Consider the following 57,515-nt stretch of genomic DNA (forward strand, 5'->3'; position numbering starts at 1 on the left):
ATTTCCAGCCGACTACCTGTACACGCTTGACGGCCTGGCCGCACTCAAAGTCATCTGCCTCGGGGTAGCAATGGATAAGTGTTAATCTGGTACCGCATATTTCAGTGTTCATACTCAATACTGTTTCGTCTCGCCGCATACGGATACTCAACACGCATATCCCGCGACAAAGCAAAAGTGCTGCACTATGGTCGCGCGCTTACTTCGCCTGTAGCGCTGGCGGCGCAACCTTTGAAAACCTAAAGGAGTATCTGCAGAGTCAGCCCACGCAGGAATAGAAGCTCTGCGCGTTTTCCGCTTACATCCCAGCACGAATGTGTGAACGTTTAAGCGGTATATTGCAAACCCTGCTTTGGCCACTTCACCTCCTTGTAGCCAGCTACGCGGACCTTTGCGACTGGACCCAACCTTTTTGATGAAGGAGCCACGCATGAAATGTCTTCTTATATCCTATAGTAAAACATTAGGTTTAATCGGATAAAGAATGCCAGGTGCATTAAGTTTTGTCCAATAAAGAGCAGGTAAGCAAATCTGCGTTGTATATGAAGAGCGCTAATGCATTATCTAGATGCCACCTAGGCCCAATGTCTTCAGGCCCCTATATACATTGACAGCCAAATTATTGACTTGGATGTCTATGAGCAGAATTAATAATTGATGGACTTATCCCCAAGGATCGTCATACGAGAACACTCCTGATAAATCTCACTCGTCATACGAGAACACTTTTATAGCCTGGCTTCGTCATGCGAGAACACATTCGTCATGCGAGAACAAAATCTTGTGCCCGACTCGTCATGCGAGAGCACTTTTAGTCGTCATGCGAGAACACTTTGTTTCGTCATACGAGAACACTTTAATGAAGATCAGCATTTATAAGCTATTGTTTTATAAGGATTTTAAGAGAAATGGTTGCATCCCTATATATTAGTAAAAGAAATATATATAGAGCCTGACAGCACAGAGCTGCTTGAGTGATCGCTTAGTAATCAGTGAAGGGACTCTGCATGCTCAAAGATTTGTGCATGGCAGGAAACCAAGAAGCAGATTAGAATTATCTAATGCAATTAGAATCGCGGTAGTAATACGATGGCCGATACACTCATAGTGATTGAAGCACCAGGCAAGGTTAAGCTTCTCTCTAAAATTCTTGCTGAGTTAAGTATCTCTGGCCAAGTCATAGCTACCAGGGGTTCGCTTTATGACATGCCTATCGATCAGTTAGGACTTGACCCATCCGACTTAAAGCCAACGAAATGGGTTGCTATATCTGAAGGCACGATACGATTTCTTTCGCAGCGTTTCCGTGATGCTAAGAAAGTATTCATCATGACTGATGCCGACCGTGCTGGAGAACTGATCGCCGCTCAGGTTGTAACGCTCCTTCGAAAGAATAATTCCACAGCTGAGGTGTTGCGCATCACTGCATCTGCGCTCAATACCGAGTCAGTACGTCACGCATTCTCTGTCCCTCGAAACATAGACCGTGATGTATGCCTTACAATGATGGCAACCAGAGCGATTGACCGCGCTATTGGCTATCTTTGCTCTGATCGATCGATACATCAGACAGCCGGCCGTATAAGCAGCAAGATTGCTCAGGCCATCAATGAACGACCTCTTTCTCGCTGGCGCTTAATGGGCTCCCACCCAAGCGAGCCGGGCTGGAGAATTTCAGCCAAAGGCCCTGACTCAAAGAAAGCCAGCCTCCATGCGCTCGAAAAGGCTTTCAAAAATTTCGATGAAAGGCTAATGCAGCCGGCGCCAGCGCGAAACCTGACGAAACCCCCTCCCCCCCTGCTGACGGGAGGAGACACGCTGCTTTTTGTTGCTGGACAGCTCGATATTCCCTTGGATGAGGCAGAGAAACTGATTCAATCTGCCTATGAGCGAGGTGCCATTAGCTATCCGCGCACTGATTCACAGGAGATATCTATTCAGACGCGGACCATGCTTGAAGGGGCAATGAGGCAACTGGGGAAGCGCGTCCGCCCTTTTAATATGCCTCTAGGAGCTCCTGTGAAGCCTGCTAGCGCTCACGAAGCGGTTTATCCGGCCTCGCCCCAGCTTTTTTATTCACCGTCGCTTGTCGGGCTTTCTAAGCATGATGCGGTTCCTAACATGATTGCCAGAAGAACGTTCGCTTCCTTATCTCCTGATGCGAAAGTGAAATCCCTTACCGTACCCCAGGAAGTCATTTCAGCCTTCCTACAGAGCAACAGTCTTCCGGATCTCAATGTCCGGATCTGGAAAGACGTGCCTGAAACAGTTGGTTGGTTAGCGTTTGAGCGCGATTTTGTGAGGCCGGCAGAGGTATCTGCTGTGGATCTTGATCATGCGATCCTGGAACGGCTTATTGAAAAGAACATCGGCCGTCCATCGACAGTGGTAGGACACATCACAAATGCGCTTAAGCGTCGCTGGGTAAGTCCGGCAGGCGTGCTTTCAGATAAAGGAAAGTCTGCTCTGACTTACCTGCGCGATTCTTTTCCAGGGCTACTCAACGGAAAGGATCTTGAGAAATTTTTCGATGGAAGGCATTTCCCTACCATCACTTCGGCGATCGAGGCCGGGTTGGGTGAAATGCAGATGAGCTACCAGGATCTTATAAAGGCTGCCAAAGTCGCTACAGCTGAGAAGAAAGTAGCGGTCACTTACCAAGCTGATGAGAGTAGCTTGCCCGTCTATAACGAGGACGCAGAACTTTATGTAAGTTCTGCAGATGCTCGATAGTGCCACCTTGTAAGTACGCCTCCAGCAACCTTTAAGCAAACACGAATCGCATGTACGGATTTACACATATATATGCAAATGCGTACATGAGCACTGCCATGTACGGTTTTTCACCAAAAGATGCAAAAGCGTACATGGTTTGCCTTTAAGACAGGTCTACCGTGTTAATGAAATCCAGAATGACCTCAATGCCCTCCTCAACAAAGGCAGCCCATCGCTGAGCCTCCTTATCACCAGGGTTTACCGCAACCCCCAGGCATTGCTTCTTATCACGCCAATAACAATGCACATCCAGTGAGGCAAAAAGGACACCTACTCGGCGAAAAATTTGCTCCTTTGCCTCGTTACCTTCAATGAAGGTGTAAGGAAACGGGATGTCATATTCCACCGGGCGCATCATGAAGGGCGCCGTCGGGTTGTTATGCTTTTTAGCAATCGCCAGAATTTGTCTAGCTGCCTGGCCAATAAGAGGATCGTTGGTCCATACATTCAACTGGTCATACGTCTTCATAGAGGATCTCCCCCTCCAGTTACCTCGGCAACAATCTCTTTGAGAATCTGATAACGAGCGGTCATTCGAGCCCGCTGCCAGATAACACTGCAATCAGGGTCCATCTTATGATGATCGTGAGCATGACTAAGCAGTGCATACGGCAAGTTGAAAGACCGATCACCTAACCATTCGAAGAATCTAGAAGATGCAGAGCATGGAAGCGCTGCTGCAGTACGAACCAGCTTTTGCACACCCTCTTTCACAAGCGGTTCGTCAAGGCCCGTATTTTGCTCATGCTCATCGAGCAGCTCCGTGACCTCAACATACAGTGCGGAAAATTGATCATCGATATCCTGCAGTGCCCAGTGCTCCTTTTCGTCCATCTCGCGGAAGAACGGAAGCAGCTTAGGCTCCCGCTCCGCCCAGAAGGCAAGGACAGCACTAGGCGTCAAATCGACGCCTGGCTTGTTACTCATGAACGATCGTCCCGCTCATAAACATGAGCTGTCAGTACGAAATAGTAGGTACTGATTTGGCTCTGCCGCTTGGTAGATCCGATAAGACCAGCTAAGGGCCCTGCGTTCTCAAACCCAGTAATCCCTGATCCAGAATTGGTATCGTTGGTCTCTTGCTGTCCACCAATAATGATCGTGTCACCGTCCTTCAACAAAGCCTCACCGTTATAGTCAATGTTTGCAGGTAGTGTGATCTGAGTTGGGATCTTAGTGGTGCCGTTTACATCGGTGATGTACTGCTCAATCGTCTTAACCTGAGAGCGTACAGCTACGTTCAATGTAAGCTGAGTTCTGATTACTCCGCTTTCCAAATCAATTTTCGGGTTCACTCGAAGGAGCGTACCGAAGCGCACGGGGATCTGGATGTTTTGCGTCGCCACTGTCGCGGACTCTGTTCCTGCCACAGCATTCTGGCTAACAACGCTGAAAAGGTCAGTCTCAATACGACGGAACTCGGCCGGTGACCCAGATGTTGTTGCGATCGCAGGGCGCTGGGTTACCGAAACATCACCCACCTGCGAGAGGTAGTTAATGAAAATGTTTGCAGGGTTTCCACCTAACTTGGCCAGGCCAAATCGGGTTGAGCCGATAATGTCGCCACCGGTAGAAATTTGGTTACCGGAGATTGTAATACCGCCAGCCGGATTGTTATTGAGCGCCAACCCGTATTTACCGGCTGCAAAGCTTGCAAAGGCCGAGAGGTCCAGGCCTTCCGAACGATCTTTTGTCGTAGTGACAAGAATCAACCGGCCTTCAAAGTTGATTGATGTATTGAATTCGCGCTGAACACCTTTAATGTAATTGTCAATCTCAGTTAAAAGCCAGCTTGGCGCCTGGACAGTGATAGTCCCTGTAACCGGATTCACGCTGGCCGTTCCAAGCTTTTGAGTTTTATACATGTCTCCACCGCCAGTAGCGGCCACTGCAGGGGATGTAGGCAGCATGGGCATGTCATTACCCATAGGCAATGGAGGCATACCATTGATAGGCATGCCGGCCTGGGTATTGATTACACCTGGTACTACCGATCCGCCAGTGACAGGCACCAGCACATTTAACCGCTGGTCCAGATCTTCTTTCATTGCCTTCCAGAAGTCTGATTTGGATTCAAGCTTGGAAGAGCCCTGACGATCACCTTCGCCATCCCCACTACCACTGCTACCAGACCTGGAGGATGATCCTCCCATAGAGCCCAGCGAGCCACCGTTCATACCGCCTGCTGAGCCGCTACCAGTGGCATTGGATAGCGAGTTGGCCAGTTCAGTCCCTACATCCAAGTTGCCCGAAAGCGAGGCTGAGGTGTAATTGGTTGAGCGATTCGAGTTGATATTAAGCGTCCACTGCTTGGGGCGCATTGGGACTACCGTAATGATGCGGCGATCATTATCTACGACGTAATCGAGGCCCATAGCCGGAAATACAAGCCGCATGGCGGTTTCAGCATCAACGTCATTGAAGCCATAGCCAGCATAGGTGAATGACTGAAGCGGCATTGAACTTGTGATATTCAAGCCTTGGTCCATGAGCATCTTGACGACCTCATTACCGTTCAAGGGCTCTTTAACCTTGATGTAAACACGCTTCTCGGAAAGCCACGGTGAGCGCTTGAGTGGCATGGTCTTATTAGTCATGAGCGGACCGTTGACGATCTTTACTCGCTCGTTTTTTTGCGAGGCCTCACTTTGAGCTTTAAGTTGAGCAAGCTCACGGTTCAACTCGTTGTAGCGGCTTTCTTGACCGGACTTCGGGATATCGCTCATGCATCCAGATAGTGAGGAGGCAATAGCGGCGGCAAGCATGAGGTACTTTGGAGATTTCATGATGATTATTCTCGATCAGTGAAGCCAAACTTTCTTTTCAAGGGGACTGATCTCAACGTCGAACCGGTATGAGTCAGCAAATGGGGAGAGGAACTTGCTGAAGACTTCCTCAGCACTTGCTCCAGTAATGGTGTAACCGCCCTGGATCACTCGATCATTTTCGCCAAGATCCCAAATAGGCGCCTTCCATTGCGTGCTTTGGGTGAGGCGGAACAAGTTCTCGTATAGGCCTCCGCTGCGCACTTCGAAACTTACGCCACTTGAGGGAGCCGGGACCGTAACAGCTACCTTTGCAGCAGCAGGAGTTACAGCAGGTGGTAGCTGAGCCATAGGCGCTGCAGAAGTAACGGGCGTTACGCGAGCAGTAGTGATCGACGCTGCTGAGGGAGCTGGTGTAACCACTGCAGGCGCAGCAGGTGTGGCCTTACCCATGAACACCTCACTGCCCTTGGAAACAGTGATGCCGGCCGTAGCCTGAGATTGAGGATGAGCCACTACATTTGCAGCGGGTGCAACCGGCCTACGTTTGTAGCTTTCTTCAATCAACCGCGCAGCCGTATCCTTATTCAAACTAAGGTCGTTCACGATCTGGACACGGTTTACACGTTGGCCCCTGCCCTCAAAACTCTCGTAGGTCCGTACCGTTTCTTGGGCTCCAGCCGAGGCCGGGGCAATACGTTGTACGCGCTCTCTGTTGACCAGGCCGACAGGCTTATCAAATGGCAATGGCGTATCAATAGGTGGGCGAACCTGAGACGTTGCCTTAACCGTCATGCTTTTAGACCCGTCTCTCCCCGCAAGAATGTCTGCCGGGTTATCGAGACGCACCTGGTACTCAACTCCCGCGGAGTCCCGCACCCTTAGCATTAGAGGGACAGGCTCCCGATAGCGATACACACGCGTTGTACCGTCGGGGTCTCGTGTCTCAGTTAGCCAGTCAGGGCCAACCATAGAAGCACCACGCAGACGCACGATGGCATCCTCGCGGTTAGGAGACATCCAGTAATTTACGGTGAATGGCAGACTGTCCGCCTCGTGGACCTGCATGTTGGTCCAGTTGCGGCCAGGCGATTGGCCTAAAGCATTCATAAGCTGGCCATCGATGGAAACGCGGTTAGGCTGCAACAAAGGTTGGCTACCAGCCGGCACGCCATCCACAATAACTTTTACCGAATCCTTGATGCCATCTGCAGGATCTGTAGAGATCTTCAGGTACAGCTTGATCGGCTCATTGCGATCGGTAAGGTAAAGGATGACGTTCGTGGGAATCCAGGCCTGTTGGGGCGTGAACTCAAGAGCACCCGAATCTGGAACCAACTCTGCTTTAACAACGGCATCATCCCCTGCCCGAGCGCGACGGATCGGCCAAGGTGCGCCGTTCTCTCCAACGACCATCAGCGAGGTTATATACCCAAGCTGAAGCGTGAGCGTTTTGGTCTTTGCGCCATTAGTAAGATCAATAATCTGCTCGGGGTCGGTAGTAGTCGCTCCAGCAGGCACCGACGGCGCTAGTGCCTTACTTTCAGCGGTAAGGTAGTTCTTAATGGTCTGCTGCTGTTTGGTAGTAAGCGGGCGGTTTGAAGTCAGAACACTGTCTACGAGTGGGTCACCAGTACGCTTAGTCTGGATACCATCGGCCTCGTCATCAGCATTAGCCGTCATTGAAAGGGAAAGTGCAGCTAACAGCGGCACAAGACAAAATGCTTTGGAGTTGATCATTTGCTGGAGATCCGGATTGCGTTTACAGCGAGCCCTTGAGGCCGGTCGGCTTGGTTGATGCGTATAAGGTCAACCTCGATCTTCCCGCGTCTGGGTTGGTCCGTATTACCGTTGTAAACGATCTCGATAGGATGAAGGATTGTGTAGGTCTGGCGCGCTACGCCCTTGAAGACCTTGACCTCTTTGCTGAGGAATTCCCCTGGCCCCGGGGTGCCAGCCATTACTAGACGGATCTTGGGATCGTTCAGCTGATTGATGATGCCGTTACGAGTGAAGGCTTCCAGGTAACTGTTATAGCCAACATCGGTAAAGCAGCGCAGTTGTGCCTCGTTCATCTGACGGCGGTAGTTCAGATAATCGAGCTGCATCATTTTGATGACGCAATCTGAAGAAAAGTTAAGTGCTTTTTCTTCTCCGCCAATTGGGCTATCAAGCGGACTCAGCTGAAAGAGAGAACCAGTAGAGGTCGTTGCGAAATACGTTCTCTCGACAGCCTCGATGCGGTTCTTGGCGTACCAAAGGGTGCCCAGCACACCACCAGCCAAAAGCAAGATGGCTACGGTCATACCCGCGAGGATATAAAGCAGAATGTAATTACTAAAGGTCACAGAGCCGACCAGCTGGTCGTCATTTATTGAGCGCATTACTACTCTCCAGCGCCAGGCCAGCCAAGGCTAACTAATGGACTAGTACGGGGGACTACAGGCTGTTCAAGAATTGATTCGTGCCAGGATTTGGAAGGCGATTGAGGGCTAGCTGATTCGCTGACCTCACTTGAAAGACTCACCGGGGCCGCCTGCTTGCTGGTTATCTCTTGGGCCGGCAATTCTTCGAGATCAACGTGAATAACACCTTGTGGGGCTGGCACAACTTGTTTTTGCTGCGCCGCCTCACGGACAGGTTCGCCACGCTGCTCAAAGTCAGCCTGCACTGCAGGCTCCAGGTGCGTTACCTCTGAACCCAAGGCCACTGACTTAACAGGCGAGGCAATCTCTTTTTCGGTTGTTAGAGCCTTTGTTGGACTCTGTACCTGTACAGTGGGCGTTGTAAGCCCAGGTAAATCTGAGATCAGTTGAAGCATCAACCGCTTGATAGCATAGCGCTGCGCCTCTTCTTCTGTGCATTCGCCTAATAGCGTCCTGGCCTCATCAGCTAATGCGTTGATCTTAGAAATGGCTACCCCCTCGATTGGATCGAGGGGGTCTAATGAGAATCGGAATTGAAGGCGCGGCCGAGTGCGCTGAGGACGTGCCATGGCTTACCCCTGAGCTATGGCAGCCAGGTGCCGAGTGTACTTATAGTATCCGCGCGGATTAGCAAATTGCGGGTCTTCTACTACCACAGTTTTTGCTCTACCGATCCGGACAGCTTTCAGGTCCTCTTCCAGCAGTTTGATCGTGCCACCTGCGAACAGAACGGTTTCAACCTCATCCAGACGACGGTTAACAGCTTTCTCAATCCGGGGACAGATCTCATTGATGAGGGCGCGCCGCTCAATCGCCAGAATATCTCTGATGTTTTCTTCGTGGTTACCAATAGCCAACACGCCGCCGTTTTCGCGAATAGCCTTCTCGATAGCATTAAGCGGTGGTGTACGCATCAGATTCATACGATCTTTAGCGCTAGCAGCGATTCGCTCATATAGATGAAGCGAGCCTGCTTCAAAGCTGGTACTTGTGCCGTTGAAGACGAGCTGGCCATTTTCCAGCACAGCGATATCGGTTGTATTGCCACCGATGTCGACCACAACCACTAAACCGTCGGGCTGCTGTACTACGTCCCCTTGGTCATCCAAAACGTGATCAAGAAATACAGCGACACCTTCTGAGGCTGCCTGAAGACGACCGAATACGGAACCATCACGAGGCAGGCGCATGCCTGGCGTGCCATTCAAGAGTTTCGCTGAACGCTTCCAAGCTGCTGTACGAGTCTTGATGAGCTCAACGTTTACTTCGCCGCGGTTGTTATAAAAAACATTTAAGGGCATGCCAAAACAGGCATCTACCTGAGCATTGGACAGATCACCAAATTGCTTAAGCAGTACCGTGAGCGCCAGGGCGACATTCATGTCACTGGTGTAGTAGCTGGAGATACGGGTGTCGAGCGGGTCAGCAACCCGCGGACCTACGGCGTAAACGTTGTCTTCAATGGATAAGACGACTTCATCAGGGCCAGAGCCGAGAAGTGAGACGCCGATTTGCGGCTTGGTTGAGACAGTAGAGCGGATAGCGATCTGCTTACCCTTACCAGCATATAGCTTGGCATAGTTGCATCCGATATCAGCGCCAACATAAATCGTCTCTTGGGTCATGGGAGCCTCTTTCCTTGCCTATTAGTTTCAAACTGATTTCATGCAGGCTTTGTTTTATTGCTGCAATTTCGAATGAAAATAATCTTAAAGGTTAGAAACCTGTTATTCAATAGTAGATACAGTAAAAAAGCATTAGTCAGGAAACTTATGAGCTTTATTAATGTTTCGTGCCATTGATTCGCTTTTCTATGCACAGAAACGATCAAAATTTCTTGTTGCCATGCAGTGGGTAAAACGAGGACAAAAAAAACCCCTCAAAGCGAGGGGTCTTCTTGCCAGCATACTTTAGCGAATGAATGTATCGTCGTGGGTGTAATCATCTTCAGCGCTGACTGGCGGCTTCTCTTCAACAGTTGTCTTTTCAGCCGAAGCGACCTGGGCCGTAACCTCGTTTTCAGCAGCATCAGGCGTATCCATGCCTAGCTCTTTCAAGAGCTCAGCGCTATAGGTCAACGCCTCGAAATTCTGCGACTGGATAAGTAGCGGATCGAACCGCTCTTTAGGCGAAGCGGAAAAATGGCTAACGTAGTTATGATCATCAGTCGGGGCGAAGCGGATGTAACATTCGCTCGCAAAGATTTGCTCTTCAGTAGCAAAGCGCTTATGTAAAGCCAAAAGATTCTTACCACTGGGAGAATTCATTTTCTTGGGGCTGACCTTGATCGCCATTACTGGGATCATTTCCAGAGTACCTTCACCCTTGGCGGCGCGATCGATCATTTTCATCAAACGAGTATTTTTCTTCGCGCTCTCAGCAAGCTGAGCTCCTGATTCTGCACGGCGAACTTTTTCGCCATCCTCTTCCACTTCAACTGTACCCTGCTTAACGCTCGTGTAATCCAGGATACCGCCCTGCTCGTTTACCAGGCGAAGAATAGGGTATGCACGGGTCTTGTCGTTATTGCAGCGGTCAGTTAGCGCGGCGATTGCGCCAAGAGCCTTTTCTGCTGGAAGAGCCAGTGGAACACCCAGACGACGCACTTCAGCCCAGTGGATTTCTTCTTTCTTATCGTCAACGTAGGTGCCAGCGCTAAACATGGCATTGCCAACAACCAATTCACGACGGGCATGGCCAAAGAACTCAGCCCAGCGAGCTGTGCCTAGGGTTGGCTCACCATCTGCTTCTGGCTTTTTGGCCCAAACGGTAGAAAACAAAATCATGCCACCAACAGGCACGTGATGATTGCTCTTGTCCTTAGAGAAGGATTCGATATCGTTGCGCTTTTTGTTATCAGCCGCTTCGCCAGTGGTGGTCAAGGATACATGCCAAAGGGCGCCTTCAAGGTCACGACCGACAACGGTGTCATGCACCTTGCTACCTTCGGATTTAACGTAGCTCTCAACCTCAAGCATCAGGTTGGATAACGGCTTGGAAGATTCAGTGTTGGATTTACGTTTGAACATAGCGGCGCTCCTAGGCGAGAACTGGCTTCAGTGCCATTAGCGCGTAAGCTATAGCCGCTATTTTGCAAAATCAAATAGTTTTACTACCGTATATACTTTAAAATATTATTATGGCCATTGAAGAACACGCCCGCCAGCAGTGAGCTGCTCCGATACAGGTCGAGTACAGCCAAGCGAGAGCAGTATCTTGTCCACCACACCATCTGTCAGACTTAATGGGTGATTCCATAGGCCTGGCATTATATGGTCGAAATCACGGTGACGCTCAGTCATGTCAGTCAGTACAGCCGCCATTTCTTGAATCTCAGGCGTTGCTTGCATATCAAAGATCTGCCACTCCGTAGCTTCATTGCTCAGCGGCTCATCTTCATGGGAGAGAGTATCTAGACGGATGATCTCTTCAGGAACGGGCACTTCAAGGCTCATAATTCCCAGGAGCTCACGCGAACGCTGCCAGTTGACCTTTCCAGTGCTGCTTATGACTCTCATTCCTGCTTCTCCTTCTCCGTTTCTGCTTTAGCAGTGGATGTCAGATGGCTTTTCAAGGCCAGTAAATCGTTTTTAAGAAGTGCCGCGGAGCTAACCTTCGGTACTGGCGCTTCTGGGTATGCATTCTGAGGTTCAGTCGGCATCGTGTTTTGGATGGCCGTATTGATTGCTGCGCGAGCTTCTGGCGGCGAGCCAGACCACAACGCGTCTCCCCCGTTTTGTTGCAGCTGCTTCACTTCTGATATTACGGTTGCCGTTAGTTGAGTTCGGGCAATCATGGTCTGCGTTTCGATATCAGCTGCGTGATCATCCATGCTGAACGAGATGTCAGCAGGGTGAATCAGACTATTGTCGACCGGTAGCTCACTATCTTTAGTGGCAATTTGCCCCGGCGTAGAATTTTTTGGGATATTCGGTATCTCTGGCACGTCATTTAAATCAAAGGCAAAGCCTGAGGACGCTTCCAAGGCCTTATTCGTAGGCGCCTCTTTTTGGCTAAGCTGTCTTATTCCTTGCTCCAGCATTGCCAGAGAGGCGCCAGCCGTTCCCTCAAGCCCACGCTTAGCAGCCTGCTCTGATGGCTGAGAAGGCCGAGCGGCGACAGGCTGGACGGGTGGCTTTGATGTCTTTTCAGGCTGAGGCGAGGCAGCACCAGGTACGGCGGGTTTGGTTGTCCCAAAATGATGCTTGATTGTTCGCTGCATGGTTGAAAACAACTCAGCCCCGCGCTCCTTGCTTTGCTCTGACGTGATCTTCGCCCAGGCGTTAAAGTCATGCGCCAGCGCTATTACAGGTGCCTCCGCGGTAGGCAGATAGGTGCTTGTGGCTTGGCGGATCGCTTCAACCTTCTTTTTCATAGCAATCAGGCGTTCTGCATCTTCGACAATGCCCGATACGCCGATTGGGGTGCGCATCCGTACGAAACTGTTTACCTGGCTCTGAGTGGACTGCTTAATGTCTGGATAGAACATTTTGACTTTGGTCCACAGCATGCCGCCAAAATAGATGTGCGCCATACCTGGGTCTTGTTTGGCCAGTACTTCCATACGCGCACGGTCAACTTCCTGGGCGTTCAGTGCTTCCACTGACTGGAACTGGGTACGTTGATCAGGACGAGCTCCACTTGGGCGATCAGAGAAGGTACTGGCAACCGTAACCAGCTTTTTACCCGCCGTCTCGACAAGCATTTTGACCGTATCAGGATCGAAACTTTTAAGGAAAATTTTCGTACCGGTGTTTGAGTAAACTCGACTCGCCTCTACCTCGCTGCCCTTCTTAAACGAGGCCCAGTCTTGGCCACTGAAGCAGGCAAACACACCCATGCTTCGAATCTGCGCAACAACATCCCCAAAACCTTCTACGCAATAGCTGCCGTATTCATCAAGGAACAAACCATAGGGAATCTGCTTACCAATTGGGCGCCCATCGATCAGGATCTTTTTAAGACCGGTAAGCTTGCCGCCCCCAATGATCGGGAGCATGGCGTTACGCATACTGGTAACGACCATCCGACCCAACTGTTTGAGAGACTCTGGTGACTTCTCAAGGGCAGGCAGCATGATGTAGACAATACGGCGCTGGTTGATAACATCAATCCAGTCGATTTCCGAAATATCTGTCCCGGTGATGTAGCCGTAGGTGCCTGAAAGCAGAGACAGAACACGGGTAAACTGCATCTGCAGGAAGCCCAACTGCTCTGACATTCGTCCCATCGAGCTTTCTTTAGCCTGAGGCTGAGTTGCCTTTTGCCAAGCTGAATAACCCGGCAGGTCATTCAGGAATAGCTGAGCCTCGTCTCGAACACGCTGCGAGTACACATTATTGCTAGGTAACTCCAGCAAGTTTTGCAGCGTCATCCGCCGGCGCAAATCGTCAGGTACGATCGTCTGCCCGCGGAAGTCACGATCTTCACAAGCTGCACGTATGACAACGTTAAAGAGTGCTTCTGCGCGGCCACGCCACATATCATCGTTGCCGCCGCCACCGCCGCCCATCATCGAAGAGGTCATCTCGGAGAGTGAGTCTGCCGAGGCGATTTCGAAAATATTCGTCGTATTGGAACGCTTCGTGCCATTCCCACCTGAAGTCAGGTAGTTGATAACCAGAAGCTGCCGCTCTAGCCCATAGTGGCGAGCCAGGGTATAGAGCATGAACCAGGTTGTGATATCTGCCTTGCCATCACAAAAAATACCGCCGCTTCCCTGGGCCATCAGCTGGGCAAGCATACCCAAAATAGCCTGGGTCTTACCTGAGCCGGTGGTGCCGATCAGGAGCATATGTCGCACTAGCAGATCCATGGATGTCCAGATCTGGGCTGCGCCATTATCCATGTCTGAGCCGAGCAACAGGATGCCGTCGCCCATCATATCCATAGGGTTTTTGAGCGGAAGCACGCTACCAAGGATCGGGATACGCTTAAGCTTAAAGAGCTTTTTGTGAAGCGCGCTTGCCTTGCATACATACGAAGGCGTACACAAGGGCCATTGATGCGGCTGTCGGGTAGCAAGGTAAGCGGCGCCAGCAAGACTCCCAACGCCTGCAGTTATCTCCAGTAGGCCAGGCACTACTAACGACAACGCCCCCATACCCATCATGACAGGAGGCGCATGCTCCTGAATGGCATAGTTCATCCGCTGAGAGTAAGTAAGGTTCTCGCGAATATAACGATTGTAGTCAAGTTCCTTGGCGGCTTCGGACTGACGATTATTAGGTTTTACAGCAACCATAGCGGCCTCTTTTTATAACCAAGGATCAAAGTCGGCCCAGATGTCGTCAGTCTCGACCCATGGCCTTTCAAAGGGATCTGTACGCAGCGCTTCTTCAAGCCAGTCCGCGGCCCATTCAGAGCCTGCTGTCAGTGTTGGGGCAATGGAGCCTTTTGAGGCGCGATAGACTTCTACCTCGTGCCTAAACTGCCCCATGATTCCGGCACCGGCAGCCAGGCTTACACGACGACCGCATGAGCAAAGGGCATCATAGAAAGCGATGTCCCGATATCGCATGAAGGTAAGGGGCCCATAATTCACGATCATGATCTGACCCATCATGCGGATGAGTCCGATGATCACTGTCTTCTCATAGAGATGACCCTTGGTTGCAGCTTTAGCAGCTGAGTCACGATCTTCTTTGGGCAATTGGCTCATGAGTTCAGCCCAGAGCCTGGCATAAGGGCCCTTGGCTAGCGCTTCAATTGAGGTAAATGGTCGGCCAACTGTGTTTTGGTAGATAGCGCAGGCTTTATCACGATCGAATGCGGTTAGCTTGTTTGACTCATCCATTTTGTAGAGGCCATACAACTCCGCCATTCTCCAAGGGGTAACCGGTGCCTGGAGAGCAATTTTTCCTGAGAACAAAGGCAGCTTGCTCGCGTCCACCACATCGCGCATCCATTCCCGGCCAGGCATGCTTTTAAGTACGTCTGTGATCGCAGGAATACCCATGATCACCTTGAACATTCTTGGATCAGACATACGGTTGTGCCTGTAACACCGAAAGCCAATGATGATGAGTGCTGGTCCAACAATTAGGCTTGTAAAACGGTGTACGTAATCACCGTACTGCTTGGCTCCGGAATAACTCAAGGCCTTGAGCTGCTCAGGGCCAAGGCTCGCCAGGTACGCAGGAATGCGCGCGACAACTTGAGGATCACGGTGCAACAACGGCATTAACTGCTGGCCAATTGGCGTTTCTGCAAGCCATCCCCAGCAATATGCGACAGGCACGATAGCGTGTTGCCAGATGGACAGAATGCGATCAGAGAAATGGAATATAAGAAAAATGATTGCGATGACGAAAATAATCACCGAAACCGCGCCGCCATCTTCACTGCTTGTGTTGTTCATTCAAAGTACTCAGAGGGACTACAAAACCAAACTCTGGGTTAATGCGTACTACCGGCTGGGCGATGCTTCAGGCTGTGGTTGTTCATCAAGCAATTGCTGCATTGAGGTCGCCATTTCCAGGCAGAGCTGCATAGCGTTCTCAACGTGACGGAAGTAATTGTCCAAGGGCCAACGACTCAACCGCTCAGCTTCCTCGCGAAATGCTTCAGGATCAGCTTTGAGAGCCTTAAACTTGTCATGCGCAGCCTTGATCTCTGCATCCCACAGAGTCGGGTAGAAATCAGCGGCTACTCGAATGAGGGCCTTGATCGTAGGGGTGTGGTTAGTGGATTTCAGGCGCGTGGCCTGCTCATTGACCAACCTGCCCATATGCTGAGTAATCTTTTGACACAGCGGAACCACTTCGTGCCCAAGCGTCACCCGATCACGTAGGGCCAGCATGATGCGAGCGGACGCGGCTGTCGCACTGCTCAGTCGTTCTTGAGCATCATCACCTGCTCGATAAGGGGATTCTTTCAAATCCTGTAGCAACTCAAGGCCGCTGTTTGCCGCGTGTTCCGCCAGAACTGACAAGTCGTTAGCGGTTAGCTGACTTCCCGCACGCCAGTGCAAAGCAATAAGCGAAACCACTTCCCGCGCTACCATGTAGCGATCGTAAGCACTCAGGCCGAGGGACGGCTCATCGTTAAAACGATCCCAGATCCGGTTAGTCAGATCGATCGAGCGAAACAACAGTTGAGTGTGAGCGCTAATAATATCTTTCTGTGTTACACCCTTACCCAGTCCAGGCCGGTAAAGCGCTGCCTGCATCAGTGGCTCCACCAGGCGCAGACTTGCAAGCCAACGCCTTGTAGAACTCTCGCGCTCCAGATGAGCGCCTGTTGCGACCATGTCATTATCGCGAGGGACCATAGGTTGCCTCCTGTATGCGCTCGGGTGCCCGCTCCGGTTTTGGCATCCACTGACCCTTAATCAAACTTCCAGCCCAGTAACCGGCGGCATCAGGAGAAATGGAGTCGCCTGGTTCCGCTCGGGTAATTTCCGGACATGAGTTCAACACAGCCTCAAGCGCATCACCTCGCCATTGACCACCAACAATTAATCGCGACTTGGCCAAGCGCAAAGCGAGCATTACCAAGGGCGCCGGAGCGAGTGTTTGCAATCGCCCTTCGTTTCGCACAACAGCGATACCCTGCGCCGTGCGCTGGAAGCTGTCAGTAAACGCGCCAGCATCGACGAGGAGATGGCATACGCTGTTGACCAGATAACCCAGAAGAGCTGGATTACCATTGCGTTGGCGCATATCAAGAGCCCATGGCTGCCCTCCGCTTGTCATCATGCAGAGATCGCCAAACGAGGCAAAATTACGCTCCATTATTTAGGGCTCCCTAATCGCTGCTTGAGCAAGCCAACCCAATACTTGCGACGCTCAAGCTCTCTTTTCTCAAAGTCATTGGCGCCTTCATTTAGATCTTCCATGCGACGATGAATAAGGCGTACACCAGAGAACATCTCTCCCCGCTTGGCATATTCATTGTCATCTAGGGTCGTCAGGATTTCGGCAAAGTCAGACAGCTCCGCTGAGCCAAACACGCGCTCAGCAGCTGCAATGCAATGAACCAGGTACTCTTCGAACGTATAAGCCCATTGAATGTAATGGGCTGGAATGTTCTGCCGCCCATGAGCAGCTATCCAGTCATACATCCGTGTGTACTGGTTGATTTGACCTTGCGGTGGAAGCGGGTGGTCTCGATTGGTCGATATACCGACGTAGCCAAGCTCGAACTGACCTGCCAGTCCTATATGGTGACAGCGATGACACCACATACAATGCGTGACGATATTGCTTACGTCATTGTTGGTATGGTCGTCATCGGCGTGGTGAGCTTCCTGGTATTTGTCTGCTTGCAGACCGCATACCCGGCATTTGTACTCATCACGCGCCAATGCCTTACTACGAGCGTCAAGATAAGCCTTGTCTTCGTGCAGTTCCTGCTCTCGCCAGCTGCCACGCTTGACCCCCAATAGCACTTCCACTGCACTACTCCCGATCAGACGCCTGGTAGAATAGTGGCGCCGCCGGCACCCAGCATCGAAGGCAGGAAATAACCGCCTATCGCAGCAAGGCCATAGCCAGCAGTCTTGGCTGGCTTGGCTTCATGCTCGCCCTTTTGGACCTTGGACCAGTTGTCCCATGCCTTCCAGCCCATGTAGATACCAAAGATTTGAGAGCAATTCAGGAGCAGCAGGGGAACACCAGAAAGGTTTGTGTTCAAGCTGGTAACGCTGGTGCCTAGATTATTAGCTGATCCACTCGCGCCAAGAGGGTCTGACGACGTACCAGCTGCCATGGCATCAATAGACATGATGAGCGAGCCTGTGGCGATTTGCGTTTTCCAATACAGATTGGAAAGGTTTTTCTTGATGCTACTGTTGATGTGTTTCATGGGGTACTGCTCCTGGTTAAGACATCAAACTTTTCATTAACTCGGCGTCGTATATCAGCTTGCCGAAATCGGGAATCATGGGAACGGTGTTATGGACTGCTATGAAAAAGGCCCGGGAGTAATAGGCCAGCGTTCCCGCCAAGAAATGAGAAGCAACACCTCCCATATTGTCTTGGCCCATGGACTTGCCACTAACGATGCGCGAATACATAAAGATTGACTTAAGCACGTAGTACAGGCCGAAGATGACTGTCAGGGTTTCGAACAGGGCGCCTATAGATGTAGCCATCGCCAACGCGGAAGTAGCGCTGGATGCTGCACTTCCATTGCCTATAGCTCCTCCGTTCAGGGTCGTATCGGTATCTGCAAAAGCCAATCCCACATACAGGGTAAGCAGAAGGCCTGACAGAAATTGCCCGGCCATAAGCATCGGCGTTGGTTTAGTGATACTCATTGCCACCGATCCGTACGCCGTTAGCGTTGATAGCATCAACCTTTAGTCCCGCCACAGACTGGCCTTGGCTCAACTCGAATACTGTTCCCGCCACGATTACATGCGCGTGCATAGCGCCGTTTTCAGTGGCGAAGGAACCAAGGTACTGAATCTCAACCTTAGGCTTGGCAGCTACGACGTCGCGACTGGGAGCCCCTTGTTTTGACGTATGACGAGTCGATACAACCGGAGCCTGCCGTACAGGTGCTGGCTCATCTTTCTGCAGGCTGGCCACTGGGGCAGGCTTGGGCTCAACGGGTGCTTTTACGGAATGTGCAGGCTTCTCAGCTTTTGACTCACTGGCCGCTTTAAGCTGTTGCTTGAGCTCTTCTACTTCAGCTTTTAGCTGGGCGATCTGAGGGTCAACAACATTTGGCTGAACAGTCGAGGGCTGGGCCTGAATAGACTCAGCTGATTGAACAGGAAGAACGTCAGGGGTTAGCGAAGGGGTATTTGCTTGAGCTGCAGAGGGAATTACTGGAGCCGCTGAAGCTATGACTTCAGGTGAACCAGAGGCCGTCACTATAGGAGCCACCACAGGCAACGTGGCCGGAGTTTCAGTGGCTGTGTTAGACACATCTGGCGCTGAAGTGGATGTCTGCGGTGAATTGGGCTCACCCACCGGCGGGGCCATTGTGCCGATATCGAAGTTGGGCTCTTCCTGCGAAGACAGATGAGAGACGTTGTCCGTACCGTTTTGGAGTTTCTCAATTGCCTGGTCATACGGAAGACGTTGATCAACAGGCGCTTCGACGATAGCAGCATTATGTTGTTTGTACTGGTTCCAACCTAAGATGACAGCAACCACAGCCCCGATTAACAGCTTGGGTTTGTGTTTTTCTATGAAGGATTGCTCACCTTCAACCTTGGCTTTTTTAGGGGCAGCCTGGACCTTTGCTTTGGCTGATTTCTTCCCTTTACCTTTTTTAGGGCTTTCCGCCACCTGATCATCCGCTGCATGGTCATTAGCGTAAGCATGCCCAAGGGCAGCGCCAGCCATGCCGCTTTCTATCAGCGCAGTAAGATCGGGATCGCCCTGTACAGGAGATAACCCTTCTAGGGAAATGTGACCCGCGGCAGATCCGGCCCTATCGTCTTGCTCGTAAGAATCGAGCGAGACGGGCGCATCGATGTTAATGGGCTGTTGCTCAGGCTCACTCTGGGTCAGAGCTTCAATTGCCAATACGTTAGCAGCGGGCTCTGGGGCATTAAAGGAAACCGGAGCGCTGGCCGCTTCATCTACTAGGTCCAGGTCGAAACTAACACCGTTGGTTTCTAGCGTGACGCCTACTGGATTTGCCTTAGCAGGAGGAACAAGCAGGTCATCGTTTTCATCTACGTTGACTGAAATTGTTTTGTCAGTAGAGGTAATACCGGGCGTGGCGTCTGGTAAGAAGTCCAGCAGCTGATCAACATCCAACATATCTGGACTGGGCGGAAGGACTGCATCATCCAAAGAAACGCTTGAGTCAGTACCTTGCTTCTCGCGCTTGACGGTAGAGGCGAAATCTTCAGGGAAAAAATTCAGGTCAGTCATCTTAGATATCCTCGGCAAGCATCAAGCCGATAATCTGCATGGGAGGCACCTTCGCTTGGGCCTTGATCTCAGATGCAATTTTCTGAGCTTCCGTAAGGAGCGGAGCGGTAGCTTTACCAGCGGCATAAATGGCAAGGTCAGCTCCGTTTAGCTTTTCTTGCGATGAAGTTGTGCTGCCGAAGGATGAGTTGATAGTGGTTGAACCACGCATTCCTTCTGCCACTGCCGCAGGGAACGCAGCCAGGAACTGGCCACCAAGGCGCTGTATGTAGCGTCCGTTGTATTCAGCTTTCACGGTAGGCATTCCATCAGCACCGACTGCTACCAACTTGATTGGCAGTGACTCATGGTCGAGCGGGATAGCGAAGCATTCCAGGTTCAGATATTCACGGCTGGGCCAGGTGAAGTTACAAAGGGCTGAGCGCCCTGCAAACGGACCAGTTTCGATCTCAGCCTTAACGGTCCCAGGTCTATCGGTATCAGCGCCATCTCTAAGAAGGGCTGTCCAGACAGTACCCATGGGATAGCCCAGCTTAGTTTTGCTTGCTGCGGACGTTGCTACCTGTTGAGTTCCGGCCAGGGTGTTATTAAGACCGCTCATGTCCAGAACAGCAGGAGTAGAAGTGATTTGCCTAGGCTTAGGAGCAAGAGCTTCAAGCTGGGCAGCCATCTTCTCTTGCATCTTTTGGCGTCGCTGTTGTTCCTGTTGATCGAGCTGCTGCTGTTGTTGAGCAGTCTGCTGTGTCTGAGCCAGATTCGGATAGGCAGGCGCAGCAGTTACTGTAGACACGGCAGCCTTGGCTGGCTCAGGTAAAGGGGCACTCAAAGGAGGGACGTAAGTCCCGTTTGTATCTTTAGCCTGCTCAAAAGCTGCCTGCTCCGTCTTGCTGTCAAGACCAGCGACAACTGCATCGGTTGTAACCCTGGGTGAGCCAGCAAGCGGCGGAGCCAATTTGACAGAAGTGTCAGTAGGCTCAACAACTTGCTTGTTCATCTTGTTGTAGGCAAGCAGCCCAACAACAATACCTACGGCGCCCACAACAAACAGTGCTGGCCTGTTCTGCTGTAGTGAAGACATGACGCCAGACCATGACTTCTTCTGGATCTTCCCCTCCTCGCCAGTTCTTCCACCCTCATCCAGCGACTCTAGAGATTGATCCTGATCCAGCGAGCCTAATCTAGGCTCAGAGTCATGCTCTGCCATTACCTACTGCTCCAAAGTAATAGTTGGGAAATATACCAGCGCAATTACGCTACCACAAGAAACCGGGCATTCCCCCTATCTGTTTGACAGGTCAAAACTATCCCGTTAGGCTCCGCTCCGTCAGGTGTGGCGCTCTAATACTATAATTATATGATCATACCATACATAATATCTATGGTATTACATAGTAATGAAATACTATGATAGTGTCGAAAGAATACATCGGATACTTATCGGCAGATGCTCGTTGGGTCTTGAATAGTCCCTTCAGGCTGGATCTATAGGGCTCCTAGCTTCATGCAATCCCCTTTTATCCAAGTCTGGATCTTACGCAGCCTCCGGGTCAGAACCAGCTCCAAGCTTTAGACAAGCTTTTGGATTTTGGGAATGGCTTCTGTGCATGAAGGATTATTGAATATAAATCTGCATAACAATGCTTTATTACGATTGGTTATGCATATCAGCGCTACGTTATGCGCCCACTGTAGGAGTTATCATGCCGGCACCCTCTCTTGGGGTCGTCATCCTGGACGACAATCGCTATCCCACCTCATCAGCTGGCTATGCTGTATCTGCTGAAGGGGACCGGCGCATAAGCCGTATCTCTGATCTAGCAACTGGAACCATTTGGTATACGAGCGTTGGCTATAAGGAATTTCACAAGACGCAGCTCTACAAGCAGAGCAACCTACGGGGAGACCAGCTGCTACGTGAAAAAATGGGCAATATCATTCACGAGATTGGTTTGCAGTACGCGTCTATTCCTGAGCAGGGGCAAGCTGTGTACAAGGTGCTTGAGCAAATTGCTATCTACCTTGAGCGCAACGTCCAGTGGAATGGGAAAATGTTTGGCCGGCTTGACTGGTACTTGAACAATTTCCTGTCGCCAGGAGCCAGGCAGCCGGCCGGATCGCCGTTGATTGCTGCGGCCCGTAATGCTCATAGCTATATCAGCCCTGCTATGGTCACCTCTAATACCGATGCCACTTCGCGAACCTATATTGCGCCGCGTATTGCCTACTTGAATTCGTTACTAGAGTTGCCTGTTCCTCATTTGCGTGCTGAATGGTCCTTCAAGCCAATGGCCGGACAAGCAGACAGCAGCCGATTGATGAAAGAGGGCGGGCTCGGCTCTATTTTTGAAGTCAGTATTAGCGATCTGGATCCCGACCTGGCTGTCGTGGCACCGTTTGCAGGCCGCCAGGTTATCGATTCAGCGCCCCGACTATGGTGCACACTGCCTGAAGCCATGTTCTACGCGGAACGCTCAAACCTGATTGTGCGTGGAGCCTGGATCCCAAGTCGCGTTCAACCCCTAGGCGAAATACTCAAGCAGGCCTCTGACAGCGGCACGGAATTGATCCCGACTCGTGACTTTTCGTATTCGGCAGGTTTGATTGCTGAGTCGGTCCTCTACTCACTGCTAAGTACTACGTCTGATGAAAAACCTGCAACTGGACGCGAGCCCATTGCAGCTTATGTAGCGGCTTACGATCGACTGATGATGATTCGACACTCGCAGAAGATTTACGACATGGGCTTTACGCCAATGTCGAGCGCTTGCGGTGGAAGAATAGTGGTCTCCATGCCTGCAGTCGCTATCTCGGACGTCGATGCAATCTGTCGTGATTTAGGACTTGAACCTCCTATGACCGGCGCTTAAGGCAGATCCTTGCGGCGTAGACGCGCATAACAATGCATAGAAATGAACAACAATGCAGAGCAATGCATTGGTATCCCATTTAACACTAGTCAACGTCCCTATACGCCGCCTTATAAATATTTATTGCACCCTATCTTTAGAAAAGCTCACTAACACGGCCCTATGCTTGGATACGCCAGTTAATGCGCCGCATCGATTTTAGGGTGCTACTCATAAACAAACCTCACCACAAGGATGATCGTGGCAGAGGTTGCTTAGCTTTAACTGGCAGAGGTTGTCCAAGTTATGACAAGTAGTACCGAGCCTAGTGTTCAACCTGAACTTGAGCGCGCAATGCGAGAGTGGATCACTGCAACCTCGTTGCAGAGCAACTTTCTTTCGAAAGTAAAAGCTACTCTTTCAACAGAATTACTCCTGGAGCTGAATTCGGTCACCAACGAGCCAGATGAGGCAGTAAGGGCGAAAATAGATGAATTGGTGGGAGGCGAGTAATGAGCCTTCTGTATGCACTAAATGAGTTCTTCGGTCGCTACAGCAGTTCCCGGCTACCAGTTCTTTCCGTCATTGACCCGATGACAATTCAGTTGCAGGCAGGTCTCGGCTATATGAGCGGCCTGCGAATGCAGGGCGCGTATCAGATGTTTGGTGGAGGTGAGCGGTTCAGCGCCATCAAATCGCTTACTACATTACTTTCCAGTCAGCTTCAGCAGCCTGGCTTTCAGATCCAATGGGTTACTGAAGTCAATCCCGATCAGGTTAAGCAGGATATGGCAGCCCTAACCAATGTTTCGCGCGAAACATGGCGAAGGCTAAACGTAGACATGGCTGTAGTGGAGGCCTTGATCACGTCACGTGAGGCTATGTTGGGCAACATGGCCGTACGTGAAAACAACACCGTGACAGTTACCACAACGACTGCAGCGTTGGGCGATTCGAAACAGCTCAAGATTGATATGGAAGGCTCAAACCGCCTTCTTGGTGGTATGCCGAGGAGTCTGAGTGCGTTCACCCAAATGAATGCTACCAAGATGACCACTCTGCATCAGCGCCATACAAGCAACTTTGCTGCTTTTGCACGGGCCATCACGAGTAAACAGGTGACCCAAATCGCTGACATTATTGATAGCAGAGCTCTTCTACGTGAGATTCGAAGACTGTACTTACCGGACAGTACGCCTGCTAACTGGTCTCCTGCCCTCCAGGGTGATCGGCCCTACTTTAACGTTAATAGCAAAGCGGACGATCACACCCGGCTGCCTCACTTAAGAGACCAGATAATTTCGGAGCCTATGGATACTTATGACGATGGCGTCGTACGTATCGGTAACCGAAATGGGCGCTTCTTTGCCGTGGCCTACATGTATGTCCATCCGCTAACGTGGATGGATTCCGATAGCCTTTATAACTCGATGCCCCGCGATTTTCACTGGTGGACGTCGATGTGCCTTATTTCAGGCGCTGATAAATGGCGCAGCTATGTTAACTCTCATAAGGCTGTAGCTCAGTCGGTCAAGATTCTTTCCAGCAAGAATGGCGACATTTCCGAGCATGCCAAGATACTGCTTGAGATTGCCAAGCAAGAGAACCTGTGCGGCTTCAGAATGCAGGTCTGCACTCAAGCCAAAACACATGAGTCTGCCCGTAATCAGATCTACAAGTTGATCAATGAACTGCAGTCATGGGGCGGAAGCCTCTGGCGCCAGGATGTAGATGACCCTGATGAACTGATGAAGCATAGTGTTCCAGGCTGCGATCGTGCGACTTCCTATGCCGGAACGACTTTCGCCGTACCGGTTAAGGACTGCCTGATATCCCTACCATTCTCTCGACCAGGCTCCGTATGGCAAAAAGGGGGGATGCAGGGCGCACTGTTAATGCTGACTGAAGCTAAGCGCATGTTCCCTTTCAAACACGTGGCGCCTGGCGTGCAAAAGTATGCAAGCGAATTGTTCATCGCACCCATGGGCGGTGGCAAGTCAGTAATGTTGCAAGCTATCAGAGCAGCTTATATAGAGGCATACGCAGCTGATCGACTTCTGCCGCGTATGGTTACTCTCGATATTGGTCCAGCCTCTAGTGGCATCATCCAGCTCTTGGACTCCATACTTCCAAGGGAGCTAAAGTGGCAGGTTAAGTATCAGCGCGTAACGGATGATGATAATTTCACCATCAATCCTTTTGATACTCAGCCCTGTGTCTGGCATCCCACGACACTTGAAGTTACCTTCCTAACTAACTTCCTGAATCAGCTCTTTACAACACCTGGCCAGGATGCACCTCCCCCAGGTGTGTCAACCCTAACGCCATTGCTCATCGAGCACGCTTACAAGATGTATGTAGGCGACAATGCTTTACGAGAAAAAGCCTACGCGCCAGGTAATAAAGATTATGAAGAGATAGATGCAAAGGTCGTCCAAAACGGATGGAATAAAAACGGCAAGTTAACCTGGAAGCAGTTAACCATGCTGCTATTCAGGAGCGGCCATCATGTTCTGGCCGAATACGCTCAGTGGCGGGCCATGCCATCGCTTCCTGATCTTGCCGATGTCGTGGCATCAACTCAGGAAATTCAGGACTTCTATAAAAAACAGATAGTCCCCGGCATGGGATTATCACTTCTGGAGTATGTCCAGTCTGTTCTCACAAGCTATACGCGCGTCAAGATCTTCAGCGGCGCGACTACCTTCAGAACCAATGCACGCATCCTGTCGTTAAACCTCGAAGACGTTGTGAAAGGCGGAGGGGCTGCAGGCCAGCAACGCGGCGTACTGATCATGCTTCTAGCTCGACATGCAACGACTCGTAAGTGGTGGATCAACGAAGATGTGCTCGATAAAGAAATCCGGTGCGATCCGGATGTCATGGCCTATTTACGTCGAAACCTTGAGCTTGAAAAAACGATGCCCTCCCGGCTTGATGTGGATGAATACCATCGGACCAAGCCTTTCAAGCAGGTGCGCGAGCAGTTTGCCACTGACAGACGTGAAATCCGTAAATTCAACATTCATTACGGTATGGCCTCTCAGTCAGATGAAGACTTTGACAGTGATGACGTTGAGCTGGCCAGTACGATCTACTTCCTAGGTTCGCCTGGCGAGCAGGCGATACAACGTATTCAAAAGAAGTTTGGTCTTAAAGACTCTGCAATCGACGCGCTTCGCACTAAAGTCAAAGGAGCTAACTCTGAAGGCGCTCACCTGCTGATGGTAGCCAAAACCTCAAAAGGACAGCTTGAGCAGTATCTGACGTTCCCTCTACCAAGTATTTACCTATGGGCCTTCTCATCAACACCTAGCGATGTGAACGTGCGTAAAAAGGTAGCTCTACAGCTTGGCTACCTGTCAGGTATCCAAAAGCTAGTGGAGCTATACCCGGGTGGTTCAATTGAAGGCCGGATTGATGAGCTAAAAGCACTTCGCCCAGATCTTCCTCCAGATGGGATCGTCGACCTGCTTGTAGACGAAATCGTTAACAAGAGCGCTGCATAGCGCTGAATCATCAATGGTCAGCTTACAGCAGGCGGCCTTTAACAATGGCACTAAACAACAGTGCCATTGCTATCCATATGTATTACTATCGTAATTCCATTATTAATCATGGTGTCCGCCATGCGTAAGCCAGACGATCCTTCCGAGAGTTCATTTCAACCCAGCCCTGATAATTCAGGCACTACATCTCCAAGCTTTATGCTGTCAGACGACGACCTTAGCTTGAACTTGCTAGCTGATATGGAGAATCCGCCCAAAACTGAGCCTGGTCCTGTCATTGCGGATTTACAGTCGGTCACATCTAAATCACAGCAGGAAATCTCACCTGCTGAAGCAGTTGATCTTGTGATGCCCGATATGCAAGAAACCGCCGGAATTCAATTGCCATCTACGAGCGATCCCTCATCAGAACCTATGGCCCCCAGCCATGAGACTGGGAATGTGGTAGATATCAACCGTAGCAAGAAGCGTGAAGGCGCTCCTATTTCGGCGCGTATATCGGATCGACTTGTGCCTCAAGGACCAGAAAATATCCAAGCTACAGCTTCAGGCCTCTCGGACCTGTATATCCTTCCTAATGAACCATCCCACAGCAATGAAGCTATCTCAGCTACAGCTATGGGCCTTAGCGATAGCCCATCTGCTCATCCCCAGCGCAGCCAGGTCGAAGCGGCAGCTAGAGAACAGCAACTCAAAGCTAAACGCATCCAGGAACTGCTTGATATCAACTTCTGGCATAGCGCCCAATCGCGCCTGCTTCGCCCTGTCGAGAACGGTGGACTCCGTACTCATATCGATTCGTACCAGCACAGCGTAGCTTTTAGCGTCGCCAAGGCCGGGCTTGGAGGCTTCCTGCCAGGAAAGCTTGAGTTGAATCTGGCAACGAATCGTATTCAGGCCAATTTCCGAAAGATTTCAGCAGAAGAAGTTGCCAAGGCAATGATCGAGTGTGGCAAGGCTGCTGGCTGGACCACCATGAGCTTTGAAGGTAGCCGAGAATTCATTCAAATTGCTCATCAATTGGCCTCCAAAGAAGGAATCAATGTCGTTACACCTGACGAGCTTCGTCTCATGGCCAAGCAAAAGCAGACCATGGCGCACAATACTGTTCAGCAACAGCAGGTAGCCTCCCCTACTCCATCATCCGCTTCCAATGATCGATCCCTTGTTGAGGACCGTGACTTGCCTAGCCCCTTCTCCCGTTAGGTCAAGATATGAAAAGCCTAATCATATTGAGCTTTTTAACCTGCATGAGCGCCAGTACGTTCGCGGCATGCTCGGTACAAACAAAGCCCGAGCCTTTTGACGGACCTGACGGAAAGGGGGCTCAGATCATTTCGCAAAGCGGTGCTCATGGAGGACCAGGAGGTGGCAACGCATCACTAGGAGCAGCGGACGAAGCAAAAACAGAGCGACTTAAGGCCCAGATCTACAAAAACCTCAATGCAAATTCAACACTAGATCGCCTTGGCCCCTTTCTTTGGAAAGAATAGCTCTCTAGGCCTGATTTTTGCCTGACAATACGATAGGTGACTTCTGAAACAATGAAGTTATACTATCGTCATTGTTTTAGTAAATCTGAGGTCATGATGACCGGTTCGACCGTTGTATTGTGTGAAAAACCCTCTCAGGCCCAAGCTCATGCCCAACTGTTTGGTATTGCAGACAAGGGCAAAGGCTTTATAAAGGTTAAGAATGGGTGGATCTTTACGTGGTCCATCGGACACATGGTCGAGATGCTTACACCCGATAAACTAGACGCCAAGTGGGAAAAGGGTTGGAGCTTAGAGACCCTCCCTATCATCCCTTCTGTATGGCGAATGGGAGCGGCCCAGGGCAAAGCTGATCAGCTCAAGATCGTACTGGGCCTTCTCAAATCAGCTACTGAGATCATTATTGCGACTGACTGTGGTCGTGAAGGTGAGCTTATCGGCCGTGAGCTGATTGAGCTATCCGGCAATCGTAAACATACCCTGCGTCGGTTCTGGTGTTCATCCCTTGATGAAGTATCGTTACGTGCTGCCTGGAAAAGCCTGCGAGACGGACGGGAATTTGACACTATTTATCATGCCGCACTTCTCCGTCAACGGTTTGACTACATGTGGGGTATGACAAATAGCCGAGGAGCCACCCTGGTATATGCTCCACCGAATGTCATGTTTCCCATTGGGCGCGTCCAAACTCCAACCTTGTATTTGGTCGTGTTGCGCCATTTAGCTATTACAAACTTTGTTCCTCGCATTTTCTTTACCTTGCAAGCACAAGTCGATACGCCTGTGGGCTCTTTGACTATGAGCTTCGCTCCTAAGGGCGACGAACATCGCTTGTGGGAAAAGAGTAGAGCCGAGACCATTGCACATGCGGTACGCAATACACGAGGACAACTCTCTGTAGAGTCAACAGATCGCAAGCAGGCACCACCTAAATTCCCTTCGCTTTCTGATCTTCAGAAAGAAGCGAGTCGCCGCTGGAAATGGACGCTCGACCGGACTCTGGATACGTGTCAGGCCCTCTATGACAATGAGTACGTCTCATATCCTCGAACCAGCTGCAACTTTATGCCTGAAGAGCAGATGAGCGAGGTGCCCGGAATTCTGGCCGCATTACAAAGAAATGGCTGGGCCCCTCCCCTTTCGGTTACCGGTACGCATCAGCCGCTCTATCGTAGAGACAGGATCAAACCCCAGTCTGTCATCGAAGCGGATTATGACCACCACGCCATCCTACCAACTGCTACAGCGCCCAATGGCTTAACCGGGGATGAGCAGCTGCTTTACCAGCTCATCGTCCTGTATTACGTACGTAGTTTCGCCCCAGACTATGAGTACAATGAGGTCAACATAGCTCTTCCGGCCAGCGAAATACTCCTCACTGCATCAGGCACCACGCCCCTTAAGCAGGGCTTCAAAGCTTTAGAAGCCACAGCAGCCAGGCCTGATGAGGACGGTGATGAAGCGGACCAGCCAGGCGGCAATAACAAGCTGCCTCCCGTACTAGACGGTATGGCCGCTCTGGTTAGGGATGTTGATGTCGTCCAGGGGCAGACCAAAGCGCCAGCCTATTACACGGAAGGTACTTTGCTAGGCGATATGATTGGCATTCATAAGTATGTCCAGAACGCCGAGCACCGGGCTCGCCTTAAAGAAACCTCTGGTCTTGGGACAGAAGCTACAAGAGCGCCAACGATTAAAGAACACCGCGCTCGCGGGCTAATCGTTCAGAAGGATAAAAAGAAAGGAACCATCGACTGCTCGCCTAATGCACTGATGCTTATCCAGTCCATACCGCAGCACCTACGAGATCCTGGCCAGACTGCGATCTGGGAGGACTATATGGATCAAGTTCGTAGCGGCAAAATCAGCTTTGAATCGGCCATGGACGCTGCCACCAACATGATCAATAAGTGTGCAGTGTTTTTTCAAAGCCAAGGGCTCAATAAAGAGCGAGCGACTCACCAAACTCCAGTGCTCGAGCACAATGGTTACGCTGCTTCATGTCCAACCTGCTCAAAGCCTTTGTCTTTCCGCAAGAATGGCAAGTTTGGCCCTTATTGGGCATGCACTGATACACAGTGCAAGACCACTATGAAGGCGGCTCCCGACGGCAAGCCTGTGCCTAAGATCGAAGCAGCAAAAGGTGATCTGTGCCCTAAGTGCCAGAAGCATCACCTTGTATTGCGGAACGGTCCTAAAGGCCATTTCTGGTCATGCGGCGGATATCCGAAGTGCAAGCACACAGCCAACCTACCCAAAACAGCTTAAGCCGCTTGACGGCATGCTTTTGTATATACTAATGTAAAACGGAGTTTTGGAATATGGTCCAGCGCAGCCGAGACGTTATCGTCAATATTCTATGTGGTGCTCTTTCTGGCATGCGTCCTGCTACAGAAAAAGAGCGCGATCAATATCGGTTGAATACGCAGACTAATTTTGAGCTGCTAGTTGTAAGTAATGGTTCGGCTGTAGAGGGGTCCCATATCGCGAGACCAGGTTTAGCTGGCGACTTCGATTTCGAACGGACAAAGCTACATGCAGGACACTGGTTCGATATGAAAGGCCGAGATCTTGTAAAGGGCCAATCGTTGTCTGAAGTCTTCCCTGGCCGTCGCTTGACTGATCCGTTTGTAGCAAAAGCGGTGGATGTCCTGCGTATACATGCCCCTGCTTATGCAGAGAGGTTAATGTTGCACGGATCAGCGTTTCCCTCGATGGCGATAGACATGGCTTCCGACTATATCGACCGCGCGTGTTACGACGATCAAAGCCTAAGTCTAGAAGCTGCTAATTATATTCAGATGTTTCTAGTCGCTATGAGTGCAAGTGCGGAGTTGCCCATGGCTCGTGACGTCATAGTTTCACCTGATGACTATAAAGCCCTCCGGTCACAGCTGGATAGCGAATGGGCTAGCTATGAAACCTCAGCGTTGCAATCGCTGGTCGATGAGATTGATTATTCTGCCACTCCCCTACCTGGATAAGTAAGGGAGTATTTGAAGTAGGACGTAGTGATGATGAACCGAAAGACAGAGCGCCTAATAGACCAAATAGCATTCCAGACTCTTGCTGGCGCCTATGCGTTTTACTTCAATGAATATAACGATCATCGGCGAGCAATGCAGTCGACCTGCAAGATGGCAATTCGCGAAGGCTTTGTTCCAGCAGCATGCTGGGTCTCAACGGCCCAACTCGCAGCTGGGCGCCCTACTCACTCCGTTGCCTTTACCAAGGGCCAATCATCGGCCCTCAACATCGTCTTTATCGGTGGAGTCAGTATTCTTTCTGAGCTCGATGTCATCTATGACCACAGCCATAACATCCATGCCGGCTGGAAGCTCATAGATAGCGAAGCTGCTGAGCTCTATCACCAATGGGCTATGTTGGTCGAACCGCATGATGTTGCCTATCAGGTGGGCTCCTGATTAACAAGTAATCCGAAGCCCGGCCCTAAAACGTAAGCAGGTCCTTGGATAGCATACGGTGCCCAGGCGCCCTTTCAACTATCTACCAAGGTCTGGCTTGATTAGCGCAGGACAGTTCAGAGCGCCAATATTTGCTTCTACGTCTTCAGGCTCTTATTTCCGAGCTCTGCTGTATCAGTCAGCGCATAACTAGCCGAAACAATTATTTGTTCGTCATTATTACGCATAACAACACCTGACAACGCATAAGTCCGCATAGAAACTGTCTAGGTAATCTCTTTATAGGCGTACCCTAATAATTTCATCCGGCCCTTTGTGTATCGAAAATCCTTTCATCATTACCTTCTCACTTTCCCTCGGCTTGTGTGAGCTTTCACCAATGTCGTATGCATACGACATTCTTCTTATCTAAGGGAATACGGCTCCCTTCATGATCCTTGTCACTTACTCCATTCATAATGACGTATGCAGCGACAGCTTTCAGACGATTTAGTAATCAAAAAACATTAGGTGGAAAATGTTGTATGCATACGACATTTCAACACGTAAACCTGACGCAGCTTTAGAGAACAAGTAGCAGTGGTGATAACCATATCATTCCCCACCAAGCAGAATCAGAAATTCGGCTGCCGGTTTGAATGAGACGGGACGCGATCTACCTGGATCTATTGCAATGACACTGTCTTACCTAGCCTTTCGCTACTAACCCAGATGGGTGAAATGCTTGTGTATCCTTACAAAAAGGCCATAAAAGTTTAACGTTTATAACCGCATGGCGTGCCCGGAGCGCATGACGAATTAAGCCTGATCTCAACTATGTAAACCTTGGATGCAGAGCCATTTATGCTTAGAGCCACCGTTCATAGCTTATGAAGACCTGCTATGAACGGAAGGTTGAAACTTGAGGATGGCTACAAAGGGCATATAAGGGAGCGTGCAGCCACTTCAACTCAAGGCCCAGTTGGGCAGGTGGATATCGATTAACTCGCTTTTGTTCAAAGATTTGACCCTAAGCACCATCAGGTCTTCTAGGAGATAATTGTTAATTACAGTTTTGATGCATACTGGAAGAGCGCCATGTCCATAATCCGAGCTGTGGGGTATTGGAGTCTTAGACGTCCTGTTTCTAGGTAGATCGAGGGGGTGTTTAGCTCTCGAACCACGTCGGCTAATGCTGTCAATCCCTGTCCACTTGCGCAGGTTATGTAGCGGCGACGAGGAAAAAGATTTCGGCAAGCAGCAATATAAAAACGATCTAGTGCCGGGCATTCTCCCCAGATGCCCATTAGGATCTTTGTCTTGAGTGTAGGAGTCCACGAGACGTTAGATGCCAATAACCCCATAGAGCCGAGTACAGAGTCCAGAAGCTGCTGGTTGTAAGCCATTCTCGGAGCACCTGAAACAAAATCATCCAAAGAAAGTTCTAACAGTTCCGGGCCTTGTCCTTGGAAAATAAGCTTGGCCAAAGCCTTCATAAGATCTAGGTTGCTATTCTGCAAAAGACCAGATGAGCCGCGAAACATCCCCCAGTTAGCTAAGTAGAAGCCAATGTGTAGCGCTGTAGTCTCAACTTGATCCTCTGAGATGAGGTTAGCCCATTCAGTACGCGATTCATCCCAGATGTACTCGTACAGAAACTCCCATGCCTTGAGCCGCGGGTAATCGTTACCTGGCGATGGTTGAATGTTATCGTAATAGGCTTTCGCGTAACTATTGACGTCAAAAGTCATGGTCCCGATTCCTTGTAAGCCTTGAGCTGTATTAGTTACCGACATGGTGATTCTAGTAGCCTGGCCATTTGTAACAGTAGCCATAAAGCAAAGGAATAAATGTCGATAAAGCGCGTGCTTTACTACACGATGTTGTTAGGAATGCTACTCGGAAGCGGGTAGGCAACTATCACTGTATTTTGCGATGAATCGTAGCGTTGAGCTGTAACGGGGAGCCAGGGGACTATCAACTTTGGGAGGGGTAGTGCAGAGGTTGCGATCAACTTTGGGTGCCAGCATTTTATGAGTAGAGCGATGTTAGAGACAGACTCACGGCATAATGCGTCTACGCTCATCGAGAGAAATGTCGTATGCATACGACATGAAAAAATGCCCTAGGATCTCAATATTGTGCAAAAAAAAGGGCGGCTAGATAAGCCGCCCATGTTGAGACCAGGAGCTGGATTAAGATATTTTTCTTTTGGCTCCACCCATCACTAATACTTTGCTTAAACGCTCTGAGATTTCGCCAAGCGATACCTGTTCATAGTCTTTCGAGGCAAGAGTGATCTGGATACCTTTACGGGTACGACGTATCGTTCCTACTTTTATCCCATCCTTATCAGTGACATCAACAGCAGCTGCCTCGTCAGGCGCCGTGGGTTTCTCAGATGAATGAACAGCTCTTAATAGCGATTTATCTGTTAGTGCGCCGGTACGTATCTGAGGGGCTAACTCAATAATCGCTGCTTTATACCCTTCGGAGTTCTGCTCATCATTAAGGAGAGCAAGCATTGCTTTGACTGTTTGGATACTGACACGACTAAGAACGCCAATGGCTTTTGAGACATCGTCCGGAAGCCGGGTATAGGCCATGAGATTATTCAATGTCCCACGGGAGATTCCGAGTTCGTAGGCAAGAGCAGACTCATTTTTATACAGGCCTTTGGAAATAGCTTGGCTATAAGAGACAGCCTTAGCCCAGCTAGAAAGATTCTTTCGGCCGTTGTTCTCGCCATCCATTGCAGCAAATGCCGCTTTGTCATCCAGGTTTTTTACCAGGCATAGGAAAGGCTTATGAAGTTGCTTTGCAGCCCGCCAACGTCGCAGGCCATAAATCAATTCGTAATGTCCTTCCTTATCTGGATGTGGGCGGACTAGACCCGGAACGGCTTGCCCAGAGGCATCGATCATCTCAACCAATTCTTCAAAGTCACCCATCTCACCCTCTGGCCGGTCAGCAAATGGCCAGGGTTCGACAAGAGTTGGGTCAATCTCGAATACTTCACCTGTTTCAGGAAGGTTCTGCTGGGCGGGCTTGAATGAAGCGAGCAGAGGCTTGTTAGTTCCGGAGGCGTCAGGAAACGCACGAACTGGGGCTACACGTTTAGGAGCTGCCTTCTCAGCGGCAAGCTGCTGGGTAAACAGGCCAGCTACGCCAGGTGCACGAGTTGTCTTCTCAGTCATGCTGCTTCTCCTGAACCTTTGGATTGCTCTTCCCAGATAGTTTTGAGATCGGTGAGGATCTCGTTGTTGACTGCATCCATAATTTCCAGAGCGCGACGATGGCTGTCTCTAGTCGAGCGGGTAGGAACCTGATCATAAACGGAGGAGAGCTCCGCGCTTGCACGCTCTACAGCCGTGGTTAGGCTGGCGACATTTGCCATCACGTAATCCCCGTACATATTACGAATGCGTCTTTCGATCGAAACCGCACCTTGAGATTTAGGTCCAGGGTGCTTGGTTATTAACAACCGTAGATAGTCAAAGCCTTTTTCAGTGGCATCAAACAAGTCAGCCAGAGATGAACAGAGCATAACGAAGCTGGCGTAGTCATAACTTCCTGGCGGAATCGGAACGATAAGACCATTGGCTGCCATCATTGCATTCAACGACACGCTAGCTAGGTTGGGGCCGCAGTCTAGAAGAATGAGGTCGTAGTCTTCTCTGATGATCTCAAGAGCATTTCGTAGCCGGTATACAGGGTGCCCTAGCTGCTCGGTGTTATTCATCTCCGGGTTTGGAAGCTGAATATCTAGCTCTTGGAGGCTTAGATTAGAAGGAATGATGTGTATGCCAGGGAAATAGCTTTCAAATGTGCACCGTCTGATTGCCTGGGGATCATGGAGCAGGGCCTGGTTAATAATGTCATCCGACTTCAGATCTATATCGGGAATGAAGGGGCCAAGGTTGAAGCTACTGGATGCTTGTGGATCAAGGTCAACAACGAGAACGCGCAGACCTTCGATAGCTGCTTTCTGAGCAAGGTGAACTACGGAGGTGGTCTTGGCAACACCCCCTTTGAAGTTTGAAATCGCAAGGATCATGGCCTGCGAATTAGCTGGCCTTAAATAACGTGTCTTGAACATATCTCGGAAGCGGTTGATGTCGTGAAGCGTAAATGACCACTTACCACGCTCATCCTTCTCGATAGGCTTTACGGAGCTTTCTCCCTTTTCGAAAGCTTCAACAATTTCAGCCTCATAAGTTCGAATAGTGTTGGCTGATCTGCCAATCATGTCTGCAGCTTCAGCAAGGCCCCATGTTCTGGCTGTTTTGCGCTCCTGCGGCTTAATGACATCAGCGCGCATCGTGTCCAACTCGATATTTCCATTTTCAGAAAACCTTCTGAGTAAGGCTCCAGCTTTAGGTGCCCCTAGCGGAGGCTTAGGCTGATTGACGGCTGATTTCATTATGTTTCCCTAGTTTGAACGGTGAAATGGGTTATTTCACGAGATCATAGTGCAAACGTCGATTCATAGTCCAATTCTGAATTGGATTAATAGGCGTCGAGGGTGTCTCAACTGGGCAGGGGCAAAAAGAGCTTAAAAGGAAAATTACCGATAAAAGCTGTAAGTAGGCATCATTGTTTGATTATACGTTCTGGCGGGCGTATATTTAAACGGTAATGAGCCATGAGATCCGAGAATGCCTAAGCTAACAAAGCATGTCTTCATTGAAAAAACAGAAGATGGCCACAAACAGCAATTTGAGAGCGACATCTATGCCAGCACTGATGGAGAGTTCAGCTGCACCGTCCCAGATTATCTAGTACCAGCGTTGGTAGCTGTCGGAAAACGACATAAGAATCCAGGTCAGAGCCGCTGTACAAATAAGCTAAAGGTTAATCACCGAGCTTATGCGGCATCTAAGGCTGATCTCATTAGCTACGTGAACGAGGCCCACAAAGATTTTTATAAAGCAGAGGTAATTACTGACATTCTGATTTGCTACGACTGGTTTGCAGACGTTAATTACTTTGTTCGGCCAGATGGGACGATCTGCGAAAACGGTAATGCTCCAGGTGCTGGACACGGAAGCGGGGGAGGGTGGGCCGAGAGCAAGAAGCGTAACGCTTCATACATGGAGCACGGCCAGGTAAACCATTTCTCGGTAGGGGTATTCGCCGCTGTATATAAGCGTAAGTGTTTCCGCAGGCCTAGTGGAGAGACTATTAAATTCGAGCGAGTGTTCTCCGAGTCCGACATCGCTCCTGAAATGGAGTGGTCTCGGCGCCTGGTAGGCTTTTGTGGACTGAGCCAGCCAAGAGATCCAATGAATATGGCAAGTCTTCCCTTGAATGAAGGGGCGGCCCGCTTCTTTTTCGACAGCATGCTAGCCATGTGCGAAATTGGTAGACGATTCCAGTATTTCTTTAGTAATAAAGAGCGCGTTGAGGCAGCAATGAACGGGAACGGTATTTCCCTCTTGGATAAGCCTATAGTCGCCTAATTGATACTCTTGAACTTGGATGCATACCCTTTGGAAATCAAAGATAGTTTGCATCCGGGTGCTCCATGACTAAGTAGAACCCTCCCTTCAACTGTCTGCAGCGGGCAGGCATGGATTCATATGAGTAGTAGTATCCTCAATACAATTTTTGGTAAGCGCCGACACGTCATCACTGATTTTTTAAGCAAATGGGCCACTAAAAAATTAAGGCGAAACAAGTCCGCTATCGGCCATAACGATCATCTTAAGCGACCACTCCATTTTCATAAGTGTCTTGCTGATCGACGTCATTCAGGTGTGCTGTCACTCGACAATCCTCACCCAATATTTCTTACCGAGGCTGACCTTGCGCCTGCTGACGTTCTTTTTTGTCCTAATGATGAAGCGGATCTGATTAGAGCTGCAATTTCCTATGGCTCAGCCGGAGACTATGTACACACAGCCATTTACATAGGTAAAGGTTATGCGATCGAGGCAGCAAAAGGCGGAGTTGTTAAAGTGAAGCTTGATGACATTATCAAACGTTACCCCTATGTCGCTGTAGCTCGTTGTTTTGGTGCAAAGCCAGAAGGGGTGCCAGAGCTGGGGAAAAAGGTAGTTGATTTTTGCCTGCTACACGCTCAGGCCAAAACTCCATACAACGTCAAAGGTGCGCTGATGGCACCGCTGCTAGAGCTACAAGAACTAGAGCTTCAAAATCGGGCAAAACGGTGGTCAGTGCCCAACCACAGAAGTAGCCCAATAGAGTCTCTTTTTTGTTCGCAATTAGCAGTCGAAGCATTCATTAATGGAGGTTACATTCCTGAAGGCACAGTGAATTCGGCTAGCTACTCACCCACAAAACTGGCAGAGGACAGAATGTTTGGGTTGATAGGCTATTTTGGAGACCAGGCCTTGCGCAATCACATACGTGACAATGACTACTTCCTTACTGGGGGAATACCTCGCGCTTGCCCAGTGTAATGTTCTCTGGGGATTCCTCACAAAGCTGGATACTGACTGTGCTTTCGGAAGAGGGAAGGGGAGAGCCAGGCATAACTGAAGCAAGCAGTTCCTAGGCGCCTTGCTTCAGTCATTGAACACACTGGCCATGCAGCTGTAAATAGACTTTACACCGACACCTCGATATGCTTTTATATATACAAAGGTAAAGCAGTACGGCTAAGCCGGTAGAGGGAGATCCACCTGATGAAAAAGATACGCATAGCTAGTTTTGCGGCGATACCAGCTATAGCCATAGGTTTGATAATAAGCGGTTGTGGAAGCGAAAGGGGCGAGGTACAGCCTAAAGAAATAGACGCTAAAGCAACCGCTTACTTTAATACGAATGTAGCTCCATTACGGAATCTACCCGGAAGCATATATCACCTCCAGGTCAGGCATGATGACACCCCAGGCACTAATGTCTGTATAATTTCACTATTCATAGATGGCCAAGTTATCGATGGATATGCGCCTAATGCGGGTGTAAAACTTGCTGGAAATGTAGGAGCATGTCAGTTCGCTGGCTCCCATATAATCTATACGAAAGATAAAGGGTATGAAGTAAAGCCAGGAGATGTAACTCCGAAAGAAATGAAGTTGATGGCTGAACAACTTCCTCCTCATATGTTTAGAAAATACTATTAAGCAAAGTCATGGCTGTTAGCAATAAAATAAAAGGGCGCCTCTAAACGAGCGCCCTTTTTCTTTATGACCCAATTACTTATATTCCAGCGCTTCCCGGTTTTGGACTGGACGCAGAGTTATTACGTGTAAAAATACTTCTCATGACTGTGCTTACGCCCGTTGAAAGGGGCGCTTTTATAAGGCCTGCAATCTGCCCCATTGCACCTTGGGGAGTATTCTCGTAAGGACTCAGCCCTGGCTCGCTGAATGAAATCATGTTGAGTACGGTTCTTGGAAAGCTTGTAATGAGTTGAGCGCTTGTCATAGCAACAGACCAAAAGAGGACACAAGTGACTATGACCATAACTATTGCGCCAATCAGGTAGTTAGCTAAAGCATCAAAAGGCTGCCCATAGCCTCCCGTTAACATCATCCCCCACAACCCCCCCATCGTGACGTTGACAAGTGGAAGACCTACGCTAGTAAGCGTTACAGCTGCTGCAAGCCCTCCTACAGCCAGCGCAGGATAGAACCCAATGAAAACCAGTACGTTCCAGCCTTTTCCCGCCATCTGGCTAGTATGCTCTTCACCTTTGGGTGCGGCCTGAGCAGCGCCCCACAGAGTGACGCCAAAGAACGACGACATTACAAATGTTATCCAGCTGAATACGCCCATAAGACCATATATGGCATAGACGATAGGAAGTACATAGCCGATCATTGCACCTACGATTAAGAGGAGAACGCCTATATAAGTAAAGATCTTCGCCGAATCTTCTCCTTTGGAAGACACCATTGATACTATTTTCGCGACTGCTCCACCTGATAAAAACACCATTCCTGCACTAGCTATTTCACGGCCAAAGCTAGAAACGGTATAAAGATTTGCTTTAGCTGGATCTTTACTGAGGATATCGAATCCGAGCATTCCGTTTAAATCAGTAATCCCGCCCTGATCTTTATTCTGCTCTATCTTGTTTTGGACAAGCTTGGTTAGATCATCACCTGCTGTTAATTGAGAAAGATTACTAACCGGGTATAATTTGCCTGTACCAACTGATGCGTACGACTGAGCCCGAGAAAAGTCGTTGGCGGCACGCAATACAAATGTACCGCCCATCATCCAGCCCCATTGCTCAATCGCTTTGAAGTAATTTTCAGATTGTTTAAGATTGCTTGATGCAAGCTGATTCTTCACCACTGTTTGGACTGTATCTCTATACCAAGTAGATAAGTCTTGGATATATGCTTCACCTTGAGCATAAGTGGTAGAGACAGAACTAGAGGTGTTGTCATTTTTAACTGCTAGAACTCTCGCCATCGCATCAGTAACGATGCGCGTCCATGCAGCACGCTGCGCTTGAGATATGGCAACAGAAATCGCTATTGCGTTATTCCTGACAAGAGATATCTGCTCGCTTGAGCAAAACAAGTTTGCATTATTGAAGAACTGACATAACCAATTCTCAGATTGTCTTTCATAACTCGTAGTATTACTTAGTGATCCATCAGCCAACGTTCCTGTTGAGTCAACATACCCGACTGAAGTGGCCACTGCATCAGTAGGAGGTATTACAGGAATTTTAGTATGATTCAGAATTTCCGTGATAAATTCATCAGTGCTTGACGTTGGTCCATAATATCCAGATCTTACCGGATTCGGATATTCTTTACGCCATGCTCCCTCAATGAGCTTTTGGGCAAAATCAGAGGCTGATATGCCGCTAAGTTTGTCGTAAGGGTTCTTATTATAAAGATAACCTGCTGCAGAAATACCAAGAGCTTGCCAGTTCCTAAACATATCCTGTACAGCAGACTGTTGTACGTGGACATCGTATGTCGGATCTGCATACAGGTTATAAGTATGCATAAGTTTGAAACTTTGCATTTGGGCTGTATCTCCCCACTCGCTTCCTTGCTTTGCAATACTCGTGATTAGCGTATGGCCTGGAGTTAGGACAATATCGACACCTCCTGGACTTGCTATTGGTATTACTGGCGCGCAAAGAGTTAATGCAAACATCATACGCATCGGATAAAAGAAGGCCTCATTACTATCTCTAGATCCAAAGAAGTTGCCATTATTTCTTAGCCTAAAAATACCTAAGAAAATTGCCCAAGAGCCAAGCAACCCAAAACCCGCTAAGCCTACTGTCGTGAACTGACTCGCGAAAATGGTTAGTGGCGTTACTTGTGTACTCATGCTAGTTATATTAGCGTCAATTTCTCCACTACCAAAAACCCAAGTTCCAAAAATCCATATCAAGACGAGCTTTGATAAAGATGTCATTTGGAGGCCCCTTCAGTCTGTTCCTTCCGCAGTTTGTAGTTTTTAGGAAGCGTCTCAGGAACAAAGAGAGCGGGTCGCATGATCATGAGCCTTACAAAAGCCAAAATAGTGATAATCCGCTGCTCGCGCGCGGTATATAACCTATGCAGATTAGTTACGTGAATAATGAATAAGATATTCAATAAAAATAGATTTCGCGTTAAAGCCCATGCGTCACCCATGTGCATGATGACCATTGCGATCGATGCGGAAAAAGCGAAGAAGAGCACCACACTAAGCCAGTAGGCCATTTTGTAGCGGGCTCGAACAGATGACTCAGTAATGGCAGCAGTGCGCACGCACTCATCCCAGAATTGCTCTGGCGAGGTTTTAGCTAAGGTATTGTCAGCCTTCGCTTCTGTACGATTGAACCGTACAAGCGACACAAGATTATTGATCATCCACCATATTATGATGGCGGATGTCTTTGCCTCTCTAAACACTGCAACTGTTGGGGTTACCCCAGATACCCAGCCTAGCGTCCTAACAGCAACATGCCGCTTAGGCCGGGTCGCGTGGCCTTGCTCCGACGGTGAGGTTTGGTTCTTCATATTGCCTCCTTATTGACGGCCGGAGTTACTGAGCAGTTGAGAGATCTCACGCCGATGCTGTTCTTCACGCTGAGAAATTTGAATTGCGGCCAAGCGGTTGCTTTCTATCGTTTCTTTATACAAACGCAGTAGCAGCTGGTTGTTAAGCTGTTGCATAACCAGCGCGTCTCGGGAAACTCCTCCAGTTCCGGACATAGCATTGATTTCGTCGATAGTCGGGGAGGCGAAGAGCTTTTCGTAAGCCGTAAGCTCAGCGTCACGCTCTTCGCTGACAGAGGTGCCAATCACGTTCTCAACGGCGGACATTCGGAGGTTATAGGTATCGATCTCTCTCTTGAGAGTCTCGCCTATATCGGTGTTTTTGAAAGCTGCAGGAGGCTGTGGTAATGGCTTACGGCCGGTGGCCACGTCAGTGATAACCTTCACCTGGTCATCAGTGCAGGCCATGTTATTGCTTACATCCTTCTTTCCTACTGGCGGCAGAATGCGAACATCACACGTTGAGGTGATGTTCTTGAGTACTTGCTCATTTTTCTCACGAGTAAATTTTGCAGGCTCATGGGTAGCCTGAGCAGAGTTATAGTCGTTATAAGACGTCGACTGCCTGCTATAGGCTTTCTGTACGGTAGCCTTGCTGATTTTGGTAGGTAGCGTCTGCTCTTCCTGGCAGAAAGTCGAGGCCTGCTGATCCTTCTGATTCTGCTGATTATAGATGTCGATCTGGCCATTCATGATGGCTGTCGCAGCTCGCTTCGATGACTGCTCAACTTCTGTTCTTACTTCCTCAAGGCCACCGTCTATTGTCGTGTTGATGGTCTGCTGTTGCAGCAACTGAGCAATTGCTTGCTTAAGAATGGCCGAGAGGAGGGCAGAATCAGACGAGGCTTGCGCCGGCCCTGAGAACGAGAAGGGTAATACTGTGGCACAAGCCACGACTGCTATTTGCTTCAGGCGCATGATCTATCCTTCGATACTGCGAAAGGCTGTCAATACAATTGGAACTACAATAGTACATCATATTGTATATTTATTTTGTATTGTTTGCTCCGTTCCTTCGCAAGAGAACTGCCCTAAGTTTGCCCTCCTAAAGGCTAATCTTTACCCAATATGGCTCATCAGAAAGCATATTTGGCTCATCGAAATATTTAAGAAAAATGAGTCCTAGGAAAGCTCATAAGCATGTTTTGAACTTTGCATTTCGACGCTTTGACTGATTTGGACAGATGTCTTCCAAGACTGTGAATCAGACTGCAATGATTAGCAGAAGGTAAGGCTAATGGCTTTGGACATGCATTTATGCGGATGTTATAGTACCGTATATGCAAGATCATCTTTTGATCGCTTGTACGGTGATGGGTACAGCTCTAATGCGTAAAGGTAATCGGGTCGGAGCTTTAGAGAAGGCAATCTACGCGGCGTGGAAGGTCATTGCGACATCTCTCATGATAAGCCAAAAATCCCCTTTTTCCCTAATTTTAGCTCCTGACCAAGCCTTTGCTGCCTCGCACCGCATCGGTAGTTTGAGGTTTAGCCACATGTATCCATTTATACACCACTATAAGCGCTCACAAGCGATTTCTCGATTTATGGCGATATTGCCGGCAGGTAATGGAGGCTGGGCATGAGAACAATCCGTTGGCTGAACATAGAGGCTTATGGCGCCACTTTAGAAATGTGGAGAAATACCCACGGGCAGTTTTATTTTGCTGCCATAGGTGGCACCAAGGAAGCAAAGGAAGCCTTTGTTGAGCTGGGTGGAGAGCGAAAGAAGGTATTTGATACCAAGGCTATACTCTTTCCGCCTCTATCCGGTGAAGCTTCATCCAATGCCTGGATTGCCAGGTTGCCCAAAGCTTTCATAGAAACCCGTGATTCCAAAGACGTTCTGACCTTATATCCAGACGCCAATAGTCAGTTCGCACCAGCCATGATCGCGTCCTTAGCTCAGCGTGCTAGCGAGTGGGAGGCTCGTGCTCAAGAACTTGAGCGGCTTGAGGCCGAAAGACTTGAGGCTGAGCGTCGCGCGGCTGAACAAGAAGCACTCTTTGACTTCCCCGGGTTTGCTGACGATGCCGATCAAGCTCAGGAAGCCCCTACTGCTTCTCGTGATGTCGCTGACATTGCTGCCCAGCCTGAAAGCTCAGAGCCTGTAACCATAGCCGAGCCTGCTGCTGTCGTTGTGAACGAAGCCCCTGCTATTGAGCAGGTGCAGCCTGAACCTCCTACAGAGCCTATCGCACAAACGACCCCAGCTGTAGCTGAAGAGGCCCCGGCCGTTGAGCAAGTGCCTGTGGCGGCGCCGGTAGCCAACCAGCCATCACTCTTGGAACAGTTCATTCGGGCTATTCATGATGGTGACGACCGCCCTTTGATATTCAAGCAATATCCTCAAATGCCGCAGGGCAGCGAGCTAGCCGAAATCGAAGCTATGGCTCCCTCTGCAGGTATTGTGATGTCGCCATGGTGGGATGCTTTAAAGGCTGTCCTCAATCGAATGACCGACGATGCGCAACTGGTCATGATCTCATTGGGACGCTCCCCTGAGCGCATGGTAGCTAACGCAAATCAGTTCCTTTCTGATAACCCCGGCTTTCCACTTATTTCGGCCGCATGGGGAAGTCCCAAGAACAACGTGCACCGTTTGGTGTTGATTACTGATGCCACTCTACCGGAACGACTTTACATCCGCAGCCTGGGTAACCAGGCGCTGCCCCATGTAAATACTGAAGTAGAGATGGCTCATCATCTTAATAATCTGTGGAGAGAGACCTATGGCCAAACGGGTGAAATTGTTGACGGTAATGCCGTTATTCAACAACCAGGAAATGCTGCTGACACTCGGGCTGATCGTGAACCCTCAGGAGCACGACAAGTTTCTGGAGCGTCCAACGTGGCCGGCCTGGAAAGAGTTAATGCAGCGGGACATCGCGACGCAGACAGAGCGGGCTCTATCTCAGGGGCTGATGACACTGAGCGAGCTGGAAGAATTCGCCCAGCAGTGCATGGGGACGAGCAACCTCGCATTTCTGCCAGGGAGCCAGCTGACGCCGGGGATGTTCGCAGAGATGATACTGGCCAGAGAGCTTCCGCCCGAGAGCCCCGTATCGCTGATCGAGAGCTTCCTGATGGCGGCAATGAGCGAGGACACAGCCCAGATACGCCAGATCTCGGACGCAGCAGCGCAGCGGTATCCGGCTACAGAGCTGAACGTCGAGGAACTCCTGATGCAGTCGCCGGTGGAGCGCCTGCAGCGAATTCAGGCCGTCCTGTCGTAAATAACGACGCACCAGTCGAAGCTGACCCTGTTGTTGAAATAGAGCTTGCCTCCTCCACACTAACAGAGGAAGAAGCGGCACTTCTTCAAGCTGAAATTGAAGAACGTCGTGCAGCTCGCCGCCGTGGGATGGATTTAGGCGTAGTGGAGAATGCCGGCCGCGTTCCTTATGCTCCTTTGAGCAATCTTGATGCTCAAGGCACCATGATGCCTGCCAACATGGCAACAGCCATCACTGGAGCGCTTGCCAAGCTTTCTCAGCGCCGTGGTGATGTAGATGAGTTTGTCTCTCGCGCCCTAGGGTTCGATTCTCCTGCAGAGCTAAGAGGACGCCTGTACGCAGAGCAGGTAGATGGTCTCGCCCTTACCTTTGATGCCTTTGACCGTGGCCGCGACATGGTACTTGGTGACCTGACGGGTATTGGCAAAGGTCGCCAGATTGCAGGCGTGATTCGCTTTGCTTATCAGCAAGGCCTGACCGCGATCTTCATTACGAAGGAGCAAACTCTCTATAACTCAATGGCCCGCGAAATGGCCGTCCTCGGTATGGCCGACCTTATTGACCAGCGTCATCTTTTAATCACCAATAGCGGCGTTGGGATTGAAAACGAGCTTGGGGAGGAACTGGTTAAAGGTCGTAGCGCCAGCACATTGCAGGAGATCTACGAAACTGGCGAGCTACCACAAGGTATTCGCGTCGTCTTCACTACCCATTCTCAGCTTTCCACTAAGGCAGACACCCCGCGAGCCAACTGGCTTCGTCAGATTGCCCAGGATGCGACAGTAATCGTAGATGAATCGCACCTCTCGGCTGGCGTCGAAAGCCTCTGCGGCCTCAATGTCCGAGCCATTATGGAGTCTGCTCGGCATAACCTTTCAAGCTCAGCAACCTCTGCTAAGGAAGCAAAAAACCTAGGACTGTATCGTGGTACTGATCTGTCGCTCTTAGGAAACCAGGCTCAGGTTATGGAGATACTGCAGAAGGGTGGCGCGGCCGCCATGGAAGCAGTTCCTTTGATGCTTGCCCAAGAAGGGCAGTATCGCCGCCTTGAGCATGATATGTCCCAAGCGGAATACCTGACACCTGATGTTCCGGAAGAACTGGCGCCCCAGATCCGGACCAATATGGATGCACTTTCAACTGCTCTACGTGCATTGCTTGATCTTCAGTCAGTAGTTTCCCAGTACAACCAGGACGTTAACAATAACGAGTACATTGTGCGTCAACGCATGGCTGATGAGCGCCGCCAGATCGCTCGCCGTAATCGTGAGGTGTTAGGCCTTTCAAGCATGCACTTCAGCTCCACGTTGCATCACTTCTCCCAGCAGGCATTACTTGCCGTGCATGCTGACTGGTATGCGGACCTTGCTATTCAGTCAGCAAGAGACGGTAACAAGCCTGTACTGGTTGTTCAGAGCACAATGGAATCCGTCCTGAATGAAGTTATTCGGGTCGTGAGCGAGCATGATGTACCGTTGGATGATCTTGTCGTTGAAATGAACTTCGGCAATGTGCTCAAGCGCATGGCTAACAAGATCACTGAAATTAACGTCAATTTCCCTGATGGCGCCCATCGATTCAACCTGCAGGACGATGCACTGCACCTTGAAGGGCGAGGCTTACCTGAGCAGCTCCAGATTATCCTGGCCGGCGGCCATTTAAACGTTCAAGGGAACGTACGTGCAGCCATTGCTCGCTTTAATACAGCAGTGGAACGTATTCCCAACTCCATCCCTGTCTCTCCCATTGATTACATCAACGACAAGATTACTGCCGCCGGCTTCCCTATGGGCGAGCTAACTGGTCGTAAATGGAGAGCAGAGCAGGTTGCGCCAGGAACATACAGAATTAATCGTCGTTCCGACTCCTCAAAAAGAGATCGGCAGCGCATCGTAAATGCTTTCAACTCTGGCGAAATGGTAGGTCTTACACTTAACCGAGCTGGCGCAACAGGTATCGACCTGCACGCGGATAGACGCTTCTCTGACCAGCGCAAGCGCGACATGCTTCTATTGCAGGCGGACGATGATATCTACAACCTGCAACAAGCTCTGGGCAGGGTTTTCCGCGCGAACATGGTTGAGGCGCCACGTTACACCATTCCTGGATCAGCTGTGCCCGTTGCCGTACGCAGCATGGCCATTATGCGTCGCCGGCTGAGCAATATGATGTCGTTGACTCGTGGCTCCCGAGATTCAGAAATGACCAGCTCGATGCCTGATATCTTCAACTGGGTTGGCTGCGAAGCTGCTTTGAAATATCTGGAAGATAATCCGGGTGTCGCCGAAGCGATAGGCTTAAACCTGGCTGTTGAAGCAAACAAGATCAACGAGCAAGGCGGAGACACGGGGCTTGCCTCTCGCGTCACTGCAATGGGACTTTTGCTTCCTTGCACAACACAAGATGAAATGATGGACGGTCTCATCAGCGCTTACGAGAATAAACTCGAAGAGCTGGAGCAGCGGGGCGTTAACCCTTTCAGAAGCCGTCATATGGACGTCAAGGCTGAAGTGGTGAACGAGGTTACTCTGTACCCAGCTACCGGTACGTCGGTGTTCGAAAGCGAGATCAAGCTTAAAGAACTGCGCTATCACGACGAGCTGCCTGCACTGAGTCCCGATACCATTCGTACGCTGATTAGTATTGGCCGTGCAAGTCTCACCCTGGCAGAAGGCGCCAGCCGTAACTGGTCGCGCAAGCCGCTGCTGGAGGTAATGGATACCATTACGGCCCGCTTGGAAAACACTCTGGCTACCTTCAGAGGCCTCTTTGATGAGGGTGCAAACCAGACATTGGAAGAGCAAGCAAATAGCCGCTATGACTCTCTGACTACTCGTGCAGCACGTGATTATCTAAGTGTCAGAGCCTTTGCTGATCGTGTGAAGCTAGGCGGACATTTACACCTGAAACTGGATTCGGATGCACCCATTGACCTTCATATCGTTGGTATCGAACCTCCGATCATGGCGAGGTCAATGCATGATCCATTTGAATGGCGTATGTTACTGGTTAGCAAGGAGCAGCATTGTCGGCAGGTCCGGATCCCATTGGCCACCGTCATTTCTGAAGCCATGCAGGCTCAGAAACAGGCTTACATGCAAACAGAAGATGCAGATCCAGCAGCGTTTGTTTACGACTGGGCAAACCTTGCCATTCTGGTAAGTGATCCTCAGCAGGATCTCATTGATGAAAACGGTAATTTTGTTCCAGAGATCATGGCCAGCTATGAGAACTTGCCTCGCGGTCAGATCGAAATGCGACGTCATGTTCTTTCAGGCAACCTGCTAAAAGCGATTAGCCTGGCGTCCGATCTTGGGAAGGGGCTTCCGTCTACCTACACCCTGGCAAATGGCTCACGCGAGTTCGGTGTAATGATGCCTTCGAACTTCGATCAGATTCGCCTTTTGGAAATGCCAGTTGATTTGGGTAGCTCAGATACCATTGAAGCCTATATCTGCCATCGCGCCGGCTCGATGCGCAAAGCAACCCTGTACATGAACCTTAAAGATCTGACCGTAACAGGTGTGCCTGCGAAAGAGATCGAAGATGCCAAGTCCGATCGTAAGAGCAATTTCTATTTTGAGGTCAACCGTACACGAACCACCTATACGGCAAAGCTTATCGTTCCTCGCGCCAAGAATCGCTCCTCATGGCTTGTAGAGAACGAGGCTATTAAAGAGCTCACCCACGGTATGGAGTGGACTCGTAGCTCAGGCGACCTAGTATTGACGTTCGATATACCAGAGTGCCGATTTAGCGACCGTCTTGATGCGATTCTGGATCAGTTGATCGAAATGGGGATCACCTTCCGTACCTCAGCGCTAGACAGCAGAGCGCGTGAATGGCTAACAGGATATATAAGCGAGCAAATTGCCGCCCGCGATCAAGACAACGCCGCTAATGATCGAGCGATCGCATGATGAATGGACAGTCACTGTACAAACTTTTGAGCGGATCCCCGCGGCTTCCAAAGCCGTGGGAGGATACATACCAGGACGCCCAGCGATTTATTGCCTGGGCAGACGCTATCCCTGAAAGTACCCCTCGCAGCTTGCTCCCAATGGTGTGGGCGGTAAAAGACCGCCTTACCTATCAGGATGGTGGTGGGCTGAATGGTTTTCTCAAGGAGTATGGGCTTACCAAGAAAGGGTGGAAGGCCTTAAATCAGCTTTCTATCGAACATGTAGTGAGCATATATCGCTATTTTGCATCACGAGGAGAAACTGCTTGGCCTGCCCGGCTAGCGAAGCCTATTGATGCTATTCGTGAGTCCGCTATCGAGCCAAGTCCAGCACTACTGATAACCCTGGCAGATGCCGATATCAGTCTGGAGGGTGTCAATCCTCCTTATGATGAGGACTGGAAGCTAATGATTAAAGCGCTGGCCACAGAGCTTTCTGATAAAGACTTATCGGTATGCGCTCAAGCTGTTGCAGATGCGATTCTTGTCAGGGATTACATCAATGGCGGCGATGTCGATATAACGCGTTCAACTACCTGGCCCGAAATGACAGCTATGGCGAGACGCTATATCGAGGAGATGAGCCTTGATATTGAGGATCCAGAGGAGCAGGACGTCATTGAGGCGCCTCAAAATCTCAACCGCGTAGTGCCTACGCCTGGAGGTCAAGACTTCTTAGTCGATGCCAATACAGGCCTGGAAGTTGTTCGCCTGCTTACCCATCAGGATTTTATTGATGAGTCCGATCAGATGGGACATTGCATCGGTAGATGGAATGGCAAAATCCAGCATGGATATTTTAATAAGCATGTTAATGGTGAAGGCGCTTTCTATAGCTTCCGCCGTCCTGGTGAAAGACGGCCTATAGCAACACTAGAACTAGGCTGCCTCGACGGCGATTGGCGAGTATGCCAAGTCCGCGGACCATCTAACCGTGATCCGGGGCCGGATGCCAATGATTTGGCAGCGCGGTTGAGAGAGGCGCACCAGGTCGGAGGTTGCATGAAGGAAAGTACGATTGAGTTCATCAACCCCATCGCAAACCAGAACTATTCGCTGGAGCGTACCTATTCGCGATATTTCTGATTTGAGCCTGCGCAGGGCAGAGTTCCGTAGTTCAGCACCCGCGTAAAGTGGTCGAAATTTTTCGAACAAGCGTCATTGACCAGCTAAGCGTTGAGCCTGAAGGAATAAATTAAGCTCAGTCGAAAGTGCTTAACTGGTCGAACCCATACACGCTAGGAAACATCATGCATTGACATCCTCCCTTCCTAAAGGACGGGGATTTCCACAAATGGACGCTCATGCCCGAGCGCGAGAATGTTTCTGGCCGCGTTAATATCGCGGTCGTGAGCAACACCGCACTCACAACAGGTCCATTCTCTTATACGCAACCCATTGACGCCTTTTGGTCCCGTCAGGGAGCCGCAAGCCGAACAGGCGCGGGTGGTGTACGCTTCTCGCACTTCCTTGAAAACAATGCCTGCGTGATCGCACTTGTATTCCAGCATTGTTTTCAGCATGGCCCAGCCAGCGTCCAGCACTGACTTGGCCATCTTGGTTTTGGCGAGCGTCGAAGGGCTTATGTCGCCCACGATGATGGTGCCGTAGCTGTTTACCAGCTTGCGGCTAAACTGATGCAGCGCATCCTTGCGGCGATTGGCAATCTTGGCGTGAATAGCGCGTGTTCTGGCCTTGTTTCGACTTCGCTGGGCAATCGCAAGCTTTGCCTCTAGATCATGATAGAACCTGCCATTTTCAAGCCTTTCGCCGTTACTACAGGTCGCCACGTCCTTCAGGCCGAGGTCGATACCTACCGCGCCTTGCCCAGGGCTGGATTGAACTTCAGCATCAACGACTACGTTGAAGTACCAGCGTCCGCGTGCGTCTTCATTGAATGAGGCCGACCGGAATTTATACCCAGCCAGCCCATAGCTATCCCAGACTTTGAAATAGTGACCGTTGTGGTAGACCTGCCCATTCTTCCAACTGGCCGCGCCGGTATTGATTGGAACCCAGCCCAAGGCGCGCCGCGCCCCGCCTGACTTGCGCCAGTTCAAGCGTGACTTCTTGAACTGCTTGCAACGGGTGACGTATTCCTTACTGACGCACTGAACAGTGTGGCTGTGCAGCCCCAGTTCCTTGGCTGATCCATTCGTATATTTCTGCAGGTCGTAAGCAGACAGAAAAATACCCCGTTCACGAATGGCTCGTGAACTTAGTTCGTTCAGGTAATTCCAGACAATATTAACGCTGCGTGCCATCTCGTTGAGAAGAGCCGCATGTTTGTCTCGAACTCGAACCTTGAGGGTTTTAGTGCCAGGCATCGCATTATCACTGTTTATCAATACAGTAACTATAGATCCACTTAGTATCCTGCGCTATCCATTTCGCACCAGAAATAGGGAACTTTACACAAAGCAGTAAACGTTTTTTTACTGTCGTCTCTTACCCAAAAAACAGGCTCGACTAAGTTCCGCGCAGTAGTGGAATCGAGGGGTAGGTATGCTGGTCTGCATTCTATAAACGTTTCTATGATTTTAATATTTAGAGTTGCGGGCGATCCTAAATATCAAACCAAATCCCCAAACACTGCCCGTTCTAATACCTGATGATACCTTTGCCAATGCGGCATATGGCTAGCCACCAGCCCCCAGAATGCTTTCGTATGATTCTTCTCCACCGTATGGCATAGCTCACGAACAATGACATAGTCCTGTACGCTGGCAGATAGCTCCATCACTCTGGGATGAAACTCCAAAGTGTTGTTAGCATCGCAACTGACCCACCGACTTTGAAAGCTGCGTACGCGAGCAGACGTTGCCTGAAGTCCAGTCCTTCGCTGCCAATGACGGATACGTGCAAATAACCTGTCCTGAGCACTATCTCGGTAGAACTGCTCAAGCAGCGGCATCAGAACGTCGGGGAGAATACTTATATCATCCGGGCTCTCCACAGCAGAAGGCCTCGAATAGTGTTGACCTGGCTAGCCGGATTAATCAGAGCCGGCTAGCCAGCGCTGAAAGGCGGGGCCATATTGTATTGCTTTGCCTTGTACAAGCTTGGTGTACTCATACATTCGGGCTACATGCTCATTTGACTTTGGGTTTTCACCGGTGTGGTAACATCCGATTGCCTTCCAAGCGTCATCGGCAAACTTATTCAGACAGCGCCGCATGATCCAGCCGCTGACCCATATGTTGGTGCAGGGATTAAACTGGAGATCCTGCGCGGTGATGCCATACGGCTTGAGTGTCTTTAGCCAAGCACTATTAACCTGCGCCGGCCCGTAATCAACCGAGCCATTCTTGTTGGTATTTGCCATACCAACACGCCCGCTTTCCTGGCCAAGGTAACCAACAAAGAGGTTGGGCGGGATCTGGTAACGCTGGAGGGTCGCCACGATACATTGCCGCGGTATTTCCTGATGCGCGATGGAGGGCGGCAAATCAATCATCTTAGTCAGGCTGTGCAACAGGCGCTGAAAATAACGGAATCCCTTTACGAACGGCTGTAATGGCCTCTACGAGAGATTTATAGGGATAAGCCTCTTCTGAAAAGAGCTGGTAGAAACTGGAAGCGACTTCCCAAGCCGGCATTTCAACCACAATAGCTCTACGTAGATCGACCGCTACATAACCTTCGGCATTTCGCTCGTGAATAAGGAATCGCTCAGCCCATCCCCATCCGCCTGAGCTAGCTGCGATCAGGATAGTACCAGGAGGCAGCTCAAGGTAATTGCCGAACAGATCCAGTTCTGTAGGAGCAAGAGCCTTGAATGTTGCAAGTTCTCCCAGCTTTATCTGGAAGGTTTGGTCTTCTGATCGGAAAGCAGGGTATGTCATGGGAGAGCTTGTATATAAATGGAGTTGCGCGAATATATCTTAATCAGCATTTACGGGCAATCATTTACGTTAATTTGACGGCGCCGTTTAGCCAATAAATAATAGCTCATAATATTATAGTGTTATTTTATGGGATATCCACAAATATAAATGAGGAATGAGTAATGCGCATCAATGACGGCGATCTAAACGCAGCTTTAGAAGAAGTTCAAAGGGTCGTGACTCATGAGGCGTTGCCAGACCTTGCCGGAAACGATCTCTTCCCGCATGAGCTCAGGGCCCATCTGAATGAAGCCATTAACTTCGATGGCGGCCTGTACAATTTACAGCTTCTCCTAAGCTCCGCTGTCGCCGTTATTCGCAAGGTACAACAGGGCGATAATGCAGCAGGACTCGATGTTAGCTTCCTGGCTGAGGCTAACCTGGTTCGAATGGCTCATGTTCGCGGCAACCTTGGTGATACCGAGGCCTATCGTCAGCTTTTTCCTGAGGTTATGGAGACCTACAACGACCTGGATGATGCAGCCATTATTTTAGGCGGGCTCATGCGTCATGTCGGATCGAAGTTTATGAACGGCGAAGCAGAAGCTGAGGCGATGCACCAGAAGCTACTTCATGTCGCTGTGCGGCAGGCAGCTCAGTCTGACCTAGTTCATGTAGCAGGACAAACTGCACAATTACCGGCAGCAGTAAATGCTCAAGAAGGCCTTGGGTTGACTGAAATTCTGGTGGCAGCAAACTCTCTTCGCGAGGTTATAGTAGGCGCCGGCTTGGAGATGGGCCGTGGACTACGCATGATTGGTGCAGGAAAGTGCGAATTTAATGAGGGTGTGGCAAAGATAAAAGCTGCAATACGTGACGTACATCCCAATGCAGATGCAGCACAACAGGATATTATTTTCTACGATTGCATATCTAAACCAATTTAATGGTTTGGTAGTGAACGAAGTATTCCGGGACATCGGTGTCACTTGGCTAGCTGATTCCTTTGAGGAATATCTACGCAGCGTAAAGGAAAGCTATCACCAAAATATCGAGCGTGAATTAGACGATCATGATTACGATGCTGACTATGAGCACGAACTCGATAATGAAATTGATGTCGAACTGACCCTTGATAACGAGCCTTTGCAGCTGGGCAACGACTCTCTCGATTTTAGAATGTAAGGATTAGGTAATGACTCCTGTAATGAGCCGAAGTACAACCCTTGAGCTTGGCTTGCTCGGCAAACAGGCGACTCTGGAACAAGGCCAGCGTCTTGAGACTGTTCTCAAAGATGCTGCTGCTTCCATGGGTGAGGTCGTTGACTTTGCGCTGACATTGAAAGCCGGCTACGCCGCTGTTCGAAATGAGCACGGCCAGGTTGAAGCTGTCATTATTCCTTACAAGACCGACTTTCGTGCCCCTGGCGCCCGTCCAGTTTCGTTCAGTATACAGAGCGAGCGAGACAACCCTCAGTACGCTGCCGCACCAATGTCGTTGGTTGAAGGACTGTCCCCTGCGCGTGGTGAAAATGATGCAGCCTGGCGCCAGCAGTGCTTCATCAACGAAGCGCTCCGCCGCAATACAGCAACCATGCTTGCTATCGGCGATTGCGTCATAACATCTCAGGTGCTTCAGAGCAACCAGGGTCCACTCAAGCCTGATTTCTACGTGCTCAAAGGTCATGATCTCGGTTTTAGCGTTCTCGAATCTTTGAGGACAGGTAGAGCAGCGCTGGTAAAAAATGCAGCGGCTGATATGACAAAGATCACCTTAACCAATGATCTTGAGTCACGCTTGTCAAACCATCCTCGCGTTACCAGCTTTGGTATCCAACGCTGTGCTCGCAACGATGATCATGAGCACCATATTCTGATTGGTCGTACTCCTTCCGATAATCTGGTCCCTCTCGCTAAGGCCGTGGGTAAAGATGAGCTGGACTTCATGACCTCCAGAATGTGGGAAGTTGCAAAAACCAAGCAAGAAAGTCTGCGTTCACTAGAGCAGTCACCCATCTACAAGTACATGCGTGACAACAACCTCACCGAGGCTGTAATGGAGCAGGCGAGAGGCATTGAGCCGCAAATATTGTCTGACCTCGTTATTGAGGTGACCGCTCCTCAGAGCGAGCAGGAGTACACGGTCGAATCAAACGGCCCGAGTATTTAAAGTGCATCAAAAAAGCCCTGCAGTGCAGGGCTTTTTCGTCAGGGTTATCGATATCCATCAAGCACTAGCATCAGCAAGCGTGCCTTTTAAGGCCAGATCATCCACCAGCCGTATTAAGGCAGACGCTTCGATCATAGCCTTCTCCGCGGTTGTAAGCAGAACAATCTCATGCTTTCTAAGCGCATCTCGTATGGGTGCTATCTTGGAACGCAAGGTAGCCTGTTCCTTTCCTACCGGTAAATAATTGCATACTAACCAGTTAACAGCCGAAGCCTGAGATGCAAATACTAACCGGACCGGTTCAGCGGCCATGCTGCTCCATTGCCACTGGTACTTACCTAGCCCACAACTGATTATTTGGGCATGGGCATTTTCGCTATTGTCGAGACGAACCTGCAGCTCAATCAGAAATCCTTCGATACGCCTGATTGGCATCCCAAGCTGAACCAGCTTTTTGATAAAGCCACCAATACCATGCACGGGCGCGCGAGTCGGAAAAGTACTAAGGCCAGCAACTAGCGCTGCATAGTTGCTCCAGTTTCCGGCTTCTGGCATTTCTGCGGGAGCGTGATCGATTGCAAAGTCAAGCAGGGCTGTACCGAACTCTAGTTGCTCATTGGCAAGATAGGTCAGTGCCAGCGCCCAAAGAGCAGAAGGCTCCCGATGATTGAAGGTATCCTCTGCCACGCTATCAACTGACGCACCTCGGGCTAGCGCACTTTTCATTTCCCCATCAACAAAGCGCCTCAGCAAAGGGGCCTGTACACTTAGAAGGTTTCTAGCCACCCAGCCTTGTTCGCTGGTGAGTTCCCAATCTCGCATGACCGATGCTGACGGATTTAAAGGGCATACCTTCCAGACAGGGTCGTCAAAGAAACGGCCAACCATCGCGTTAGGAAGGTATGACGATGCATACAAGGCGGGTGGGTGCGGAATTATCAGGTAATTCCGACTGTAGGCAGGTGAATAACAGCGTATGCTCATCAATGACTACCTGTTAACGACTAAGCCCGGGAGTGCTCTCAGGCGAAGGCGTGGGTGTGGGTGCCACGTGAGCCATTTGACTTATCTCAGAGAGTTGATTGGCCAGCTCCGTCAAATACTTGGAGCCAATGGACGGTGCTGTCTGCATCAAACCCTTGAAATCAATCTTCCCAATTGCGCCCATGAAAGAGGCTACATCCTGTGTAGCAGTAAAGGTCTCACTAGCTTGTTTGATATGGCTAGTGATGCTGATCGCTTCCCCCAGGCCGGGGACTGCGCGCTCAGCTAGGCTTTTGGTGAGGTCTAATAGACTATCTTTAGCCAGATCCTGAAGGATGTCAGCTTTACCCATTAAACGGCCAAGCATGCCTGGCTTGTTAAGAAGTCCGCTTACTCGATCCAGTGTTTCACGACCAGGTACAAAATGCTCACCTGCAGTCATGACATCGTTAAGGAACGGCATAGCACGCTTGGCCAGGGCACTCTCAGCTAGCCCAAATGCTTCCTTAGCAGCTACATGTCTGAGCGCTTGGGCGCCTACTACGCGAATACCTTGACTTGCAATAAGTCCTGCGAGAGGTAATACCATGTCAATATGCCTGTTGAACGTTTTGAATTTGGTAGGCAGATGCGCTCTGCTTCGTAGTGGCGTTTCTTGATTGGCACACCGGATAGCCACCTGTACTTGTAGTTGTAGAGCTATAGACAGTATTAGGGTTGAAGCTAGGGGTGCCTATATTTGTTGTTGCTACAGGTGCAGGGTTGTTCGTTGTGCTTGAAGTGGTACTAAGAGTCTGGCTCAGCTGACTGAAAACAGAGTCTAAATCCCAAGCCAACGCCGGCTTGGCTAGGCCAAATAAAATGAGTAGTCCTACCGTTTTGCGCATGAAAGCTCCTTGGAATCAACCAGACGTCGTTTTGTTCGCGTGATTATAATGGTAAACTATAACCAATATCTAACAGAGCCTTAATAATGTCCTCGCACGGTAGCGGAAGTTATCTGCTTAACGAGTCGAACAGAGGCGGGCTGGTTTTTCTTCCCTGCAATATTCTTGTGCCTGGTAGATACCAACCTCGTAAACAATTCAATCAAGCTGACCTGCTTTCACTGGGTCAAAGCTTTCTTGACGGTGACATTGGCATCATCGAGCCTATCGTCGTACGCGCGAAAAAAGGTGAAGTCCAGCTTTACGAAATCATCGCTGGCGAGCGCCGTTGGCGAGCTGCACAACTTGTTGGCATGGACCGGGTTCCTTGTATTGTCCGGGACTACACCGATCTGCAGGCATGGCGTGCATCCTTAATAGAGAACGAGCAGCGCAAGGACCTGAACAGCTTTGAACGCGCCCAGGCATATCAGATGGGAATTGAAGAGTTTGATCTGACCCATGAAGGCCTTGCTGAGATGTTCACCATAAGCCGGGAAGTGATCACAAATCATCTTAGGTTGTTTTCTCTGCCCCAAGCTATCCAGTTGTATCTCTCCAACGGATCCCTCAGTGAATCGAAGGTACGTTGCCTTCATGGGCTTTCAGCTTCTGATGCAGTACGGATAGCTCATCAAGCCGTAGAAGAGAGCTTGAGTTATCGTCAGATCGAGGCCCTAGCTAAAGGATGCGCTAAAAGGAAGAAGCCTGTCGCGCCGCCTAAGCAGAAGGATCCTGACGAGAAACGCTTTCTGGAGCGCCTAAGCGAAAAGCTGGGACATGAAGCGCTGTTGGAACAAGCCAAGTCTGGCCAGCCTGGTGGCTACCTAAAGATCAGGTATATGACTATGGAAGACCTGTCCTCAATCACGAAAAAAATTCTTACCGGAAGAGATTAAGCCCTATGGGTAGCCGCTTGGATCCCGCCTTGTCCTTGAACCTTGTCCCTTACAGTTACGGCCGGCTGGCGCTCCTGGATTTTATAAAGCTGAAAGCCTCTACCTACCGTAGGTGGACAGTAATCCACATGGATATTGCCAACTTCAGGCTGATAAACCAGCTGCTGGGATACGAGCAAGGCGACCTGATACTCAAAGAGATCACCAATCTTCTTTCTGCCTCAGCCCGCTACACATGGTTCAACATGGGTAGTGGTATCTGGGTAGGTATTAGCGAGTACCGTGACGTTAATTTTGTTACTCAACAGATCAAAGAAGGCCGTCTGAAAACACGTGACCATATCAAGCAGCGCTTTACGACTGGAAAGCGTTTTCGGCGTTGCGTCAGGTTCAAGTCTTAAGGATGTTGTAGATCGAGCTGAGTCTGCATGCTGTGATGGTGACTGCTCCCCGCGCTGTCGGGCGAGG

At 50.0% G+C, this 57,515-nt stretch carries 48 protein-coding genes and 1 pseudogene; 18 read left to right on the forward strand and 31 right to left on the reverse strand.

The features are described 5' to 3' along the window. Positions 1-98: 98 nt before the first annotated feature. Both PLU01S_RS21200 and PLU01S_RS21205 read left to right on the forward strand, forming a co-directional pair. Positions 99-278: pseudogene (locus PLU01S_RS21200) on the forward strand (transposase); the annotation flags it as partial. A gap of 811 nt (positions 279-1,089) precedes the next feature. Beyond that, positions 1,090-2,733, forward strand: a complete 1,644-nt coding sequence (locus tag PLU01S_RS21205) for a DNA topoisomerase (RefSeq protein ID WP_074828681.1) — start codon at positions 1,090-1,092, stop codon at positions 2,731-2,733. A 145-nt stretch (positions 2,734-2,878) separates the two neighbouring features. On the opposite strand, the gene PLU01S_RS21210 is transcribed toward PLU01S_RS21205, so the two are convergent. From PLU01S_RS21210 to PLU01S_RS21295, 18 genes are all read right to left on the reverse strand, one after another. Next, positions 2,879-3,244 (reverse strand): hypothetical protein, encoded by a 366-nt coding sequence (locus PLU01S_RS21210; RefSeq protein WP_019364770.1) that lies wholly within the window; start codon positions 3,242-3,244, stop codon positions 2,879-2,881. Continuing rightward, positions 3,241-3,702, reverse strand: coding sequence for a type IVB secretion system protein IcmW (locus PLU01S_RS21215; protein WP_019364769.1), 462 nt, complete (start codon positions 3,700-3,702; stop codon positions 3,241-3,243). The genes PLU01S_RS21210 and PLU01S_RS21215 overlap by 4 nt, the downstream gene beginning before the upstream one ends. Then, positions 3,699-5,561: a hypothetical protein gene (locus PLU01S_RS21220; protein ID WP_169715111.1), complete on the reverse strand. Its 1,863-nt coding sequence runs from the start codon at positions 5,559-5,561 to the stop codon at positions 3,699-3,701. Before PLU01S_RS21220 ends, PLU01S_RS21215 begins: the two co-directional genes overlap by 4 nt. Positions 5,562-5,576: 15 nt before the next feature. Continuing rightward, a complete protein-coding gene (locus tag PLU01S_RS21225; protein ID WP_074828685.1) occupies positions 5,577-7,280 on the reverse strand; it encodes a DotH/IcmK family type IV secretion protein in 1,704 nt (567 codons plus the stop codon). Continuing rightward, entirely contained in the window at positions 7,277-7,924 is a 648-nt protein-coding gene (locus PLU01S_RS21230) for a DotI/IcmL family type IV secretion protein (RefSeq protein ID WP_019364766.1), read from the reverse strand. The genes PLU01S_RS21225 and PLU01S_RS21230 overlap by 4 nt, the downstream gene beginning before the upstream one ends. 2 nt (positions 7,925-7,926) lie before the next feature. Further along, positions 7,927-8,535, reverse strand: a complete 609-nt coding sequence (locus PLU01S_RS21235; RefSeq protein WP_074828689.1) for a hypothetical protein — start codon at positions 8,533-8,535, stop codon at positions 7,927-7,929. 3 nt (positions 8,536-8,538) lie between these two features. Next, positions 8,539-9,591: a ParM/StbA family protein gene (locus tag PLU01S_RS21240; protein ID WP_074828692.1), complete on the reverse strand. Its 1,053-nt coding sequence runs from the start codon at positions 9,589-9,591 to the stop codon at positions 8,539-8,541. A gap of 285 nt (positions 9,592-9,876) precedes the next feature. After that, positions 9,877-10,995 carry a hypothetical protein gene (locus tag PLU01S_RS21245; protein ID WP_074828695.1) on the reverse strand — a complete coding sequence of 373 codons (1,119 nt, stop codon included), beginning with the start codon at positions 10,993-10,995 and terminating at the stop codon, positions 9,877-9,879. Positions 10,996-11,103: 108 nt separating this feature from the next. Continuing rightward, complete coding sequence (locus PLU01S_RS21250; protein ID WP_074828698.1) at positions 11,104-11,484, reverse strand: hypothetical protein; 381 nt, start codon at positions 11,482-11,484, stop codon at positions 11,104-11,106. Beyond that, on the reverse strand, positions 11,481-14,210 hold the full coding sequence (locus PLU01S_RS21255; RefSeq protein ID WP_074828701.1) for a type IV secretion system DNA-binding domain-containing protein: 2,730 nt from the start codon (positions 14,208-14,210) through the stop codon (positions 11,481-11,483). The genes PLU01S_RS21250 and PLU01S_RS21255 overlap by 4 nt, the downstream gene beginning before the upstream one ends. 12 nt (positions 14,211-14,222) lie before the next feature. Then, positions 14,223-15,326 (reverse strand): hypothetical protein, encoded by a 1,104-nt coding sequence (locus tag PLU01S_RS21260; RefSeq protein WP_074828704.1) that lies wholly within the window; start codon positions 15,324-15,326, stop codon positions 14,223-14,225. Positions 15,327-15,374: 48 nt separating this feature from the next. Beyond that, positions 15,375-16,238, reverse strand: a complete 864-nt coding sequence (locus PLU01S_RS21265) for a hypothetical protein (protein WP_074828707.1) — start codon at positions 16,236-16,238, stop codon at positions 15,375-15,377. Further along, positions 16,222-16,701 (reverse strand): hypothetical protein, encoded by a 480-nt coding sequence (locus PLU01S_RS21270; RefSeq protein WP_019364758.1) that lies wholly within the window; start codon positions 16,699-16,701, stop codon positions 16,222-16,224. Before PLU01S_RS21270 ends, PLU01S_RS21265 begins: the two co-directional genes overlap by 17 nt. After that, positions 16,701-17,363, reverse strand: a complete 663-nt coding sequence (locus PLU01S_RS21275) for an HNH endonuclease signature motif containing protein (RefSeq protein ID WP_019364757.1) — start codon at positions 17,361-17,363, stop codon at positions 16,701-16,703. Before PLU01S_RS21275 ends, PLU01S_RS21270 begins: the two co-directional genes overlap by 1 nt. 14 nt (positions 17,364-17,377) lie before the next feature. Next, positions 17,378-17,773 carry a hypothetical protein gene (locus PLU01S_RS21280; RefSeq protein WP_074828710.1) on the reverse strand — a complete coding sequence of 132 codons (396 nt, stop codon included), beginning with the start codon at positions 17,771-17,773 and terminating at the stop codon, positions 17,378-17,380. Between the two features lie 16 nt (positions 17,774-17,789). Beyond that, positions 17,790-18,227 carry a hypothetical protein gene (locus PLU01S_RS21285; RefSeq protein ID WP_074828713.1) on the reverse strand — a complete coding sequence of 146 codons (438 nt, stop codon included), beginning with the start codon at positions 18,225-18,227 and terminating at the stop codon, positions 17,790-17,792. After that, positions 18,214-19,803: a RodZ family helix-turn-helix domain-containing protein gene (locus PLU01S_RS21290; protein ID WP_074828715.1), complete on the reverse strand. Its 1,590-nt coding sequence runs from the start codon at positions 19,801-19,803 to the stop codon at positions 18,214-18,216. The genes PLU01S_RS21285 and PLU01S_RS21290 overlap by 14 nt, the downstream gene beginning before the upstream one ends. Position 19,804: 1 nt before the next feature. Further along, entirely contained in the window at positions 19,805-21,007 is a 1,203-nt protein-coding gene (locus tag PLU01S_RS21295; RefSeq protein WP_074828718.1) for a TraB/TrbI/VirB10 family type IV secretion system protein, read from the reverse strand. Between the two features lie 496 nt (positions 21,008-21,503). On the opposite strand from PLU01S_RS21295, the gene PLU01S_RS21300 reads away from it, so the two are divergent. From PLU01S_RS21300 to PLU01S_RS21325, 6 genes are all read left to right on the forward strand, one after another. Continuing rightward, positions 21,504-22,670, forward strand: coding sequence for a transposase (locus tag PLU01S_RS21300; RefSeq protein ID WP_074828723.1), 1,167 nt, complete (start codon positions 21,504-21,506; stop codon positions 22,668-22,670). Positions 22,671-23,161: 491 nt separating this feature from the next. Further along, complete coding sequence (locus PLU01S_RS21305) at positions 23,162-26,158, forward strand: type IV secretion protein IcmB (protein WP_074828727.1); 2,997 nt, start codon at positions 23,162-23,164, stop codon at positions 26,156-26,158. Between the two features lie 120 nt (positions 26,159-26,278). Next, entirely contained in the window at positions 26,279-27,364 is a 1,086-nt protein-coding gene (locus PLU01S_RS21310; protein WP_084339937.1) for a hypothetical protein, read from the forward strand. Positions 27,365-27,702: 338 nt separating this feature from the next. Continuing rightward, complete coding sequence (locus tag PLU01S_RS21315) at positions 27,703-29,919, forward strand: DNA topoisomerase (RefSeq protein ID WP_083397970.1); 2,217 nt, start codon at positions 27,703-27,705, stop codon at positions 29,917-29,919. A 53-nt stretch (positions 29,920-29,972) separates the two neighbouring features. Next, positions 29,973-30,635 (forward strand): hypothetical protein, encoded by a 663-nt coding sequence (locus tag PLU01S_RS21320; RefSeq protein ID WP_019364746.1) that lies wholly within the window; start codon positions 29,973-29,975, stop codon positions 30,633-30,635. Positions 30,636-30,665: 30 nt separating this feature from the next. Beyond that, positions 30,666-31,076, forward strand: a complete 411-nt coding sequence (locus tag PLU01S_RS21325; RefSeq protein WP_074828741.1) for a hypothetical protein — start codon at positions 30,666-30,668, stop codon at positions 31,074-31,076. Between the two features lie 1,046 nt (positions 31,077-32,122). Here PLU01S_RS21325 and PLU01S_RS21330 read toward each other — a convergent pair. From PLU01S_RS21330 to PLU01S_RS21340, 3 genes are all read right to left on the reverse strand, one after another. Then, entirely contained in the window at positions 32,123-32,806 is a 684-nt protein-coding gene (locus tag PLU01S_RS21330) for a hypothetical protein (RefSeq protein WP_074828745.1), read from the reverse strand. 444 nt (positions 32,807-33,250) lie between these two features. Then, the gene (locus PLU01S_RS21335; protein WP_074828748.1) at positions 33,251-34,252 is read right to left on the reverse strand and encodes a ParB/RepB/Spo0J family partition protein; all 1,002 of its coding nucleotides are present in this window, start codon (positions 34,250-34,252) and stop codon (positions 33,251-33,253) included. Beyond that, a complete protein-coding gene (locus tag PLU01S_RS21340; RefSeq protein WP_074828751.1) occupies positions 34,249-35,478 on the reverse strand; it encodes an AAA family ATPase in 1,230 nt (409 codons plus the stop codon). The genes PLU01S_RS21335 and PLU01S_RS21340 overlap by 4 nt, the downstream gene beginning before the upstream one ends. Before the next feature lie 235 nt (positions 35,479-35,713). On the opposite strand from PLU01S_RS21340, the gene PLU01S_RS21345 reads away from it, so the two are divergent. From PLU01S_RS21345 to PLU01S_RS21355, 3 genes are all read left to right on the forward strand, one after another. Next, complete coding sequence (locus PLU01S_RS21345; protein ID WP_074828752.1) at positions 35,714-36,517, forward strand: hypothetical protein; 804 nt, start codon at positions 35,714-35,716, stop codon at positions 36,515-36,517. A 120-nt stretch (positions 36,518-36,637) separates the two neighbouring features. Next, positions 36,638-37,480, forward strand: a complete 843-nt coding sequence (locus tag PLU01S_RS21350) for a C40 family peptidase (RefSeq protein ID WP_074828755.1) — start codon at positions 36,638-36,640, stop codon at positions 37,478-37,480. Positions 37,481-37,705: 225 nt separating this feature from the next. Next, positions 37,706-38,146, forward strand: a complete 441-nt coding sequence (locus PLU01S_RS21355) for a hypothetical protein (protein ID WP_019364739.1) — start codon at positions 37,706-37,708, stop codon at positions 38,144-38,146. Between the two features lie 76 nt (positions 38,147-38,222). Here PLU01S_RS21355 and PLU01S_RS21360 read toward each other — a convergent pair whose 3' ends face one another. Genes PLU01S_RS21360 through PLU01S_RS21370 form a run of 3 tightly spaced genes read right to left on the reverse strand, consistent with a single transcriptional unit; the run spans position 38,223 to position 41,962 of the window. Further along, positions 38,223-40,415 (reverse strand): hypothetical protein, encoded by a 2,193-nt coding sequence (locus PLU01S_RS21360; protein WP_019364738.1) that lies wholly within the window; start codon positions 40,413-40,415, stop codon positions 38,223-38,225. Continuing rightward, positions 40,412-41,005, reverse strand: coding sequence for a hypothetical protein (locus PLU01S_RS21365; protein WP_019364737.1), 594 nt, complete (start codon positions 41,003-41,005; stop codon positions 40,412-40,414). Before PLU01S_RS21365 ends, PLU01S_RS21360 begins: the two co-directional genes overlap by 4 nt. A gap of 9 nt (positions 41,006-41,014) precedes the next feature. Then, positions 41,015-41,962, reverse strand: a complete 948-nt coding sequence (locus PLU01S_RS21370; protein WP_019364736.1) for a hypothetical protein — start codon at positions 41,960-41,962, stop codon at positions 41,015-41,017. A 664-nt stretch (positions 41,963-42,626) separates the two neighbouring features. Between PLU01S_RS21370 and PLU01S_RS21380 the strand changes: the two genes are divergently transcribed. Together PLU01S_RS21380 and PLU01S_RS21385 are read left to right on the forward strand one after the other, a co-directional pair. Beyond that, positions 42,627-48,200: a strawberry notch C-terminal domain-containing protein gene (locus PLU01S_RS21380; protein WP_074828759.1), complete on the forward strand. Its 5,574-nt coding sequence runs from the start codon at positions 42,627-42,629 to the stop codon at positions 48,198-48,200. Continuing rightward, positions 48,197-49,327 carry a PcfJ domain-containing protein gene (locus PLU01S_RS21385; protein WP_074828762.1) on the forward strand — a complete coding sequence of 377 codons (1,131 nt, stop codon included), beginning with the start codon at positions 48,197-48,199 and terminating at the stop codon, positions 49,325-49,327. Before PLU01S_RS21380 ends, PLU01S_RS21385 begins: the two co-directional genes overlap by 4 nt. A gap of 185 nt (positions 49,328-49,512) precedes the next feature. Here the strand turns inward: PLU01S_RS21385 and PLU01S_RS21390 are convergent, their stop codons facing one another. The 4 genes from PLU01S_RS21390 to PLU01S_RS21405 all read right to left on the reverse strand — a co-directional run bounded on the left by PLU01S_RS21390 (position 49,513) and on the right by PLU01S_RS21405 (position 52,086). Next, on the reverse strand, positions 49,513-50,568 hold the full coding sequence (locus tag PLU01S_RS21390) for an RNA-guided endonuclease InsQ/TnpB family protein (protein ID WP_074828764.1): 1,056 nt from the start codon (positions 50,566-50,568) through the stop codon (positions 49,513-49,515). 245 nt (positions 50,569-50,813) lie between these two features. Then, positions 50,814-51,155 (reverse strand): YgjP-like metallopeptidase domain-containing protein, encoded by a 342-nt coding sequence (locus tag PLU01S_RS21395; RefSeq protein WP_074828914.1) that lies wholly within the window; start codon positions 51,153-51,155, stop codon positions 50,814-50,816. A gap of 81 nt (positions 51,156-51,236) precedes the next feature. Then, positions 51,237-51,698: a lytic transglycosylase domain-containing protein gene (locus PLU01S_RS21400; protein ID WP_019364731.1), complete on the reverse strand. Its 462-nt coding sequence runs from the start codon at positions 51,696-51,698 to the stop codon at positions 51,237-51,239. 1 nt (position 51,699) lies between these two features. Next, the gene (locus PLU01S_RS21405; protein ID WP_019364730.1) at positions 51,700-52,086 is read right to left on the reverse strand and encodes a hypothetical protein; all 387 of its coding nucleotides are present in this window, start codon (positions 52,084-52,086) and stop codon (positions 51,700-51,702) included. Between the two features lie 164 nt (positions 52,087-52,250). On the opposite strand from PLU01S_RS21405, the gene PLU01S_RS21410 reads away from it, so the two are divergent. From PLU01S_RS21410 to PLU01S_RS21420, 3 genes are read left to right on the forward strand one after another with little or no spacing between them, the layout of a single operon-like run. Beyond that, positions 52,251-53,015 carry a hypothetical protein gene (locus PLU01S_RS21410; RefSeq protein WP_074828766.1) on the forward strand — a complete coding sequence of 255 codons (765 nt, stop codon included), beginning with the start codon at positions 52,251-52,253 and terminating at the stop codon, positions 53,013-53,015. A 10-nt stretch (positions 53,016-53,025) separates the two neighbouring features. Next, positions 53,026-53,253: a hypothetical protein gene (locus PLU01S_RS21415; RefSeq protein WP_074828769.1), complete on the forward strand. Its 228-nt coding sequence runs from the start codon at positions 53,026-53,028 to the stop codon at positions 53,251-53,253. Between the two features lie 22 nt (positions 53,254-53,275). Further along, entirely contained in the window at positions 53,276-54,238 is a 963-nt protein-coding gene (locus PLU01S_RS21420; RefSeq protein WP_139208895.1) for a hypothetical protein, read from the forward strand. Positions 54,239-54,295: 57 nt separating this feature from the next. On the opposite strand, the gene PLU01S_RS21425 is transcribed toward PLU01S_RS21420, so the two are convergent. The 3 genes from PLU01S_RS21425 to PLU01S_RS25470 form a co-directional block, all read right to left on the reverse strand. Continuing rightward, positions 54,296-55,060: a hypothetical protein gene (locus PLU01S_RS21425; protein ID WP_074828778.1), complete on the reverse strand. Its 765-nt coding sequence runs from the start codon at positions 55,058-55,060 to the stop codon at positions 54,296-54,298. A 175-nt stretch (positions 55,061-55,235) separates the two neighbouring features. After that, on the reverse strand, positions 55,236-55,811 hold the full coding sequence (locus PLU01S_RS21430; protein WP_074828780.1) for a hypothetical protein: 576 nt from the start codon (positions 55,809-55,811) through the stop codon (positions 55,236-55,238). Position 55,812: 1 nt separating this feature from the next. Next, positions 55,813-56,109, reverse strand: coding sequence for a hypothetical protein (locus PLU01S_RS25470; RefSeq protein WP_139803988.1), 297 nt, complete (start codon positions 56,107-56,109; stop codon positions 55,813-55,815). An 86-nt stretch (positions 56,110-56,195) separates the two neighbouring features. Here PLU01S_RS25470 and PLU01S_RS21435 point away from each other — a divergent pair, with 86 nt between their 5' ends. Both PLU01S_RS21435 and PLU01S_RS21440 read left to right on the forward strand, forming a co-directional pair. Further along, positions 56,196-57,047 carry a ParB/RepB/Spo0J family partition protein gene (locus PLU01S_RS21435; protein WP_074828783.1) on the forward strand — a complete coding sequence of 284 codons (852 nt, stop codon included), beginning with the start codon at positions 56,196-56,198 and terminating at the stop codon, positions 57,045-57,047. A gap of 5 nt (positions 57,048-57,052) precedes the next feature. Then, entirely contained in the window at positions 57,053-57,448 is a 396-nt protein-coding gene (locus PLU01S_RS21440) for a diguanylate cyclase domain-containing protein (RefSeq protein WP_074828792.1), read from the forward strand. Positions 57,449-57,515: the final 67 nt, after the last annotated feature.

Origin of the sequence: Pseudomonas luteola NBRC 103146 (assembly GCF_002091675.1) — a bacterium.
GTDB lineage: Bacteria > Pseudomonadota > Gammaproteobacteria > Pseudomonadales > Pseudomonadaceae > Chryseomonas > Chryseomonas luteola.

Excerpts from the sequence above, each read along its gene's own strand:
- PLU01S_RS21205 (WP_074828681.1), top strand. The coding sequence starts at position 1,090 with ATGGCCGATACACTCATAGTGATTGAAGCACCAGGCAAGGTTAAGCTT.
- PLU01S_RS21210 (WP_019364770.1), bottom strand. The coding sequence starts at position 3,244 with ATGAAGACGTATGACCAGTTGAATGTATGGACCAACGATCCTCTTATT.
- PLU01S_RS21215 (WP_019364769.1), bottom strand. The coding sequence starts at position 3,702 with ATGAGTAACAAGCCAGGCGTCGATTTGACGCCTAGTGCTGTCCTTGCC.
- PLU01S_RS21220 (WP_169715111.1), bottom strand. The coding sequence starts at position 5,561 with ATGAAATCTCCAAAGTACCTCATGCTTGCCGCCGCTATTGCCTCCTCA.
- PLU01S_RS21225 (WP_074828685.1), bottom strand. The coding sequence starts at position 7,280 with ATGATCAACTCCAAAGCATTTTGTCTTGTGCCGCTGTTAGCTGCACTT.
- PLU01S_RS21230 (WP_019364766.1), bottom strand. The coding sequence starts at position 7,924 with ATGCGCTCAATAAATGACGACCAGCTGGTCGGCTCTGTGACCTTTAGT.
- PLU01S_RS21235 (WP_074828689.1), bottom strand. The coding sequence starts at position 8,535 with ATGGCACGTCCTCAGCGCACTCGGCCGCGCCTTCAATTCCGATTCTCA.
- PLU01S_RS21240 (WP_074828692.1), bottom strand. The coding sequence starts at position 9,591 with ATGACCCAAGAGACGATTTATGTTGGCGCTGATATCGGATGCAACTAT.
- PLU01S_RS21245 (WP_074828695.1), bottom strand. The coding sequence starts at position 10,995 with ATGTTCAAACGTAAATCCAACACTGAATCTTCCAAGCCGTTATCCAAC.
- PLU01S_RS21250 (WP_074828698.1), bottom strand. The coding sequence starts at position 11,484 with ATGAGAGTCATAAGCAGCACTGGAAAGGTCAACTGGCAGCGTTCGCGT.
- PLU01S_RS21255 (WP_074828701.1), bottom strand. The coding sequence starts at position 14,210 with ATGGTTGCTGTAAAACCTAATAATCGTCAGTCCGAAGCCGCCAAGGAA.
- PLU01S_RS21260 (WP_074828704.1), bottom strand. The coding sequence starts at position 15,326 with ATGAACAACACAAGCAGTGAAGATGGCGGCGCGGTTTCGGTGATTATT.
- PLU01S_RS21265 (WP_074828707.1), bottom strand. The coding sequence starts at position 16,238 with ATGGTCCCTCGCGATAATGACATGGTCGCAACAGGCGCTCATCTGGAG.
- PLU01S_RS21270 (WP_019364758.1), bottom strand. The coding sequence starts at position 16,701 with ATGGAGCGTAATTTTGCCTCGTTTGGCGATCTCTGCATGATGACAAGC.
- PLU01S_RS21280 (WP_074828710.1), bottom strand. The coding sequence starts at position 17,773 with ATGAAACACATCAACAGTAGCATCAAGAAAAACCTTTCCAATCTGTAT.
- PLU01S_RS21285 (WP_074828713.1), bottom strand. The coding sequence starts at position 18,227 with ATGAGTATCACTAAACCAACGCCGATGCTTATGGCCGGGCAATTTCTG.
- PLU01S_RS21290 (WP_074828715.1), bottom strand. The coding sequence starts at position 19,803 with ATGACTGACCTGAATTTTTTCCCTGAAGATTTCGCCTCTACCGTCAAG.
- PLU01S_RS21295 (WP_074828718.1), bottom strand. The coding sequence starts at position 21,007 with ATGGCAGAGCATGACTCTGAGCCTAGATTAGGCTCGCTGGATCAGGAT.
- PLU01S_RS21300 (WP_074828723.1), top strand. The coding sequence starts at position 21,504 with ATGCCGGCACCCTCTCTTGGGGTCGTCATCCTGGACGACAATCGCTAT.
- PLU01S_RS21305 (WP_074828727.1), top strand. The coding sequence starts at position 23,162 with ATGAGCCTTCTGTATGCACTAAATGAGTTCTTCGGTCGCTACAGCAGT.
- PLU01S_RS21310 (WP_084339937.1), top strand. The coding sequence starts at position 26,279 with ATGCGTAAGCCAGACGATCCTTCCGAGAGTTCATTTCAACCCAGCCCT.
- PLU01S_RS21315 (WP_083397970.1), top strand. The coding sequence starts at position 27,703 with ATGAAGTTATACTATCGTCATTGTTTTAGTAAATCTGAGGTCATGATG.
- PLU01S_RS21320 (WP_019364746.1), top strand. The coding sequence starts at position 29,973 with ATGGTCCAGCGCAGCCGAGACGTTATCGTCAATATTCTATGTGGTGCT.
- PLU01S_RS21325 (WP_074828741.1), top strand. The coding sequence starts at position 30,666 with ATGATGAACCGAAAGACAGAGCGCCTAATAGACCAAATAGCATTCCAG.
- PLU01S_RS21330 (WP_074828745.1), bottom strand. The coding sequence starts at position 32,806 with ATGACTTTTGACGTCAATAGTTACGCGAAAGCCTATTACGATAACATT.
- PLU01S_RS21335 (WP_074828748.1), bottom strand. The coding sequence starts at position 34,252 with ATGACTGAGAAGACAACTCGTGCACCTGGCGTAGCTGGCCTGTTTACC.
- PLU01S_RS21340 (WP_074828751.1), bottom strand. The coding sequence starts at position 35,478 with ATGAAATCAGCCGTCAATCAGCCTAAGCCTCCGCTAGGGGCACCTAAA.
- PLU01S_RS21345 (WP_074828752.1), top strand. The coding sequence starts at position 35,714 with ATGCCTAAGCTAACAAAGCATGTCTTCATTGAAAAAACAGAAGATGGC.
- PLU01S_RS21350 (WP_074828755.1), top strand. The coding sequence starts at position 36,638 with ATGAGTAGTAGTATCCTCAATACAATTTTTGGTAAGCGCCGACACGTC.
- PLU01S_RS21355 (WP_019364739.1), top strand. The coding sequence starts at position 37,706 with ATGAAAAAGATACGCATAGCTAGTTTTGCGGCGATACCAGCTATAGCC.
- PLU01S_RS21360 (WP_019364738.1), bottom strand. The coding sequence starts at position 40,415 with ATGACATCTTTATCAAAGCTCGTCTTGATATGGATTTTTGGAACTTGG.
- PLU01S_RS21365 (WP_019364737.1), bottom strand. The coding sequence starts at position 41,005 with ATGAAGAACCAAACCTCACCGTCGGAGCAAGGCCACGCGACCCGGCCT.
- PLU01S_RS21370 (WP_019364736.1), bottom strand. The coding sequence starts at position 41,962 with ATGCGCCTGAAGCAAATAGCAGTCGTGGCTTGTGCCACAGTATTACCC.
- PLU01S_RS21380 (WP_074828759.1), top strand. The coding sequence starts at position 42,627 with ATGAGAACAATCCGTTGGCTGAACATAGAGGCTTATGGCGCCACTTTA.
- PLU01S_RS21385 (WP_074828762.1), top strand. The coding sequence starts at position 48,197 with ATGATGAATGGACAGTCACTGTACAAACTTTTGAGCGGATCCCCGCGG.
- PLU01S_RS21390 (WP_074828764.1), bottom strand. The coding sequence starts at position 50,568 with ATGCCTGGCACTAAAACCCTCAAGGTTCGAGTTCGAGACAAACATGCG.
- PLU01S_RS21395 (WP_074828914.1), bottom strand. The coding sequence starts at position 51,155 with ATGCCGCTGCTTGAGCAGTTCTACCGAGATAGTGCTCAGGACAGGTTA.
- PLU01S_RS21400 (WP_019364731.1), bottom strand. The coding sequence starts at position 51,698 with ATGATTGATTTGCCGCCCTCCATCGCGCATCAGGAAATACCGCGGCAA.
- PLU01S_RS21405 (WP_019364730.1), bottom strand. The coding sequence starts at position 52,086 with ATGACATACCCTGCTTTCCGATCAGAAGACCAAACCTTCCAGATAAAG.
- PLU01S_RS21410 (WP_074828766.1), top strand. The coding sequence starts at position 52,251 with ATGCGCATCAATGACGGCGATCTAAACGCAGCTTTAGAAGAAGTTCAA.
- PLU01S_RS21420 (WP_139208895.1), top strand. The coding sequence starts at position 53,276 with ATGAGCCGAAGTACAACCCTTGAGCTTGGCTTGCTCGGCAAACAGGCG.
- PLU01S_RS21425 (WP_074828778.1), bottom strand. The coding sequence starts at position 55,060 with ATGCGAGATTGGGAACTCACCAGCGAACAAGGCTGGGTGGCTAGAAAC.
- PLU01S_RS21430 (WP_074828780.1), bottom strand. The coding sequence starts at position 55,811 with ATGGTATTACCTCTCGCAGGACTTATTGCAAGTCAAGGTATTCGCGTA.
- PLU01S_RS25470 (WP_139803988.1), bottom strand. The coding sequence starts at position 56,109 with ATGCGCAAAACGGTAGGACTACTCATTTTATTTGGCCTAGCCAAGCCG.
- PLU01S_RS21435 (WP_074828783.1), top strand. The coding sequence starts at position 56,196 with ATGTCCTCGCACGGTAGCGGAAGTTATCTGCTTAACGAGTCGAACAGA.
- PLU01S_RS21440 (WP_074828792.1), top strand. The coding sequence starts at position 57,053 with ATGGGTAGCCGCTTGGATCCCGCCTTGTCCTTGAACCTTGTCCCTTAC.